The organism is Shewanella sp. SM20 (assembly GCF_025654545.1).
GTDB classification, from domain to species: domain Bacteria; phylum Pseudomonadota; class Gammaproteobacteria; order Enterobacterales; family Shewanellaceae; genus Shewanella; species Shewanella oncorhynchi.
On record NZ_JAKKRK010000016.1, the window covers coordinates 1 to 57,671 of the forward strand.

At 45.6% G+C, this 57,671-nt stretch carries 53 protein-coding genes and 2 pseudogenes (1 of these 55 running past the window's edge); 25 read left to right on the forward strand and 30 right to left on the reverse strand.

Going from position 1 to position 57,671, the window contains the following annotated elements; all coding sequences use genetic code 11:
* The 16 genes and pseudogenes from L5M18_RS08520 to L5M18_RS08595 form a co-directional block, all read right to left on the reverse strand.
* Nucleotides 1-139, reverse strand: a pseudogene (locus tag L5M18_RS08520) (IS4 family transposase); the annotation flags it as partial.
* 76 nt (nt 140-215) lie between these two features.
* Complete coding sequence (locus L5M18_RS08525; RefSeq protein ID WP_263196568.1) at nt 216-830, reverse strand: prepilin-type N-terminal cleavage/methylation domain-containing protein; 615 nt, start codon at nt 828-830, stop codon at nt 216-218.
* Nucleotides 831-906: 76 nt separating this feature from the next.
* Entirely contained in the window at nt 907-1,401 is a 495-nt protein-coding gene (locus tag L5M18_RS08530; protein WP_263148047.1) for an MSHA biogenesis protein MshF, read from the reverse strand.
* 50 nt (nt 1,402-1,451) lie between these two features.
* On the reverse strand, nt 1,452-2,672 hold the full coding sequence (locus L5M18_RS08535; RefSeq protein ID WP_011847942.1) for a type II secretion system F family protein: 1,221 nt from the start codon (nt 2,670-2,672) through the stop codon (nt 1,452-1,454).
* A 2-nt stretch (nt 2,673-2,674) separates the two neighbouring features.
* A complete protein-coding gene (locus tag L5M18_RS08540; protein WP_263196570.1) occupies nt 2,675-4,435 on the reverse strand; it encodes a GspE/PulE family protein in 1,761 nt (586 codons plus the stop codon).
* Nucleotides 4,432-5,745, reverse strand: coding sequence for a tetratricopeptide repeat protein (locus L5M18_RS08545; protein WP_263196571.1), 1,314 nt, complete (start codon nt 5,743-5,745; stop codon nt 4,432-4,434). Before L5M18_RS08545 ends, L5M18_RS08540 begins: the two co-directional genes overlap by 4 nt.
* A complete protein-coding gene (locus tag L5M18_RS08550) occupies nt 5,742-6,650 on the reverse strand; it encodes an ExeA family protein (protein WP_212600517.1) in 909 nt (302 codons plus the stop codon). The genes L5M18_RS08545 and L5M18_RS08550 overlap by 4 nt, the downstream gene beginning before the upstream one ends.
* Nucleotides 6,651-6,656: 6 nt before the next feature.
* The gene (gene mshL, locus L5M18_RS08555) at nt 6,657-8,339 is read right to left on the reverse strand and encodes a pilus (MSHA type) biogenesis protein MshL (RefSeq protein ID WP_198573054.1); all 1,683 of its coding nucleotides are present in this window, start codon (nt 8,337-8,339) and stop codon (nt 6,657-6,659) included.
* Between the two features lie 14 nt (nt 8,340-8,353).
* The gene (locus L5M18_RS08560; protein ID WP_263196574.1) at nt 8,354-8,674 is read right to left on the reverse strand and encodes an MSHA biogenesis protein MshK; all 321 of its coding nucleotides are present in this window, start codon (nt 8,672-8,674) and stop codon (nt 8,354-8,356) included.
* Nucleotides 8,661-9,311 (reverse strand): MSHA biogenesis protein MshJ, encoded by a 651-nt coding sequence (locus L5M18_RS08565; RefSeq protein WP_198573053.1) that lies wholly within the window; start codon nt 9,309-9,311, stop codon nt 8,661-8,663. Before L5M18_RS08565 ends, L5M18_RS08560 begins: the two co-directional genes overlap by 14 nt.
* Entirely contained in the window at nt 9,308-9,910 is a 603-nt protein-coding gene (locus L5M18_RS08570; protein WP_263196575.1) for a fimbrial assembly protein, read from the reverse strand. The genes L5M18_RS08565 and L5M18_RS08570 overlap by 4 nt, the downstream gene beginning before the upstream one ends.
* Nucleotides 9,907-10,785, reverse strand: coding sequence for an MSHA biogenesis protein MshI (locus tag L5M18_RS08575; RefSeq protein ID WP_105251268.1), 879 nt, complete (start codon nt 10,783-10,785; stop codon nt 9,907-9,909). Before L5M18_RS08575 ends, L5M18_RS08570 begins: the two co-directional genes overlap by 4 nt.
* 245 nt (nt 10,786-11,030) lie before the next feature.
* Nucleotides 11,031-12,974: an RNase E specificity factor CsrD gene (gene csrD, locus L5M18_RS08580; RefSeq protein ID WP_263196576.1), complete on the reverse strand. Its 1,944-nt coding sequence runs from the start codon at nt 12,972-12,974 to the stop codon at nt 11,031-11,033.
* A gap of 186 nt (nt 12,975-13,160) precedes the next feature.
* A complete protein-coding gene (locus L5M18_RS08585; protein WP_263196578.1) occupies nt 13,161-14,405 on the reverse strand; it encodes a malic enzyme-like NAD(P)-binding protein in 1,245 nt (414 codons plus the stop codon).
* Between the two features lie 522 nt (nt 14,406-14,927).
* The gene (rpmE, locus tag L5M18_RS08590; protein ID WP_063883331.1) at nt 14,928-15,140 is read right to left on the reverse strand and encodes a 50S ribosomal protein L31; all 213 of its coding nucleotides are present in this window, start codon (nt 15,138-15,140) and stop codon (nt 14,928-14,930) included.
* Nucleotides 15,141-15,321: 181 nt separating this feature from the next.
* Entirely contained in the window at nt 15,322-16,335 is a 1,014-nt protein-coding gene (locus L5M18_RS08595; protein WP_263196580.1) for a FimV/HubP family polar landmark protein, read from the reverse strand.
* A gap of 102 nt (nt 16,336-16,437) precedes the next feature.
* Here L5M18_RS08595 and priA point away from each other — a divergent pair, with 102 nt between their 5' ends.
* From priA to L5M18_RS08615, 4 genes are all read left to right on the forward strand, one after another.
* Nucleotides 16,438-18,633: a primosomal protein N' gene (gene priA, locus L5M18_RS08600; RefSeq protein ID WP_113940093.1), complete on the forward strand. Its 2,196-nt coding sequence runs from the start codon at nt 16,438-16,440 to the stop codon at nt 18,631-18,633.
* A 134-nt stretch (nt 18,634-18,767) separates the two neighbouring features.
* The gene (argS, locus tag L5M18_RS08605) at nt 18,768-20,513 is read left to right on the forward strand and encodes an arginine--tRNA ligase (protein ID WP_263196582.1); all 1,746 of its coding nucleotides are present in this window, start codon (nt 18,768-18,770) and stop codon (nt 20,511-20,513) included.
* 3 nt (nt 20,514-20,516) lie between these two features.
* Complete coding sequence (locus tag L5M18_RS08610) at nt 20,517-21,233, forward strand: SPOR domain-containing protein (protein ID WP_168825699.1); 717 nt, start codon at nt 20,517-20,519, stop codon at nt 21,231-21,233.
* A 315-nt stretch (nt 21,234-21,548) separates the two neighbouring features.
* Nucleotides 21,549-21,773: a hypothetical protein gene (locus tag L5M18_RS08615; RefSeq protein ID WP_006083282.1), complete on the forward strand. Its 225-nt coding sequence runs from the start codon at nt 21,549-21,551 to the stop codon at nt 21,771-21,773.
* Nucleotides 21,774-21,954: 181 nt separating this feature from the next.
* Here the strand turns inward: L5M18_RS08615 and L5M18_RS08620 are convergent, their stop codons facing one another.
* Genes L5M18_RS08620 through L5M18_RS08630 form a run of 3 tightly spaced genes read right to left on the reverse strand, consistent with a single transcriptional unit; the run spans nt 21,955 to nt 24,311 of the window.
* Nucleotides 21,955-22,893 (reverse strand): SPFH domain-containing protein, encoded by a 939-nt coding sequence (locus tag L5M18_RS08620; protein WP_181800857.1) that lies wholly within the window; start codon nt 22,891-22,893, stop codon nt 21,955-21,957.
* Nucleotides 22,893-23,828, reverse strand: a complete 936-nt coding sequence (locus L5M18_RS08625; RefSeq protein ID WP_105251260.1) for an SPFH domain-containing protein — start codon at nt 23,826-23,828, stop codon at nt 22,893-22,895. Before L5M18_RS08625 ends, L5M18_RS08620 begins: the two co-directional genes overlap by 1 nt.
* A gap of 12 nt (nt 23,829-23,840) precedes the next feature.
* A complete protein-coding gene (locus L5M18_RS08630) occupies nt 23,841-24,311 on the reverse strand; it encodes an NfeD family protein (protein WP_263196584.1) in 471 nt (156 codons plus the stop codon).
* A gap of 475 nt (nt 24,312-24,786) precedes the next feature.
* On the opposite strand from L5M18_RS08630, the gene L5M18_RS08635 reads away from it, so the two are divergent.
* Complete coding sequence (locus tag L5M18_RS08635; protein WP_263148021.1) at nt 24,787-25,539, forward strand: outer membrane protein OmpK; 753 nt, start codon at nt 24,787-24,789, stop codon at nt 25,537-25,539.
* A gap of 102 nt (nt 25,540-25,641) precedes the next feature.
* On the opposite strand, the gene udp is transcribed toward L5M18_RS08635, so the two are convergent.
* The gene (gene udp, locus L5M18_RS08640) at nt 25,642-26,400 is read right to left on the reverse strand and encodes a uridine phosphorylase (RefSeq protein ID WP_317629892.1); all 759 of its coding nucleotides are present in this window, start codon (nt 26,398-26,400) and stop codon (nt 25,642-25,644) included.
* Nucleotides 26,401-26,813: 413 nt separating this feature from the next.
* On the opposite strand from udp, the gene L5M18_RS08645 reads away from it, so the two are divergent.
* The gene (locus L5M18_RS08645; RefSeq protein ID WP_006083288.1) at nt 26,814-27,026 is read left to right on the forward strand and encodes a YdcH family protein; all 213 of its coding nucleotides are present in this window, start codon (nt 26,814-26,816) and stop codon (nt 27,024-27,026) included.
* A 65-nt stretch (nt 27,027-27,091) separates the two neighbouring features.
* On the opposite strand, the gene L5M18_RS08650 is transcribed toward L5M18_RS08645, so the two are convergent.
* Together L5M18_RS08650 and L5M18_RS08655 are read right to left on the reverse strand one after the other, a co-directional pair.
* Nucleotides 27,092-28,267 carry a type III PLP-dependent enzyme gene (locus tag L5M18_RS08650; protein ID WP_263196587.1) on the reverse strand — a complete coding sequence of 392 codons (1,176 nt, stop codon included), beginning with the start codon at nt 28,265-28,267 and terminating at the stop codon, nt 27,092-27,094.
* A gap of 377 nt (nt 28,268-28,644) precedes the next feature.
* A complete protein-coding gene (locus L5M18_RS08655) occupies nt 28,645-29,124 on the reverse strand; it encodes a hypothetical protein (RefSeq protein WP_219250687.1) in 480 nt (159 codons plus the stop codon).
* 169 nt (nt 29,125-29,293) lie between these two features.
* Between L5M18_RS08655 and L5M18_RS08660 the strand changes: the two genes are divergently transcribed.
* The 3 genes from L5M18_RS08660 to L5M18_RS08670 all read left to right on the forward strand — a co-directional run bounded on the left by L5M18_RS08660 (nt 29,294) and on the right by L5M18_RS08670 (nt 32,795).
* The gene (locus L5M18_RS08660; protein ID WP_131523458.1) at nt 29,294-30,130 is read left to right on the forward strand and encodes a mechanosensitive ion channel family protein; all 837 of its coding nucleotides are present in this window, start codon (nt 29,294-29,296) and stop codon (nt 30,128-30,130) included.
* Between the two features lie 118 nt (nt 30,131-30,248).
* Nucleotides 30,249-31,787: a tetratricopeptide repeat protein gene (locus L5M18_RS08665; RefSeq protein WP_219250688.1), complete on the forward strand. Its 1,539-nt coding sequence runs from the start codon at nt 30,249-30,251 to the stop codon at nt 31,785-31,787.
* Between the two features lie 231 nt (nt 31,788-32,018).
* A complete protein-coding gene (locus L5M18_RS08670) occupies nt 32,019-32,795 on the forward strand; it encodes a substrate-binding periplasmic protein (protein ID WP_219250689.1) in 777 nt (258 codons plus the stop codon).
* A gap of 33 nt (nt 32,796-32,828) precedes the next feature.
* Here L5M18_RS08670 and L5M18_RS08675 read toward each other — a convergent pair whose 3' ends face one another.
* Nucleotides 32,829-33,668 (reverse strand): LysR family transcriptional regulator, encoded by an 840-nt coding sequence (locus L5M18_RS08675; protein ID WP_212600507.1) that lies wholly within the window; start codon nt 33,666-33,668, stop codon nt 32,829-32,831.
* A 191-nt stretch (nt 33,669-33,859) separates the two neighbouring features.
* On the opposite strand from L5M18_RS08675, the gene L5M18_RS08680 reads away from it, so the two are divergent.
* Both L5M18_RS08680 and L5M18_RS08685 read left to right on the forward strand, forming a co-directional pair.
* A complete protein-coding gene (locus L5M18_RS08680) occupies nt 33,860-34,591 on the forward strand; it encodes an SDR family oxidoreductase (protein WP_105251250.1) in 732 nt (243 codons plus the stop codon).
* Between the two features lie 279 nt (nt 34,592-34,870).
* Nucleotides 34,871-36,031, forward strand: a complete 1,161-nt coding sequence (locus L5M18_RS08685) for a putative sulfate/molybdate transporter (protein WP_219250690.1) — start codon at nt 34,871-34,873, stop codon at nt 36,029-36,031.
* A gap of 104 nt (nt 36,032-36,135) precedes the next feature.
* Here L5M18_RS08685 and L5M18_RS08690 read toward each other — a convergent pair whose 3' ends face one another.
* The 3 genes from L5M18_RS08690 to L5M18_RS08700 are packed head-to-tail and all read right to left on the reverse strand — an operon-like array spanning nt 36,136 to nt 38,899.
* On the reverse strand, nt 36,136-37,128 hold the full coding sequence (locus L5M18_RS08690) for a polysaccharide deacetylase family protein (protein ID WP_219250691.1): 993 nt from the start codon (nt 37,126-37,128) through the stop codon (nt 36,136-36,138).
* Nucleotides 37,125-37,763, reverse strand: a complete 639-nt coding sequence (locus tag L5M18_RS08695; protein WP_219250692.1) for an ester cyclase — start codon at nt 37,761-37,763, stop codon at nt 37,125-37,127. Before L5M18_RS08695 ends, L5M18_RS08690 begins: the two co-directional genes overlap by 4 nt.
* On the reverse strand, nt 37,763-38,899 hold the full coding sequence (locus L5M18_RS08700; protein WP_263196589.1) for an alkene reductase: 1,137 nt from the start codon (nt 38,897-38,899) through the stop codon (nt 37,763-37,765). The genes L5M18_RS08695 and L5M18_RS08700 overlap by 1 nt, the downstream gene beginning before the upstream one ends.
* A 111-nt stretch (nt 38,900-39,010) precedes the next feature.
* Between L5M18_RS08700 and L5M18_RS08705 the strand changes: the two genes are divergently transcribed.
* Nucleotides 39,011-39,922 (forward strand): LysR family transcriptional regulator, encoded by a 912-nt coding sequence (locus L5M18_RS08705; protein ID WP_263196590.1) that lies wholly within the window; start codon nt 39,011-39,013, stop codon nt 39,920-39,922.
* Between the two features lie 7 nt (nt 39,923-39,929).
* On the opposite strand, the gene L5M18_RS08710 is transcribed toward L5M18_RS08705, so the two are convergent.
* Nucleotides 39,930-41,741: a PhnD/SsuA/transferrin family substrate-binding protein gene (locus tag L5M18_RS08710; protein WP_263196592.1), complete on the reverse strand. Its 1,812-nt coding sequence runs from the start codon at nt 41,739-41,741 to the stop codon at nt 39,930-39,932.
* A 212-nt stretch (nt 41,742-41,953) separates the two neighbouring features.
* Here L5M18_RS08710 and L5M18_RS08715 point away from each other — a divergent pair, with 212 nt between their 5' ends.
* The 8 genes from L5M18_RS08715 (at nt 41,954) to L5M18_RS08750 (ending at nt 47,890) form a co-directional block, all read left to right on the forward strand.
* The gene (locus L5M18_RS08715; protein ID WP_219250695.1) at nt 41,954-42,556 is read left to right on the forward strand and encodes a response regulator transcription factor; all 603 of its coding nucleotides are present in this window, start codon (nt 41,954-41,956) and stop codon (nt 42,554-42,556) included.
* Between the two features lie 414 nt (nt 42,557-42,970).
* Entirely contained in the window at nt 42,971-43,246 is a 276-nt protein-coding gene (locus L5M18_RS08720) for a hypothetical protein (protein WP_006087082.1), read from the forward strand.
* Nucleotides 43,247-43,261: 15 nt separating this feature from the next.
* Nucleotides 43,262-43,813, forward strand: coding sequence for a dihydrofolate reductase family protein (locus L5M18_RS08725; protein WP_263196593.1), 552 nt, complete (start codon nt 43,262-43,264; stop codon nt 43,811-43,813).
* 192 nt (nt 43,814-44,005) lie between these two features.
* Nucleotides 44,006-44,581, forward strand: a complete 576-nt coding sequence (locus tag L5M18_RS08730; RefSeq protein ID WP_006087084.1) for a type II secretion system protein — start codon at nt 44,006-44,008, stop codon at nt 44,579-44,581.
* A gap of 149 nt (nt 44,582-44,730) precedes the next feature.
* The gene (gene hslV / locus L5M18_RS08735) at nt 44,731-45,255 is read left to right on the forward strand and encodes an ATP-dependent protease subunit HslV (protein WP_006083300.1); all 525 of its coding nucleotides are present in this window, start codon (nt 44,731-44,733) and stop codon (nt 45,253-45,255) included.
* Nucleotides 45,256-45,274: 19 nt separating this feature from the next.
* Nucleotides 45,275-46,603 carry an HslU--HslV peptidase ATPase subunit gene (gene hslU / locus L5M18_RS08740; RefSeq protein ID WP_263196594.1) on the forward strand — a complete coding sequence of 443 codons (1,329 nt, stop codon included), beginning with the start codon at nt 45,275-45,277 and terminating at the stop codon, nt 46,601-46,603.
* Between the two features lie 196 nt (nt 46,604-46,799).
* Nucleotides 46,800-47,186, forward strand: coding sequence for a gamma-butyrobetaine hydroxylase-like domain-containing protein (locus tag L5M18_RS08745; protein WP_063883307.1), 387 nt, complete (start codon nt 46,800-46,802; stop codon nt 47,184-47,186).
* 119 nt (nt 47,187-47,305) lie between these two features.
* Entirely contained in the window at nt 47,306-47,890 is a 585-nt protein-coding gene (locus tag L5M18_RS08750) for a DMP19 family protein (RefSeq protein WP_263196595.1), read from the forward strand.
* A gap of 34 nt (nt 47,891-47,924) precedes the next feature.
* Here the strand turns inward: L5M18_RS08750 and L5M18_RS08755 are convergent, their stop codons facing one another.
* Together L5M18_RS08755 and L5M18_RS08760 are read right to left on the reverse strand one after the other, a co-directional pair.
* On the reverse strand, nt 47,925-48,401 hold the full coding sequence (locus L5M18_RS08755; RefSeq protein ID WP_263196597.1) for a hypothetical protein: 477 nt from the start codon (nt 48,399-48,401) through the stop codon (nt 47,925-47,927).
* A 240-nt stretch (nt 48,402-48,641) separates the two neighbouring features.
* Nucleotides 48,642-49,142, reverse strand: a pseudogene (locus L5M18_RS08760) (transposase); the annotation flags it as partial.
* 770 nt (nt 49,143-49,912) lie between these two features.
* Between L5M18_RS08760 and L5M18_RS08765 the strand changes: the two are divergent.
* From L5M18_RS08765 to L5M18_RS08785, 5 genes are all read left to right on the forward strand, one after another.
* Nucleotides 49,913-50,806 (forward strand): hypothetical protein, encoded by an 894-nt coding sequence (locus L5M18_RS08765; protein WP_263196599.1) that lies wholly within the window; start codon nt 49,913-49,915, stop codon nt 50,804-50,806.
* 45 nt (nt 50,807-50,851) lie between these two features.
* Nucleotides 50,852-51,394, forward strand: a complete 543-nt coding sequence (locus L5M18_RS08770; protein WP_263196600.1) for a hypothetical protein — start codon at nt 50,852-50,854, stop codon at nt 51,392-51,394.
* 494 nt (nt 51,395-51,888) lie between these two features.
* On the forward strand, nt 51,889-53,454 hold the full coding sequence (locus tag L5M18_RS08775) for a cryptochrome/photolyase family protein (protein WP_263196601.1): 1,566 nt from the start codon (nt 51,889-51,891) through the stop codon (nt 53,452-53,454).
* A 99-nt stretch (nt 53,455-53,553) separates the two neighbouring features.
* Nucleotides 53,554-54,261: an SDR family oxidoreductase gene (locus L5M18_RS08780; protein WP_263196602.1), complete on the forward strand. Its 708-nt coding sequence runs from the start codon at nt 53,554-53,556 to the stop codon at nt 54,259-54,261.
* Nucleotides 54,262-54,783: 522 nt separating this feature from the next.
* Entirely contained in the window at nt 54,784-57,117 is a 2,334-nt protein-coding gene (locus L5M18_RS08785) for a M4 family metallopeptidase (protein ID WP_263196605.1), read from the forward strand.
* 189 nt (nt 57,118-57,306) lie between these two features.
* Here the strand turns inward: L5M18_RS08785 and L5M18_RS08790 are convergent, their stop codons facing one another.
* Nucleotides 57,307-57,671, reverse strand: partial view of a response regulator transcription factor gene (locus tag L5M18_RS08790; RefSeq protein WP_105251231.1) — the 3' portion only. It continues 187 nt past the right edge of the window; 365 of the gene's 552 nt are visible here — the last part of the coding sequence; its start codon lies beyond the right edge, outside the window — the gene reads right to left on this strand; it ends in the stop codon at nt 57,307-57,309.

Genomic DNA, 57,671 nt, shown 5'->3' on the forward strand with positions numbered 1-57,671 from the left:
TTCGACCTAACTCAGTCAAGGTCAGTGTCTTACATTCAATCAGTGCCTTAGAGGCCAGCATCAAGCTGTTTAATCGTTTTAGGTGAAGTTCTGGGCAGTATTGGTGTAAAGAATGTTGTAGGATATTGGCTTCGCGCATCTTGTTGTCCAAGTGTAGTTTTTAGCGAAACCATTTGATCATGCAACAAGATGCGCTTCCACTCTAATTTGATGATTTATTTGTAAATCATCAGGGGATTCTTCAGTACTCTGCCTGTGCCTGGGTTATACACTATTCCCTTAGCACCTACCGTTGTTAAATCAGGGGCAGGAGTGGGTACACCATTCGTTTGATTTAGCACCAGTGAAGCCACTTGGTGATAAACACATAAATCTAAACCTGCGACGACTGCGCCAGTAATTGAGTTAGCACTGCCGCCTGCGGCGTTAATAACACGAGCGGTATAACGTTGATTACGTGCATCTTGGTTAAATAATACGTTACGTGGAGCACTCTGCAACACAGTGTTAAACACTTCTTGGCAACTGGCATTTGTCATAGCTGTCGCACTGGTTACTGAAGTTCCCGTTGGATAGCCAAAACGTGTATCGACATTTACCGTGTTACCGTCGAGGATAACGCTGCTATTTTGACGCCCATCAACTTCCCACTGAGAACGCACAAAGCTCACTGCAGTCGATAAACCACCCGCAACACCGTCAACACTGGCATCTTCAGCATCATCGGTGACATTTAAGAATCGTGGGATCGCAGTTGCGGCGAGTAAACCCAAAATCACAATCACAATCACAAGTTCGATTAATGAGAACCCTGTTTGCTTAGTTTTCATATATATGTCCCCAGACCTCAGAAATTTTATTCTAACAGTTAAATCAATTTTAAAAAGCCATTGAGTTAACAATATTTTACGGAGCAGTCAAAAAAATGACCCTGCCAGAGTTCAGTTGATAGCCTAAACTATCGCCATTTTTAGACCGATAGTGGCAGCTATTATCCTTAGCCAAATAATCCGCCTCTAGACCTAAATTATCAGTTTCAGCGCCCATTAACTGTTGCCACAAATCTTGGCAACCTTGATCATTTAAGTGCTTAGGTTGTGGCCATCCTAAATCATTGATATCGACAACACTCGACTCAGTTTCTGGGGAGGGATTATCAAATACCTCCCAGTTCAACTGCAATTGCGCCGGCTTGCCCAAAGACAACCACTGGGAACGCACCATCACCAGCACATTTAAAAAACGGGCGTGTTCCACTTCCAATCCACGAGCCGCTATTTGCGGTAGCGTAAAAAAGTACTTAGCTCCGATCACCGCCATGATAACCAACACAATTCCAATGGCGATCATGCGTCCATAGATACGTAATAGATCGCTTTCAGCCTTTTGCTGAGTCTGCATTTAACCTCAGTCCCACGTATAAGATAGGAAATAAATATTATCCATATCGCTTACTTACCGCCTTTGACCACATTGAGCATATCCCACATTGGCAGGTATATCCCCAAGGCCAACACTAAGACAATCACGGCCACAAAACCGATCAAAATTGGCTCCAATTTCGCGGTGAGGTTCTTTAAATCATAGTCTACTTCGCCCTCATAGAAATCTGCCGCATCATTGAGTAATTGATCGATTTGCCCCGTTTCTTCACCCACAGCCACCATTTGCAGCACTAGTGGCGTAAATAACTTGCTCTGATTCGATACCCTCAGCATAGAGTCGCCAGACTCTATGCCACGGCGCATACCGACTATCTTGTCGTGCATGTAGGCATTATCTACCGCGTCGGCCACTAAACTTAAGGCCTGCGTCATCGGCACGCCCGCACTGAGCATCATAGAGAAACTGCGACAATAACGGGCTAACGTCGAACGCTCAATAATCGACCCTACGGCGGGAATGTGTAACTTCCACTTATCCCACTGCTTCTCACCTTTTTCCGTATGGTGCCAGTAACGAATGCCAATAATAGTGCCAATCAGCGCCACCAACATCAGCGCCCAATAATTCACGAATAGATTTGATGTGCCAATCAACACTTTTGTCGCCCACGGCAAGTCGGCGCCAAAGCGAGAAAACATCTCGGCAAACTTAGGGATCACCATGATATTGAGGATCACCATAGCGAGCGCAATCGCAATCAATACAAACATGGGATAACGCATGGCCGATTTAATTCGTCGCCGCGTCTCTTGCTCACGCTCGATATAACCTGAAAGTTGAATGAAGGCATCTTCTAACTTACCTGTGTTCTCCCCCACGTGCACCATAGAAACAAACAAAGAATCAAACACATCGGGATGTTGATTCATGGATGATGACAAGGGTCTCCCTGCGGTGAGCTGCTCAGAAATATCATTAAGCGCATCTTTCATTCGCTGGGAATGCGCCGTTTCAGATAAGCCTGCAATCGCCCGCAAAATAGGAATACCAGAACGGGTCAAGGAGTACATTTGTCGGGTAAAAATCTGTAATTCTTCTAACGCGACTTTCCCACCAAATAACTTAGTCAGTGAGAACGACTTAACTACTTTGGCGACTTTGACTTCAAGGGGGATAATGCCGCGCGCCAATAGCATGTCAGCAGCGGCACTTTCCGACGCGGCATCCAATTGTCCCGTAACGGATTGACCTTGACCACTGCGTCCACGGTATTGATAAATTGGCATAATTACGCCTCAACGCCTTGTTGGCTGATAATATCCTTCGACAAAGGTATCTGAGATTCACTCACGTCTTCCACCAACTTAGCGACCTCTTCAATCGTCGTCATGCCTTCGCTCAGATATTGCAAAGCTGACTCAGCGAGTGGGGTGAAGTTAGGGCTCTGCAACGCGGCACTGGCAAAATCCTGCGGATTACCAGTACGCATAGCATCGATCATCTTTTCATCTAGCTCGAGGATTTCAAAAATACCGATCCGCCCGCGATAACCACTGCCATTACAACTCTGGCAACCCGTGCCAATCCTAAAATTCGCATGGGTAAAATCTTTGCGGCTCACACTACTCAGCCAGGCTTTTTCCTGCGGTGTCGGTTGATACTCTACCCCACAGTTATGGCAGACACGGCGCACTAAACGCTGGGCAATAATCACCCTTAAGGCACTAGCAACTAAATAACTCGCAGCGCCCATATCGAGTAAACGCAGCGCACTGGTGACCGCATCGTTGGTATGCAAGGTCGATAGCACAAAGTGACCCGTTAATGCGCCCCTAAGACCAATCTCCACGGTTTCTTGGTCACGCATTTCCCCCACCATGATGATATCGGGGTCTTGACGTAAGGTAGTGCGTAATACATTTGAAAAGTTTAAGCCAATCTTATGGTTAACTTGTACTTGGTTGATCCGCGGCAATTGATATTCGACCGGATCTTCGACAGTGATGATCTTACGGTCGGCGGTATTAAGCTCGCTCAAAATACCGTACAAGGTGGTCGTTTTGCCGCTACCCGTTGGACCTGTGACCAGTAGCATGCCGTGGGGACGTTTAATCTGTTTACGAATACGCGCCAAAATAGCAGGCGGCATACCGGTTTCGTTTAAGGTCAATAAACCCGCCGATTGATCGAGCAAACGCATCACCACAGATTCGCCGTGGTAAATCGGCATAGTCGACATACGCACATCGATATGATGACCTTTGATTTCCATATGGAAACGACCATCCTGCGGCAAACGTTTTTCGGAAATATCGAGACCCGCCATCAACTTAAGTCGCAATACTAAAGCGGCAGCAATATTAACTTCATTCAGAATCGTTTCATGTAGCTGACCATCGATACGCTGGCGAATACGTAAGGCTTTATCACCGGGTTCGATATGAATATCCGAGGCGCGCATTTGCACCGCATCCTCAAAAATCGACTGCAGCAACTTAACCACTGTGGTTTCATTGTCACTATCGCCCGACGTGAGGCTGGCTAAATCGAACATCTCGTCGGCAGCGTATTCTTCTTCGAGTTTACCGGCAATCTGAGCAATTTGGTCTGTACGGCGATATAAGTTATCAAACGCTTGCAGCAGTTGCTGCTCGGGCGCTACCGCTAACTTCAAACGCTTAGGTGCGATAAGCATTTCGAGGTGATCGAGCGCCTGCAAATCCGCGGGGTCGCTCATTGCAACCAATACGCTATCGCCCCGGTCTTCAACCGCTAAAGCGCGGAAACGTCGTGCTTGCACCTCAGGAATAAGATGCACCACTTCCGCAGGGATAGGCATTTTACTGATATCCAGCAAAGGCACATTCAATTGTTGCGACAAGAACTGCAGTAACTGATGTTCGGTAATCGATTGCAAATCAATCAGAGTACGACCCAGTTTTTTGCCCGTATTGCGCTGCTCGGCCAACGCCTGTTGCAACTGCGCTTCAGTAATAATGGCTTCTTGAACTAACAGATCGCCCAAACGCATTTTTAATCTGGGTTTCATTGGCTATCTCCTAGCTGAGTCAAACGTTGTTCGATAAAGGCACTCGCCTGCGCCGATAAGCCTCTATGGCCTAAAGCAGTCCGATAGGCTTGGCGTGCTTGGGGAAATTGCTGCTGCGAATCGAGCGCATAGGCCAGCCCCATCCACCATTTAGCCTGTTGAGGTTCTTGTTGTAATAATTGTCTATAGGCTTGTTCTGACAACGAAAACTGTCCTAACTTTTGCGCCAAATCCGATTGTGCCATCCACTTTTGTCTCGCCAGTGGATGCGTGTCAGGTATGTTGGCTAACGTCACTAATGCGAGATCAGCCTGACCAGAGGCTTGCTGAACCCGAGCAAGCAATAAGGCAAAGTCTAACTGCTGTTGGAATAACAGCATGCCTTGCTGTAACACTTCACTGGCTTTGGCTAATTGACCTTGCCCATAATGCAGCGCAGCTAACTGCTTGCGCGCTTCATGCATACTGGGATCAAAGCCTAATGTTTGCTCATAATAACTAATGGCATCTTTGAGTTTGCCATCCCTTTCAGCCTCATTCGCTAAGGTGAACCGCTTCTGCGCCAGCTGCTTTGGGGTCAACTTCACCTCAGTAATCGCCATTTGCCCTTGCTGTTGGGGCGTGAGTCGATTAGTGCCAGCATCTGCTTTAACTTCTTGTACTTTAAGCTCATTGCTCGCGTTAAGTTCATTATCGGCGGCAACACTGGCACGTTCTGACATCATTAATGCAGAGGGTGCGGCAGCAGTGACCTCGGCGCTTCGCACACTCGATGTCACACGATTTGACTGTGAATGGCTTGGCTCGCTTGCCGTATCGACTAGGTCATCTGCGAGTGCTGAGCTCTCATCTTGTTGCCGTTGTGACTCTTGTTCAACCTCATTTTCTGATTCAAATTCTTGCAGCGGATTAAGTACAACGTCGTCGACAATGGGTTCAAGCTCTTCACTCTTAGTCGTAAACTCCTGCGTAGTCGCAACGTTAAGCGGTTCTTCGGCGACTTCGACGCTTGCTGGAGACTGCCTCGAAGTAATCTTGTCTATCTGCACAGGCTCGATTTGAGTCTTAGTCGATTCATTTTGCCCATTTGTTTGAGCCGAAATAATCGCTTCAGCAGGCTTTGCCATGAAAAGTTGCCAGCCATAAACCAGAGCGCCACCGAATAGCAATGACACACCACAGAGCAGCAGCCCGTTAAACGGAGCCCGCCTGCGAGCTAAATATTGCACCTGTGGCTGAGCCACGTTGCTGAGCTCATGCCCCTGCTGACGCTTGTCGAGATCCTGCAGCATCTTGTTGATCACGCTCATACAACACCCCTGAAAAAGTGTTGTAATCCCAAACCGAAAGCCACTGTCATCAAAGTGAAAAAAGGCAACCATTTCCACGATAATAATCGGCGAACACTTGCATCTTCGGTGTCTTGAATTGCGGCTTTAACGTGGGAGGTTTGCACACGAGTAGCGCCTTCGCCGAAACTCAATAACAAGGCTTTATGGGCAAGAATATTGATCAATCTGGGGATCCCTCGGGACGCATAAGCTATCTGACGTGTTTCCCGTGATGTAAAGAGTGGTTCGCCCGCACGCCCAGCGATAGCTAATCGGTGGCGAATATAAGCGTCGGTTTCATCCCATGTTAGTGGGCGAAGGTTGTAGCTAAAAGTAATCCGCTGTCTTAATTGCCTAAATTCTTGGCGTTTAAGCCTGTCATCGAGCTCGGGTTGCCCAAATAACACTACCTGTAATAATTTGCGTGTCTCGGTTTCCAGATTAGTGAATAACCGCAGCGCCTCAAGACTGTCGTCAGGCAATGCCTGCGCTTCATCGAGTACCAATACGATGGCGTGCCCGTGGGCGCTCAAGGCTAAAAGCTGCTGTTGAATAAGTCCAGTGAGTTGCTGCTGGTCGATATTGCTGGTGTATTTAAGGCCCAGCTCACTCGCTACCGCCCAGCGTAATTCAGTAGGAGTGAGATAAGGATTAGGCAAATATGCGCAATGAAACTGACTCGGCAATTCGTTGATAAGCTTGCGGCAAATCAACGTTTTGCCAGTCCCCACTTCCCCTGTCACCTTGATAAAGCCTTCGCCCGTTTGTAGCGCAGTTTGCAACACTTGCAAGGCTTCCACGTGTGGCGACAGGCCGAAAAAAAATCCGGTATTGGGTGTCAGTGAAAATGGAGGTTGGCTTAGGCCAAAATGCTTCTGATACATAGAAGCTTACTTTGTCTCCGGATACCAACGATCTAATAAGGTCTTAGAACGTTGCAGCTCAGTTTTCCAGGTATCAACGCCAACTACCGTAGGTTTTAACAGAATAATAAGCTCGGTTTTCTTCTTCTGCTTACTACGGTTTTTAAACAATTCACCGAGGAAAGGAATATCACCCAACAAAGGCACTTGCGATACCACTTCAATGTTTTCACTCTTCATCAAGCCACCGATGATGACTACGTCACCGGAGGCGGCGCGGATGACAGTATCAGACTCACGAATTTCACTCTGCGCTAAAGGTAGCTCCAACGAAGCGTCACTCACTTTGATGTCTTTAGTCTGCTCTTTCACATCGATAACGGATGGATGCACGTGCAATAACACATTGCCGTCACTATCAATTTGCGGCGTAACGTCTAAGGCAATGCCCGAGAAAAACGGCGTGAGCTCGACTTGTGGAGTGGTCACAGGCGTTGTGCCCGCTACTGTGGTCGATGAAACATCAGTGACAAAGTACTCATCAGTACCGACTTTGATCACCGCTTTTTGGTTATTCGATGCAGTCACCCTTGGGCTAGACAATACATCCACATCACCTTGGGTATCTAATAGGTTGATCATGGTCGTAAAGTCAGAACCTTTAATACTCAGCGAGGTCACACCACCAATCGCCGAGGTGATTTTATCGTTTAAACCAGGGCCCGCTGATGTTCCAAAATTCACATTCGTATTGCCAACATGTCCCAGCACATTATCCCATTGGATACCTTGCTGATAACCATCGGATAAGGTGACTTCGAGGATCTTCGCTTCTAAAATCACTTGGCGCTGCAAATGACTTTCTGCGGAATTTAAGAAAGTACGCACTTGGCGTAATTCACTAGGAAAAGCACGAATGGTCACTAAACCCGCCTGCGGCGTAACAACAACCTGACGACCGCCACCTGTTTCGCCGATTATCGAGGATAATGTCTCTTTCAAGTCCCCCCAAAAATCTGTCTTAGTACGCGAACGGATAAAAGTACCGTTGCTACTATCGCTACCGCCATTACTGCTCGAGTTATTGCCATTACTGCTGTTCGAATTATTGTTATTATTCGAGCCGCTATTGTTTGAATTGTTATTGTTCGAATTACTATTGGAATTATTGCTATCCGAAATCCGTCCTGAACTCACTGACGTCACAGATAAGCCATCGCGTTCCATATAGAGATAGTTCAGCGGAAACGTCTCGGTACGCATCCCAGCAGGAAACACTCTTAGGATGCGCCCTTCGCGACTCACTTCGTAGCCGTAGATATCTTCAACCACTTGAATTGCTTCAGTTAACGTCACACCTTTAAGGGATAATGAGATCGTACCTTGCACGTCAGGATGTACGGCGACACTCAGTGGTGTACCTTGGACTAAGCTTGGAAAAAATACTTTAGCATCAACATCGTGGGCTGATACATCGAAACGACGCTCAGTTTCCAATGTGGGGGTCAAACCTGATAGCAATGCGCCTGAATTCAATTCCCGCTGAACCGCGTCCGGCATAGTCGCAGGCGGTGGCGTCGTTGATGCCGTTGCCGTCGCCATTGAGGCCGCTAATTCCGCCTTACTCGCCTCCGGCTGTGGCCTATTTGTGGTCTGACACGCCACAAGGCAAAGTGAGAGCAGAGGTGTAAAGTATTTAATCGCTTTCATCTGAGGTGTATTCCCTATCTCTCTGTTATTGCTTGAAACAATGTCAATTTCCGTCCATCGGACAGCGATACATAAGTGGGGGTAATTTTAACGATACTCAGCCCATGAACGCTGTCGCCAACAGACAATATCTTGTTATTTATCACAGCATAAGCCGTGTTTCCTGAGCTTACTATGCTGTTAAGTACAAGCGCCTGATCCTGCGTTTGACTCGCATGACCCTGCACAGCAAAGCCTTTACCGGGCAAAGTCGGGTCGCGCAGCGATTCAGCAGACACCATAGGGCTACTAACCAATAACAACACACTGATAATATAAGACTTATTTAGAAACACTGATAAAGTCCTTATTAATACTCAAGGTATAAAGTTCAATCTCAACGGTCGCTTTTGGATATTCTGCGACTTTATAGTCGAGACGCTTCCAATAAAGTTTATCTGGCATGGCCTCAACGGCTTCAACAAAGCGCAACACAGAAAAATAATCGCCCTCTAAACTCAAGCGAATACCATGGCTATATAGATTGAGTTTTTTCTCTTCACCCACGGGTAACAATGGGATGGGCGCTATCGACATAAACTTAATTAATTTAATCCCTTGCACTTGTCCTAGTAAATTACCCAGCAACTGCGGCATATAGTCTGCCGGCACCATATCCACCATCTGCTCATCGAGCTGGGCATCTAGGGCTTGATTTTGTTGCTGCAACAACACTAAACGCTGTTGGTAATCTTGATTGGGATCTAACGCTAAACGTTGCTGATACAAGTCAACCTGCTGAGCCGAAATCGCGTTTTCCTGCTCTAAGGCTTTTAGCTGTTGTGAAACAGCCACATGGGTTTTCCACAGGGACTCTAAAGGTAAATAACTCAGCATTCCGACCACGGCCAGAATGGCGACTGAGATCAACACTCGCTCACGGCGACTTAGCGCATCAAACTGTTGTCCTAATTGGGCTAACTTTTGCTTCATTGCGCGGCTTCCTCCTTGTTATCGCTTTTCAAGGTAAAGGCCAAAGGTTTATCTTCACCGCGATCCATGCTCATCGACGAGAAAGCTTGCCCCTTTAAAGTCTGCGTAGTTTTGAGTTTGCCAATCCACTGCGGAATGCTTTGAGGATGGTCGGCAAAACCTTCGAACATAAAATCTTGCTCATTAATGACGATATGACTAAGCCAAACACTCGCATCCGACACGATGGCTAAATCTTTAAGAACTGGCGCAAACCCACGACTGGTTAAAGAAGTCCTAAGACTCAATTCTCCCATGAGTAATTGCTTAAGCTCTAACTGTTGTGCCGCTAAATCGACTCGCGCAACAAGATCGGCATCGGGTTTACGCGCAGCAATTTGTGCTTCTAATGCCTGTTTTTGGGTATCGAATTGCTGCTTTTGTTGGGCAGCCAACTGCTGGGCCTGTTGTAACTCACTGACTTGCCAGTAGCTATAACCACCTAAAACCGCAAATAAGATCGCAAAAACCAAGGCGTAAGCACTTAAACGCGCAAAGGTTAATCTTTGCTTCGGGGGCAATAATGAAGGAGTGTAAAGATTGACTCGGTATTTAATCACTCTGTACCTCGATAAAATTCAGCAAAGGCTAATCCCGCCATTCGCGCGCCAACACAGCTTTTATCAATGACATTCACAGCTTGATTGAAGTTTGCCGAGACTAACTTAGCTAAAGTATCCACGGCACCATCGGCGAGGAGTTCGATAGAAGATACCGGAGCCTGTCTCAATTGACTTTCAAAATAATCCATAGAACGCTGAATTTCTAAGCTTAAATTGTCTGCCATGCCATAACTTAACTCATCCGCTTGAGTCTTATCCAATTGAGTAAATCCGCGCACGCGACGCTGCATATACAGCTGACCTTGCTTAACCACAGTCAGTAGCAATTCTTGACCGGGATTATGGCTTACCACCAGACGCGCTTGGTTGTCATCATTAAATAGGTTAGTCACGGCTAACTCTTCGATACTAATACCGAAAAGTTGTAAATCTTGTTCATGAATGGCCTGCACCATGCTCACTAACTTAGCTTTATCCACCACCACAACGTTGATTTTATTACTCGGAATGGGTGACTCAAAGTAATCCAAATGGATTTGCGGTACAGGTAGCGTGACCATGTCTTTAATTGACCACAGCAAAGCTTGGGATAACTCGACAGTATCGACATTCGGTTTATCGGTCAGCAGTAATTGATAAAGGCCTGAAGCCAAAATCAGCTGTAACTGTGCATTAGGAAAGGATTTAGCCACAGCAGCAAACGCCAATGACCAGTGCTCATCTTTCAGCTCAAAGGGTAACCACTGCTCAGCATTCTCTTTTTGGGCAGGTGCGTACACCCATAATTTATCGGCGCAGACATAGACACCAAGGCTAGTCGGTTCTGTTCTCTTCTGCCAAAAGGCTAATCGACCTATAAGACTTTTTTCCATAAAGATGCCTATAACCAACTGAATTTAAAAGCTTGAGTAGTCTCTTTCGCACAAACTTCCTGTCACTCCACTCTCCAGTGCTCCTTGACCTATGACCTGCTCGATACAGAATAAAAACCGCAAACGTCATATTTTTGGCACTGGCTAGTTTAGCCGCAAATGCTCGTATTTTATAGATAAATACGTGAATAATAGGATCTATTTGTCTCTAAGACGACATTAATCACCCAAACACTGAACTTCCCTTACTTAGCCTCTATGGGTTCACTGAAATACATTCCTTGCGCTGCGCCAACACCGAGGATTTGCAGTGTCTGCCACTCTTCAAAGACTTCTACCCCTTCGGCGCAGACTTGTACTTCCGTTCGATATAAACCGCCAATCAAACTGCGGATAAATAATTGGTTTTCTGGTCGTAAATGAATATGACGCACGATGGATCTGTGTAACTTAATTAAATCAAAATGGCATTCGCGAATGTAATAAGTACCGACAACCTGCTGACCCACATGGTCGACACATAATCTCGCGCCCATTTTACGGATCATATCTAATTTAGGCTGCAACTTTTCTTGATGTTGAATAACGATATCTTCAGACACTTCGAAAATCAGTCGCGTGGTTAGATGGCGATATTCTAATAGCGTCGTTTTTAGCCATTGAGTGAAGGCTCGGCTCATTAGCGAATCCAAACTCAGATTAATACTGTATATCTGCGGCGCTGATTTCTTAACTGTTTGAGCATTCGATACGCCGTCTGCTAATTCATTCGACAATAATAACAATACCCGCTCAATAATTTGCCGTTCGACCTGTGGCATTAAGCCACATTTATTCGCCATAGGAATGAAGAGTGTGGCACGGATTAACGCCCCCTGATTATCCCTAGCCCGCGTAAATATCTCTTTATGGTGCTCATTACCATCTGAATCAATTATCGGCTGGCTAAAGGGGAAAAATCGCCTTTGCACTAATGCGTTTTCTAAAAAGCTTCGCCAACGCACTGAGCCTTTGGCAAATTCTTCATCAATCGCGCCTTTGTCATACATAAACCAATTACTATTCCCCTGTAATTGTGCCGCCCTCAAAGCCATATCGGCTTCTTCAATTAACTGAGCCGCATTATCGCCTGCGGTAAAATAAGCGCATCCGAGGTGGAAAAAGTTATCGCGATTCTCAACATCAGGCAAAGGCTGGCTTAGACATATCTTGAGTAATTTGCTGGCAAATTGATCCGCTTCAATTAAGGAGATTTGCGGCACGACTATGGCAAATTGATTATGGGAGCGACGGGCAAAAATACTATTAGCTTGAGTTTGCAGCAATTGACTTATCGCATTAACTGTCGAGTTTAATAGCTCTTTCGTCACTGCTTCACCTTGGGATTGCTGCAATAAATCCAGATCATCCATTTCTAATAAATAGATTACCCCGTGGGCAAGCATAGCCTGATTATGACTAAGGGCGTCGAGACGATTATTCAAAAAGAGTCGGTTACCAATGCGCGTTTCCGCATCAAGAAAGGTATTAGAACGGATGAATTTGTCAAAACGCCCCCGCTCCTTTTGTGCGTCTTGTAACTCTTCTAACAACTTAGTCAAAGCACGGTTAATCAGTCTTGGTCTACCATTTCCGGGGGTAGCGAGTGCTTGCTCATGCTTACCTTGCAGAATCAATCGACTGCGTAAGGCTAATTCTTCAATGCCATCGAGCTGCTGTGAAAACCATAAATAACCAAAACGCACTAAGGCAGCCACGGCTAAGATACCGACCAACAAAATCAGAATTTCATACCAACTGAAAGTGTAATGTTCAAAGGGCTGAGTCAAGGTTAACTGCATACGCAAACCAGATGTCGGCTCTAGCACATGGTCATACACCATCGCATTTTGCGTAGAAAGGTTGCCTTCATAGGCAAATAATACTTCATCTTTCAAGGTCAACCGAAAGTTAACGGCATTATAAGCAAGCAACATAGGCGGTAGCCAAGCCTCTAGTTCCCAATCCGGTTGGTGTTGGAACTGATCGACTAACATAGTTTCGAGTTCAGCGACTTTTTGCTGCTGAAATTTATAGGTCAGCTGCACGAAACTCATCATAGCGCTCAGCAAAAATACGAAGGCGATAGCGGCTAATGACATTAACCAAAAGCTGGTTAATTTTGTAGTTAACATTCGGGTGAATTTCATCTATCCGCTATCCTGCAGGATTATTATAATTATTTGTGCGATTTTAACAGAAGCTCAACAAAAGTTGTCCGTTGATTATTCAGTAGCATAACCTAAAAGGCAACTAAGACGCTGTGACTTTAATGTCCACTTAAAAACAAAAAAGAGGCTAATTAGCCTCTTTTTAATGTTTTTACCACTTTTAGCCTAGTCGGCGTATTTAGGTAAAGTGGTGATCGCAGCCACACCAGAGTCGATAGCCGCTTGTGCAACCGCACGGGCAACATTAGGCAATAAACGTGGATCCATAGGTTTTGGCAGCACATATTCAGGGCCAAAACTCAGCGACTTCACATTAGGGTAAGCCTTCAATACACTCGCAGGCACTGACTCTTTTGCCAGTGATGCAATTGCATGAACTGCCGCAATTTTCATCTCATCATTAATGCAAGACGCACGCACATCCAATGCACCACGGAAAATAAACGGGAAACACAATACGTTATTCACTTGGTTTGGATAGTCGCTACGACCCGTACCCATGATCAAATCACTACGTGTTGCATGAGCAAGTGCAGGTTTGATTTCAGGGTCTGGGTTAGAACACGCAAAAATCACTGGCTTATCGGCCATCAGCGCGACTTCTTCTGCACCAATGACGTCAGGACCTGATAGACCTAAAAATACGTCTGCGCCTTTAATGACATCAAGAAGCGTGCGTTTCTCGGTATCATTCGCAAAGAGTGCTTTATATTCATTAAGATCTGTACGACCAGAATGAATAACACCTTTAGTATCTAGCATGTAAATATTGGCACGATTCGCACCGCATTTTACCAGCATAGTCATACAAGCGATGGCAGCTGCACCTGCGCCCATACACACAAAAGTCGCGTCGCTTATCAACTTGCCTTGAATTTCCAGCGCATTGATCATACCCGCCGCGGTCACGATTGCGGTGCCGTGTTGATCGTCATGGAATACCGGCACTTTACAACGAGCAATCAATTCACGTTCGATAACAAAGCATTCGGGCGCTTTAATATCTTCAAGATTGATACCACCAAAAGTGTCAGCAATCGCAGCAACAGTATTGATAAATTCCTCAGGCGTATTATGCGTAATCTCAATATCTGTCGAATCGATATTCGCAAAATGCTTGAACAATAATGCTTTACCTTCCATTACAGGTTTAGAAGCCAAAGGGCCCAAATTCCCTAAACCTAAGATAGCCGTACCATTGGTAATCACGGCAACCGTATTACCTTTATTGGTATAACGATACGCATTGTCAGGATCTGCAGCGATTTCGCGTACTGGCTCAGCCACACCAGGGCTATAAGCTAGGGCGAGATCGTGACTCGTTTCGGCGGGTTTGGTAAGGCAAACTGCGGTTTTACCTGGTATGGGAAATTCATGATAATCGAGTGCTTGTTGACGAATATCTGACATTTTAAAATCCTGAAATGCGACATTTATAATTTATGAGAGTAAGACCTACCAACACACATCTAGTCTCACCAAAGGGTGATGTTAATAGTCTGGCTGGTCGGGGTAAGATACGCCAATAAGGGGAATTTATAAATAAGAGATTCATAAATTTCACTTTAGCCGCCAAATAGACCCTCTAAGCTTAGTTTTATAAACTTATCTCCTATAATAAAGCTGCATTTCTTAATATGTTTTGTAGGAAACAAACATATATTTTGTAGTTACTGCGCTAGTTGTAGCGACTTAATCTCAAAAATGTTGGTTAAATTACAATATATGGCAACTAGCATATTTATCTTATAGTTAATTGCTATAAATAAGTCGAATTATACACTTGAACTCTCAATACTGAATAAGTTGACGATTTATTGAGTGAAGTCGTACCAGCTAGATATGTAGAATAAGCGGAATAAAGAAAATTGACGAATAACAAAAAGCAAAAAGGCGCCATAGGCGCCTTTTCTAGAAACAATGCAATCGCAATTATTTCTTTGCAAGCACTGCGAAGCGCTTGTTGAATTTGTCGATACGACCGCCGGTATCAACAACTTTTTGTGTACCAGTGTAGAATGGGTGACAAGCACCACATACGTCTAAATGCAGATCTTTACCAGCAGTAGAGTTTACTTTGATAACGTTACCACAAGTACAGTTTGCAGTGATGATAGCGTATGTTGGGTGGATACCTGGTTTCATTGGGGTTACCTCAAAAGTGTAAGGCCATGTCGCTCTTCCAACCCGTAGTCGGACACCACATGCATGTTAATAACAATATGTTTAGGGCGCAGAATGGTACAGCATACCTACAAGGGATACAAGTAGATTATCTGAGCGTTTGCCGGTTAATCCGTGTCTATTTTGACTTTAGTTAAGCGGCTTATTTTCCCGCTTCTTTAGCCTCAAATACCGCCCGCGCCTCTTTAGCATCAGAATGCTGATCCAAAATCATTTTCGAAGGACAAGATAGCACCGCATTGCTCTTGAGTGCATTGATTCTATTCTTCGAGAAAGCCACAGGATTTGCCTCATAAATCGCCAACATAGCGCCATATACACTCACATCCCAATCCTTGGCATATCGATTAGCGATACGCCACAACGTCTCGCCAGCAAGATACGTTAACTGGCAATGTTCGGGCGTCTGTGAGGCCGTTTCAGCAATATTCTGTTTTTGCTCATTATTTGCCGTTTTCACTATTTCTGGAACCACAGTTTCAGTTGCAGCGTTTTCAACAGCCCCTTTTTCAACAGCAATCGTCTCAGAGGTTTTAGCGAAGGCGTTTATCTCAGTAGCCGACGTATTTTGTTTGTTCGCGGCTTCAGGAAATCTAAAGCCAGTCACCACTTCTACCGTTGGCACTTTGGATTGGGTATTTGCAGCAGTAGCAACAGTCACTGCGGGCGTTACCTCTACAAGTGGCTTTGATTCTGCCACTACTTTTACAGGCTTAATGCCCACTTTATCCGCACTTTTGGGGGTGCCCGCTGTGGTGGTATTTTTAGTGTCCGAAACCGCTTTTGTCGTTAACGCGGCAGAGGCCGGTTTAGCCGCGCCGAATAAATTGATACTTTTGACGTCGTACCATCGGTCAAGGCGATACTCTCTCACTAAGAGCTTAGCGCTGCTATCCTTCACATCTTCAACGCCAGTGAGTAAAACTAAAAAGCGATTAATCTCCTCAACCATTAACCTTTCTTCGCCGCTAGCTTGCTGCACAACAAACTCTAAGCGCGACATATCTTGATTGTCTGCGATCACATTAACCCTGAGTTTAGGATAAGCGCCTAATTCAAACATCCGGCTATTAATACTCACATGGGAGACTTGAGCCATGCTAGGTGCGCTGCACACCAAAGCAAGTAGACCTAATGATTTCACTATATTAGCCATTTATTTACTCTCAACTATCCTTGGTAAACCATCATTAGGGCTAGCCCTAGCCAGCCGCGCTGAGTACACTAAACCACATTCTTGTCTAAGACTTGCCTGCATATGTCATTGTTTGTCGAAGTTGCGTTACCTGTGCCTATGCGGCAAACCTTTAGCTACCGCGTACCCGAATCCTATCCTAGTACACCGCAAATAGGTGTGCGCGTTAAAGTTCCCTTCGGTCGTCAACAATTGATCGGGTTAGTCACAGGTATCACTGAGTCTTGCAGCTTAGCCCCAAAGCAAATTAAGTCTGTGCTCGAGTTTATCGACGATAAACCTTTACTGCCTGAATCACTTTATAAATTAACTCTTTGGGCTGCGAGATACTATTTTTGCAGCCAAGGGCAGATGCTAACCCAAGCCTTACCTGTGGCTCTGCGTAAAGGGCTCGATGCCGCGCCACAAAAAATCCAATTCTGGCAATTAACTGAAATAGGCCAAAATATTGCGCCCGAAGCGGTTAAACGCGCACCCGCACAGAAAAAACTACTCGAGTTACTCAAAACCGCCAGCTTAACCCAAGAAGAGGTTATCAGCTTAGACATCAGTAAAGCGGCGCTTAAAGCCCTAGAAGATAAAGGCTGGGTGGCACGCCATGAAAAAATTGCCGAGCTTAACCTCGACTGGCGCACCACACTCGAAATGGACGAAACGCCACATAAACTCAATAAAGAACAAGCCGTCGCCGTTGCCACTTTAAATCTGCAACAAGGATATCACTGTACTTTATTAGAAGGCATTACCGGTTCGGGTAAAACGGAAGTCTATCTTGCTGTACTCGAAGAAATCCTCAAGCAAGGCAAACAAGCGTTAATTTTAGTGCCTGAAATCGGCTTAACACCCCAGACAATCAACCGCTTTAAGCGCCGTTTCAAAGTCAATGTTGCCATTTTGCATTCAGGGTTAACCGACAATCAGAGACTCGAAGCATGGCGCCAAGCCCGCTGTGGTCAGGCTGCAATCATTATCGGCACCCGCTCAGCATTGTTCACACCTATGGCGTATCCCGGCATCATCATACTCGATGAAGAACACGACAGTAGTTTCAAACAACAGGAAGGCGTTGGTTATCATGCCCGCGACTTGGCAGTCATGCGTGGCCATTTAGAAGCGATTCCGGTGATTTTGGGCACAGCGACGCCCTCACTCGAAAGTCTACAAAATGCCTTAAGCGGCCGTTACCATCATTTACAATTGGGTGAACGCGCAGGTGCGGCTAAAAAAGTGCGCCAAGGCATTATCGACATTAAAAATATGCCGCTGAAAGCCGGTATGTCAGTGCCGTTACTGAACGAAATCCGCCTGCATTTAGACGCAGGCAACCAAGTCTTGTTGTTTCTCAATCGCCGCGGCTTCGCACCAGCCCTGCTTTGCCACGAGTGTGGGCACTTACACGAATGCGACCGCTGCGACGCGTTTTTCACAGTACATCAATCCCTTGGCGAAATTTGCTGTCACCATTGTGGCAATCAATACGCTATCCCTAAGCAGTGTCACAAATGTGGCAGCACTATGTTGATGGGCCAAGGCATAGGCACAGAACAGCTCGCCGAAGCGCTGCAGCAAGAGTTTCCGAAACATCCCGTGGTGCGCATCGACCGTGATACGACCCGCCTTAAAGGTTCATTAGAAACCCACTTAAATGCGATTCATAAGGGGGAATATAAAATCCTCGTCGGCACGCAAATGCTGGCTAAAGGCCATCACTTCCCTGATGTCACGCTTGTTGGGTTACTCGATGTCGATGGCGCCTTATTTAGTGCCGACTTCCGCGCACCTGAGCGTTTTGGGCAACTCTATACCCAAGTTGCAGGTCGTGCAGGGCGCGCCAGTAAACCCGGCACGGTATTATTGCAAACTCACCAGAGCGACAATCCCATTTTGCGGGATTTGCTGCACCGCGGTTATGGCGAGTTTGCTCGCAGCCAGCTCAAAGAACGTCAACAAGCACTGCTGCCGCCAGCATGGCACATGGTGTTGGTGCGCGCCGAAGCGCATTTAGCCAGTGATGCCGATAACTTTCTCAACGCCTTTGCCGCGCTTTTGCCGCAAGATAAAGAATTTGAGGTGATTGGTCCTATGCCAGCGCCCTTAGATAAAAAAGCCGGCAAGTTCCGCCGCCAACTCTTATTCCAAGCTAAAAACCGCAATCGCTTGCAACAAGAGTTTGAACGTATTCATCCGCTTGTAGAACAACTTATCGAAGCTAAACGCTGCCGATGGAGCTTAGACAGAGATCCACAGGATCTCCTTTGAGTCGAGTATTTGATAAGTATTTAAGCGCCATTTGATAAAAAATCATCGGGAAGATAGCAATTGTTAACCACAAACGGCTAAAATATGCGGTTATTCCCTGTATTCACTCTTAAAGTTAGTGCCGATTAGAACCCATGAAATCACATATCCAATCATTACTTGAACAAACTCTAGAATCCTTTAAACAACAAGGTATTGTGCCTGCTGACTTTGAAGCACGCATTCAGGTAGATCGAACCAAGGATAAGAGTCATGGCGACTTGGCAACCAACTTAGCCATGATGCTGACTAAGGTCGCGGGCAAGAATCCACGCGAATTAGCCCAACTGATCATCGACACCTTACCGGCTTCGGCTTATGTGGCTAAGGTTGAGATCGCAGGTCCTGGCTTTATCAACTTTTTTATCAACGACAGCGCCTTAGCTGATCAACTGCAAAATGCCGTCAACGATGAGCATTTAGGTATCAAGTTACCGACACCGCAAACCGTTGTTGTTGATTACTCTTCACCCAACCTCGCCAAAGAAATGCACGTAGGTCACCTACGTTCAACCATCATTGGTGACAGTGTGGTGCGTGCGCTAGAATTTTTAGGCCACAAGGTCATTCGTCAAAACCATGTCGGCGACTGGGGCACACAATTTGGTATGTTGCTGGCCTACATGGAAGAGCTACGCGCCAAAAATGGTGAGAAAGCGCAACTTGAACTGTCTGATTTAGAAAACTTTTACCGCGCTGCCAAACTGCGCTTCGACGAATCGGCCGAGTTTGCGACCCGCGCTCGTCAATTAGTGGTTGAGTTGCAATCTGGCGATGAATACTGCAACAAACTGTGGCGCGAATTTAACGACATTTCGTTGAGCCACTGCCATGAAGTTTACGCCCGTTTAGGTGTAAGCCTAACCCGCGCCGACGTGCACGGTGAAAGTGCCTATAACGCCGATCTCGAGCAAGTAGTTAAAGATTTAGATGCCCAAGGTTTATTAACCGAAAGCAACGGCGCCAAAGTTGTGTTCCAAGAAGCCTTCCGCAATAAAGAAGGTGAGCCACTGCCAGTGATCATCCAAAAGGCCGATGGCGGCTATTTGTATGCCACCTCAGATCTTGCGGCAATGCGCTACCGCTCGAACGTGTTAAAGGCCGATCGCGTCCTGTATTTTGTTGACCTACGTCAGGCACTGCATTTTCAACAAGTCTTTAGCCTAGCGAAACTGGCTAAGTTTGTCCGTGAAGATATGTCGTTAGAACACTTAGGTTTTGGCACTATGAACGGCGAAGATGGCCGTCCATTCAAAACCCGTAGCGGCGGTGTCGTTAAGTTAGTTGACCTGTTAGAAGAAGCCAATGTGCGCGCGCTAGAACTCGTTCGTAGCAAAAATCCTGATATGGATGAGGCCACGCTGACTGAAATTGCCCGTGTCGTTGGGATCAGCGCCGTTAAATATGCTGACTTGTCGAAAAACCGCACCAGCGATTACATTTTCAGCTTTGAACAAATGCTCAGCTTCGAAGGCAATACCGCACCTTACCTGCTGTACGCTTACACCCGTGTTGCGGGCATATTCAAGCGAGTAACCGATCTGGATCTCAGCCAAGCGAAAATCGTGCTTGAGCATGAAAAAGAGAAAGATCTCGGTAATAAGTTGGCGCAGTTCGGTGAGATCCTCAATCGTGTTGTCGATAAAGGTCAGCCGCACGTACTGTGTGCTTATTTATACGAATTAGCGGGTGCTTTCTCTAGCTTTTACGAAGCTTGTCCAGTGCTTGCCGCCGATAATGACGCGCAAAAGAACAGCCGTTTATTACTCGCGCAACTGACGGCTCGTACGTTACAAAAAGGCCTAAATCTACTCGGTATTGAAACCTTAGAGCGGATGTAAGCCATGAGTAATCGCGATTATGCCAATAGAAGGCCGCAGTCGGGCGCTAAACCGCGCCCAATCCGCGCGACTCGCCCAACTCGAGCAAAGCCTTCACAATCTAAATCGGCGCCGCGTAAGAAGCTGCCGCTGACCTTGATAGGCTTTGTCATACTCGCTGTGGGTTGTTTCGTCTATTTCCTGTCAAGCATTAAAGATAATGCTAAGCAAGAAGTGAAGCCGATACCCGCTCCAGCCAAGAAAACGGAAGTACAAGTTAAGCCTCAAGAGACAGCAGTGCTTACTCCTAAGGTCAAAGAACCTGAACGCCAAGCGGTCGTTATCCCAGTAGAGACAACTGAAACTGCTGAGCTTATTGTTCCGCCAAAGAAAGATCCAAATGCTCTGCCACCACAACCAAAGGAAGAATGGACCTATCTCAACGAGCTTGAAAATAAGCATGTTGAGGTCGATATTCCCGATATTGTTGCGAGCAGAACACCGATGCAATATCAGTTGCAGTGTGCTTCTTTCCGCCAAGAATCACAGGCGAACGAGATGAAAGCCGTCATCGCTTTCCAAGGTTTAGAGGCGCAAGTGAGACAAGTCGAAGGTACGACTGGCGTATGGTACAAGGTTGCTTTAGGCCCCTTCGAGCGTAAACGTGATGCAGAGCGTAAACGTCATACACTGCAAAAAGCGGGAATTAATGGTTGCCAGATTCTGGCGATTCCTAAATAAGGCTTTAGCCTACTTCTGATAGACTATTAAGAATAAATAGCGGCCAGCGTTTTATCGCTCGTCGCTATTTTTTTGTCCGTATAACATGACTCACGCATTGACTCTGCCCGCCCATAAAAACTCAGTTTTAAACAACAACTCATTTCAAATTTGCTGATCTACTAAATTTATAACCCATTATTTGTAAACAACAAAATCCTTTATTAAGAAAGATTAATATGCAGTTTAATTGACCTAGATCAAACTTAGGCGTATCTCTTAATTAACAGCAAGACCGCTGTATCTGTGTCAAATCCAACCTCAGGGTGAAGTATTATGAATGCATTAATCGAGATAGAGGCCACCGAATTCAGCCAACTGTTCAAGAGTGGCGACATGCTGGGAATTAGGATGTTTATGGAACATGTGCGCATGCCGCTGGATGTTCAAGACAAGATTTATGACGAAATTTCTGCGCTTCAGCAATTAGAACAAAACCAAATTGCCAAGCTCATTGAAACCCACGCCCATTCCCAAATTCATGAACGCCTAGCTTATTAGCCTTCCATTCAATGAAAAATTTAACTATGCCCAACTGCAGCTTCTGGCGGTTCATTCAACAGAAGCTGTCTAACCCACCCACTCTCCATCACACAGAATCAAATTTCAGCCAAAAAATAAGGCCAAACACCTGAGTATTTGACCTTAATGAACTAGCTAGTTTCAGATTTTAACCACAGCCTTAGCTCGGTTTTTCTTCCGTTAAGCCTATGCTATTCATCCAGTAATCGAAATCCACCATATTACCCGGCAATACGACTCGACTATTCTTCTGGCTTAAGCCATCGAGCTGTTTAAAGTATTGCTCACCGAGTTGCATCCGCAGGGCATTGTGACCACCCGGCGCGGCAATAACAGAGGCGAGACGTTCAATCGATTCTGCCGTTGCGCGGGAAATGGTTAAAATTTCCTCAGCCTTACCTTCGGCTTCGTTAATCCGGCGCTGCATCTCACCTTCAGAACGGTTTACCGTTTCAGCTTTAACCCCTTCAGAACGGTTAATTTTACTCTGTTTGTCACCTTCACTCTTAGCCAATAATGCACGGCGCTCACGCTCGGCATTTACTTGCATTTCCATGGCATTTTTAACGGTTTCAGGTGGTGTGATATTTTTTATTTCATAACGATGCACACGTATTCCCCACATGGCACCCGCTTGATCTAAGACTTGCACTACCTTGGCTGAAATCACATCACGCTCTTCAAACGTACGATCAAGATCAAGTGTCCCTATGACAGAGCGCGTCGTCGTTTGCGCCAACTGAATTGCTGCATAACGATAATCAGTAATACCATAGCTGGCCTTCACTGGATCAGTCACAGAGATATAAATCACCCCATCCACTTCAACGTTTACTTCGTCGCTCGAGAAACATTCCTGCGGTGGTACGTCAATGGTTTCTTCTTTCAAATCATGAATAAAAGCCACTTTATCCACAAAGGGGATCAAGGTATGGAACCCTGCATCTAACGTACTGTGATACTTACCTAAACGCTCAACAATAAAAGCCGATTTAGTGGGTACTAGGCGGATCGATTGAAATAGTTTAATCACAAAAATGGCAAATATCAGGCCCCAAATCGCCATCACAATCAAATCTGTATCTACTGGAATATTCATTATCGCGCTCCTTTGCCAAGATTATTCTGGCCACTCATAGTCTGAGTGACTTGCTCCATGCCTTCGAAGAAACCTTCAAGTTTTGCCATTTCAGCGGGAACAACAGAGACTTGTGCATCATTGAGGATCTTGCCAACTTGAGCAATAAACTGTTCTTTTAATAGCATATTCATCGCATCTGTACCGCCATTGACGGCTAATGCTTGCGAGATCATTGCCATACCTTCGGATTTTGCTTTCGCTATGATAGCGATCTCCTGACCTGTACCTTTAGCTTCATTAATCCGTTTCTGTTTTTGACCTTCTGACAGGTTAATGGCCTCTTGGCGCTCACCTTCAGACATATTGATCATCGCGGCTTTTTCGGCATTCGCTAAGGTAATTTCGGCACGTTTACGACGCTCAGCTTCCATCTGCTTCTCAAGAGTGTGGATCACATGGCGTGAAGGCGTGATATTACGAATTTCATAGCGCAATACCTTGATTCCCCATGGCTCGGAAGCCTTATCTATTTCCCGCACGATTGATTCATTTAAGCTATCACGCTCAGAGAAAGTCTCACTCAAACTCAGCTTACCGATTTCAGATCGCATAGTGGTCTGGGCTAAATTCACCGCTGCTTTACGGTAGTTTTCAATACCATAACTCGCCAATTTGCCATCCATCACTTTGAGGTAGACCAAGCCGTCCACTTCAAGTTGAGTGTTATCTTTGGAGATACAACTCTGTGGCGGCACATCTAATACTTGCTCACGGGTATCGTGACGGTAGGAGACGCGATCGAAAAAAGGGATCAAAAAATGAAATCCAGGGCTTAATACTGCGCGGAATTTGCCAAGACGCTCAATGACATGCACTTCACGCATCGGCACAATTAACATCAACTTATAAAGAATAAAAAAGATAAATAAAATGACTAAGGTAAATACAAACATAGATTCCATCCTTTAGTTTTTGGAAGCTTCTATTGAAATAGGCTCAACGACTAGAGCGATATTTTCACGACAAATAATTCTGACTTCGGTACCCGCCTCGATAATGCTGCCATCGCCAAGCGCTGGCCATTCACTACCTTGAAACTCCACCCGCCCAGGTGTTTGCCCAGGACCTATGGTCTGCTTTACGCGAACAATTTGATTGTATAGTTCGATTGCTTCATCCGTGTTATCAACATGGGAATCACCACCAACGAGCCTCTGAGTGACTTGTCTGAAAACCAATAACAACACAATGGCAGAGATAAACCACAGGGTCATGCTCTGCACGACACCTTCGACCAGTCCTATGCCTAACGCACTTGCCACGACTAAACAAGCCGCACCCAGCAACACTATGATGCCACCTGGAACCACTATTTCGGCGAGCATTAACACTAAACCAATCACTGCCCACACTAAAATCGGATTTGAAAACTCCATATTTCCCCCTGAAATGAGAGTGTCCTTTACTGCACTATAACAGCAGAGTTTCGGATAATCGACATAATATGTCAAAATTTACCCTGTCAAAACGCACACTCAATCACCTATGACTTAATCCTCATTCTCCCATATCCGCCCACGAAAGCCGTCAGGTTGTTTTAAAATTAAGCATAATCAATTCAAAAAGATAGCAAGCCCCCAATCCACAAGCGGCGCAATAACAATAAAAAACATTAAAAATCAATTATCTAAAAATAAAATTCCTCACTAATGATTATGTGATTTTGACAACAACATTCGATAAAAACTTTGAATAAATGTAAATTTTTGCATATATTGCCCCCACTTTTGAGCAAGTCCTTTGACGTACACTCGCGCTAGGTTTGAACTTACCCATCAAACCATGCCATAGGTCAGAGAGCGGATTGAGTAAGACACGAATTAACTTCGACCTATACAACAGGAAATAACAATGAAAAAAACATGCCTATGCCTAGCACTAATGCTTTCTCCTCAAGCATTTGCGGGTGACTTAGTACAGTGGTGGGATTTCAGTGCAACAGCCCTCTATGGCGAAGACTACGATTTAGCGCCATCGGACAAACAAGCCACTATCACCTTGGAAACGGCTGGCGGCTGGAAATACGGTGATTGGTTTGCCTTCCAAGATTTTATCTATTTCAAAGGTAACGACACGGGCATGGAAAGCACTACCTATGGTGAAATTTCGCCACGTTTTAGTGCCAGTAAAATTCTTGGCGAAAAAATAGCCTTTGGCCCAGTAACAGACTTGTCTCTAGCGTTAACCTATGAAGAAGGTGAAGGCCCAGTCCACAGCCTACTTTACGGTTTAGGGGTTGACGTAGCAGTACCATACTTTACTTATCTTAACTTTAATACCTATCGCCGCGATGGTATGAGCACTGGTAACAATAGTGACGGCTGGCAGTTCACTCCTGTATTTCGTATCGATATCCCTGTTGGATCTGCCAACATAGTACTCGATGGCTTTATCGACTGGGTATTTGCCACCGACGATAACGGCTACGAGGAAAACTTCCATTTCAACCCACAGCTAAAATACGATCTCGGTAAGAGTCTGTTCGGGGATCATCAAGCCAATAAATTATTGGTGGGTATCGAATACGATCTGTGGACCAATAAATACGGTGTGAAAGGCGTCGATCAAGACACTTACTCTGTGATTGCTCAATACCATTTCTAATCGGTACCGGCATAGTTTTAAAGCAACAAAAAAGGTGCCATTGGCACCTTTTCTATTCTGAGCACTCACTTTGCAGGGGAGTATTGCTTAGCTTACTAAAAATTAAGCTAACAATTTTTTCGCTGCTGCAACCACGATAGAAACCGCACTCACTTCAGTTTTCTTCATTGTGGCTTCATTAGGAATTTCTTGTTGGGTGCGGTTTACAATCACACCTGCAACGCAGGCTGCACGCCAACCTTGAGTAGCACACATAGTGAACAAAGTGGAAGATTCCATCTCATAGTTCAGTACGCCCATATCTTGCCATTCTTTCATAGAACCCGCGAAACGACGCGTTACACGGCCAGTGACAGTGTCATAACGCTCTTGGCCTGGGTAGAAAGTATCAGAAGAAGCCGTTACGCCAATGTGTGGCTCTACGCCTGCATCGCGACACGCTGCAACCATAGCAGTGGTACATTCAAAGTTTGCAACCGCAGGGAACTCCATAGGTGCAAAGTGCAAGCTCGCGCCATCTAAACGCACTGAAGCTTGAGTCACAATCACATCGCCCACATTCACATGGGGTTGAATTGCACCTGTAGTACCAACGCGCAGGAAGGTATTCACACCTAACTGTGCAAGTTCTTCTACTGCGATAGAAGTCGATGGACCACCGATACCGGTTGAACACACGACTACTGGCTTGCCATCGGCATAAGCTAAATAGCTTGTATACTCGCGGTGGCTAGCAAGAAACGTCGCATTGTCCATTAGTTCGGCAATACGTTTTACACGCTCTGGATCACCAGGAACGATTGCTAAGGTTGCACCATCGAGCATCGCTTTGGTCAAACCTAAATGAAATACATCAGCCATTGTGAAAACCCCTTTCATTTTTGATAATTAAATTCTTATAAAATCGACTTTAACCTAGTATCGAAGCGGTGAAGGTTAACTTGATCACAGAATTATCGGCAAGAAGTAATTGTTTAGTCGTAATGAAATTACCAACTACACCAGCATCTGCTCACAAGATAGCAAATTTGCCCATATTTCGAATGTCAGTCTGATTTATACCAAACAAAGTGTGAACCAGATCCTGAACTCATGCCAGAGGCTGTGGCAACAAATACCTAAGATACTGATTTAAAATATATTAAAATAAATCATCCATTAGTATTAATCTAAGTGACCGCTAAAAGTGATCTAAGTCACGTTTAACGACTTGGTATAAGGTTAGGGTTAAGGCGTAACCTGAAGTGTAGTAAATGACGACAAGGAGAATGCCGATGTTTCCAGAGTACAGAGAATTAATTTCCACCCTGAAAACCCAAGATGCTCATTTTCAACGTAAGTTTAATGAGCATAATCAGTTAGACGAGGAAATCAAACAACTGGAAAAACGTGTCGCCAGTGATTTCAATCCCACTGTGAAAGAACTCAAAAGCAGAAAGTTACATTTAAAAGAGGAAATTTATCAGATCCTCAAATCCCACGAGTAATTCTACTATTACTCTAAAGACAAATAAGGGCGCCTAAGCGCCCTTATTAATGTCATCACAATCGCTTACAGATAGTAATCCTTCAGCGGTGGGAAACCGTTAAAGCATACTGCTGAATACGTCGTCGTATAAGCCCCTGCGGTTAACCAATACATACGATCGCCAATGGCTAAGTCATTTGGTAAGCCATAGCTATAGTGCTCATACATGATATCTGCACTGTCACAGGTTGGGCCGGCAATCACGCATTTATCCAGCTCGCCTTGACGCTCAGTATAAATCGGGAACTTAATCGCCTCGTCCATCGTTTCAATCAAGCCAGAGAATTTACCCACATCGGTAAACACCCAACGCTCTAAAGTCGTGTAAGATTTTTTGCTGATCAGTACCACTTCAGACACTAAAATCCCCGCGTTAGAGATCAACGAACGACCTGGTTCCAAAATAATTTGTGGTAAATCATCACCAAAATCTTCCTTCAGGAAGTGAGTGATTTGCTCGGCATACACACCCAATTGATTGGTTTTATCAATATAGTTAGCAGGGAAACCGCCGCCCATATTGATCATCTTCAGGGTGATATTGTGCTCATCACGCAGTCGGTCAAAAATACTTTTCACTTTACCAATAGCGGAATCCCAAGCACCTATGTCACGTTGCTGAGAACCCACATGGAAAGAAATACCGAAAGGTTCTAAGCCTAATTCCTGCGCCAATACTAATAGCTCATAGGCCATTTCGTTTTGGCAGCCGAATTTACGGGATAACGGCCAATCAGCAGTATCTGTACCTTCGGTCAGAATGCGCACATAAATACGTGAACCCGGCGCTTCTTCAGCGATCATTCGCAAATCGGCTTCTGAGTCAGATGCATACATACGCACGCCACGCTCATAAAATGCACGTACATCTTGACGCTTTTTAATCGTATTACCATAGCTGACTCGATCGGTTGTCACACCGACATTCATGACCATATCTAGCTCATAAATCGAGGCTATATCAAAGTTTGATCCTTTATCTTTTAGTAAAGATAAGATCTCGGCCGCAGGGTTTGCCTTAACTGCATAATAAACGTTGGCGTAAGGAAAACTATTAACCATGTCATCGTATTGTTTCGCTATGATACTGGTATCGATCACGACGAACGGGGTTGCTTTGTCTTTGGCAAACGCTTCAATACGCTTGAATGTGTCCATATCATAATAGTCAGCAACATCAATAGATTGAAATTGGCTCATTGGGCCAGAGTCTCCTTTGGGTCAGATAGATAACAGTAAGTGTGATGTATTAAAAACGTGCGCAGTAAACGATATTTTTTCGCTTTACGCAACGAATTTTTATGCTGAATTAATAACTTTTTATTCCCCAACTCTTTAAGGAACTGAACCATCAAAAAAAGGCGCTATAAAACAAATAATTATGCACACAAACCCTAAGGTAAATTTGTGTTCATTATCAGAATAAAAAGTGAATTTTTTACGACGTTATCGGAAGGGAGATGGATAGACTGGCTGGAGCCAAAATATCCATCTAAAAACAGTTATCTTGAAGTAACAGTCACACAGCGAAAAGAAGACTAATGGATGCCTTAAAATACGTCCGTTAAATCGAGTCGTTACTGCGGCTGATTGAGTTTTGCGAGGGCTTGGTTCAAGGCTTCACTGGAATCAAAATAGGCAATGTCCAAAATGTTACGCTGCTTGAGCAATATCATAGTGGCCATATCTTTGTTATCAGGTAATAAACGACTGATCTCACCATCCCTATCTAACCCAATCGCAAAAGGTAAATCTTGCATCTGTGGCACAGCCACAAATTTAGCGATCAAAGAAGGCATACCACTGATATCGGCAACATAAACTAAACCCGCTGGCATTTGAGTCGCGCTCAAGGGGGTAAGTGCATCCTTAATCACATCACCGCCTTTCATGCTGCGACTAAAGAGCAGCACTTGAGTCTCATCAGTCACATTAATGGTTTTATCATTTTGGTCGAGAAGTGAAATGGGATTAATCGCATCTCCGGCAACATAACTCGCAGCATACGCCCAGATTGGGGTTAACAGACAAGACAAACATAACAACAGCGTTTTCATAAACACTCGACTCCATTATTGGATAGGCGAACAGCATACCTGACTCCCCCTATCGACTCATTAAATCAACCACGATTACATGATACGCTTCACACATGAAGGGCGAAAAGTATTTGGTGAAATTTCTACGCTATAATCGCACAGTTAATTTTATTACAAGGATATCATAATGATAACACCTGGACTCGATCAAGAATTGCAGCAACTACAAGGCGTTTATCAACTCATCACCGAGTTTTTAGTCACCTACAGCTTTCAACTCGTAGGTGCTTTGCTGATCTTTTTGTTAGGTTTATGGGTAGCCAGTAAAGTATCACGCTTAGTCGCTAAGCAATTCGACAAACACAATATCGATATCACCCTAAGCAATTTTGTCAGCAATCTTATCCGCATTCTGATCATCGTCATGGTTGGGATTATCGCCCTCGGCAAAATCGGCATCAGTATTACCCCTATGGTTGCGGCAATTGGTGCCGCCTCCCTCGGTGCAGGTTTAGCCTTACAAGGTATGCTAGCGAACTATGCCGCAGGCGTGACTATTATCGTCACCCGCCCTTTTGTGGTAGGCAATACTATTGAAATTAAAGGGGAAAGCGGCGTTGTTAAACGTATCCACTTAGGCATGACCATACTCACCAATGAGGAAGGCGAGCAAATCAGCATTCCTAATAAGCATATCGTCGGCGAAATCCTGCACAACTCCTTCAGCAATAAGCTAGTCGAAACCCAGTTCAATCTCAGTTACAACACAGATCCCGAACGAGCCATTAGTGTGATTACTGAGTTATTGAGCAATAATCCCTATGTTTATCAAGAGACCACACCTAATATTGGCATCAATGGTTTTAATGCTAATGGAATTGAAATGGGGGTTCGTTACTGGGTGCCCACACAAAGCTATTTTCAACATAAATATAAGGTGAACCTCGCTCTTTATAACGCCCTTAAGCAGGCAGGAATCGAGATTGCCTGCCCCATTAGGGAGATCCATCTGCAAGATAAATAACGCTAATGCCCATGGGATTGGTAGGCTTAGTCGATCAGCCTAGCCCAAATTGTAAACTTGCATTCTTGTAAAAATTTACGTTTACTATACTCCCAAATATCGATAGTGATGGACTACTATGTTGTTGATACTCATAATTATTGCTTTTATTGTACTGTTTATTTTTTTCGCTAAATATCAAAAAAAACAAGTGCAAGCTAAAGCACTTGCCGCAGGTGATCCTACTGCGCTACTCAATCATGGCTTAACACTGATTAACCAAGGCGAAGTCAACTCTGGCCTAGATTATATTCAGCAGGCAGTCGATAAAGGCTTAGCCGTTGCCGCCATTGCTATGGCCGAACTTTATTCCGGTCGATTCCCACAAGTTCCCGCCGATCCCAAGGCATCTAACGATTGGTATAAAAAAGCCGCCGAAATAGAGCCTCAATTTTTACCCATGCTCACACTACCTAATTTGCTCTCTTCTGAGTCGCAAACACTCGATGAGTTAATCGCACAGGCAGAACAGCTCAAACCTAATGCCGAAGCGGGGCAAGCCGAGTTTCAATATGAGCTTGCTTACTTGTATCTAAGCCAGCCCTTTCTCGATCCCGATGCTAGCCAAGCAATTTACTGGTTCGAAAAAGCCGCCGCACAAGAAGACCAAAGAGCCTATTACCATTTAGCCACACTCTACTGGCATGATGAACGCGTTACTTCGGACTATTCCAAAGCACGGGAATACTTTGAGAAATCCGCCGCCGCTGGTGATGAATTAGCAAAAGATGATCTAGGACATATGCTTGCTGCTGGCCAAGGTGGACCTAAAGATTTAGCGCGTGCAGAGGCATTACTTAGCGAGCGCGCCGCAGACGATGATTTCCGCCAGTATTATCTTGGTAAACGTTTCCTCTACGGTGAAGATTTGGCTGTCGACTATGACAAGGCGCGCCATTGGTTAAGCCAATCTGTCGCTAGAGGTAATGACTTCGCTAAGATTGAATTTGCTCATCTTTTACTGAAAGCGCCACAAAATGAGAGTGATTACCAACAGGCTAAAATTGACTTTGAAGAATTCGCACTTAAGTGGAATGAAGACGCACTGCTAGGCTTAGGCAAGATTTATGAGCAAGGTTTAGGCGTGAGTCGCCAACCGATTAAAGCGTTAATGTATTACCAGCTCGCGGCCATGAGCAATAGAGCCGATCATCTAAAAGAATTAGCCAGATTCAGTCAGCAACTAGGTACCTTAGAGATAAGAGAGGCTGAGCGTCTACGTGACAGTTTCTTGCATCAGCATCCAATCCCCGCTGAGCAACAACAATATTTTTATTTCTATAAGGCTGAATCATTTTTAAGTGGTGAAAAACCCACTCAAGAGGCTCTACAAGCGGCAGAAGCTTGGTACGTCAAATCGGCAGAGCTAGGTCATGAAATTGCTATGCGGGAACTGGTCAATATTTACGGCGCAGAACAATTAAATAAACCTATACAAATGTTTATTTGGTCTAGTTTATTGCTACGTCATTTTGGTAAATACGGGATGAATAGCGCTCAACGACTCCATCAAAACACCGCAAAATCATGTTTAACCGAATCCGAACTTGCCTACGCCGAAACTCAAATTGAGGCTATTGAAACCCAATTAACGCCCTATCTTGAGTCGGATAGGTAAGTTTCCTAGCAGCGAATGAGCCCCAGAAAAGGTTTGGTCAGATTTAACAGGCCAAACCGTTTGGTTATAAAATAGAGTGAATTTATAATTACTTAAAAAGCACAGTGGATGTATAAGCACTACAATCAATTATTGACCAAACCTGCGCAGCTAAACGACTCAAAAATAAAACATAGTCAGGTTAACTGCCCAGCCCTAAATTAAAACTGACCATTTTAATAGGCAAGATGTATGAGGCTGATACTGATCATTGTCATTTCATGCTTATTTCTGCCCCAAGCAAGGGCAGAAACCTCTGCCGTTGTCTGGCAAGCACACTGCCGCGATAGGCATCCTGTTATTTATGTCGAAAATGGTGAGTGCAAAGGCCCAGGTGCAGCTGTCATCAATGAAGTCATCGCCCGCCTAGGTCACAAGATAAATTGGAGTAATGTGCCTTGGGCACGCACAATTAAAGTGGCAGAAATGGGACAAGTCGACCTAATCCCCGTCCATTCGATGAAGCCAGAGCGCAACGATTTTCTAGACCCTATGCTACTGGGATACGACAAGCGCTACGTCTATTACTTTGCCCTTGCGAATAGACAACTTGAAGTCAAACATTTCGATGAACTAAAACCTCATATCATTGGCGCACTTAGAGGCGCTTTTTACTGTCCGCAGTTCAATGACAATCAAAACCAACTAAAAGTGTCTTTTGTTAATGATAACGGTCAGTTAATCAATATGTTGAAGGCTGGACGTATCGATTTAGCCATCACCTCCGAACAACATGAAATGCAATTCTTTGCTAAAGATCCCCAGCTTAAGCAGATGGCATACGTAGATATCAGCAAAAATGGCCGCTATTTCAGTATTCCGCTCATGTCGCCGCAGCATCAATATGCCAAGCAAGTTCACCAGATAGTCGACGACATGCGCACCTCAGGTGAAATTACTCAACTATTTAAATCCTACGGCGTCGAGCCTCCACTTAATCTCACTGAATCGCCCTTAGCGACTCACTAATCTGAATGCTGATAACCCAAAACTAACTTGGAATTAATTCGATCGAGCGGCTAAATGCCGTAACAAGGTCGCCAATGTTGGCGCAACTGCCTGATGGGAGGGATAACACAAACCAATACGACGGAACATTCTCGGACCATCAAATTTCACTTGCTTGAGCCTAGGCTCATCTTCAATCAAACCATCGGGTAAAAAACTCACGCCAAATCCGGCTAACACTAGCGACATCACTAGAGATTTTGACTCAGCCTTAGCGACCAAATTAAGCGACATATTGCTGCACGCCAATAAACCTATCGTTTGCTGATGGGCTTCACAGGGTGGGCACTCAATAAAGTCAAAGCCATTGAGCTGCTCGGGGCGTAGGCTATCTACTTGGGCGAGGGTATGATCCTTGGGGACGCAGAGCACATAATCCTCCTCCCACAGCGGAAAAAATACTTCATCTTCATGGCGCAAGCTGTCGATGCTTAAACGGCAATCTGCAGGGCTTTGATAGTCCACCAGCTCCAGATCTAGCTTATCAATGGCTTGATTCACCTGCTGTAAAAATCCTGCCAAACGCCGCTGGCTTAAGTCTGGCATCACAGCCAAACGTAGCTTTTGCCGACTTGCCTTCGCCATAAACAAGCCTGGTAACTTACTCGCCTCCTCGACTAATTTAACCGCCAAAGGGTATAGATAGTGCGCGCTGTCCAAAGGTTTAACGCCTTTTTTGCTGCGCTCAAATAACTGACCACCAAGCTCTTCTTCTAGTTGCTTTAACCCAGCAGACAGTGAAGGCTGGCTCACAAAGCAACGGTTAGCCGCCGAGGTAATATTGTTCTCTTCAAAAATTGCAATAAAGAAACGCAGCAAACGCAAATCGACCATTTAATCTTCTCCGACAACCGACGAGTTCAGCACAAATTTCAACAATAGTGCCATAGGCTGAGCCTATCATATCCAGCTGGAATAAGTATTTTTCGACTGAAAATCCCCAGCCTATACTGGTTAACAAGTTCAAGACGCCGAACAACAGTTTGTTTACGGCTTACATTGGCTCCAATTAATAGGAAATACTAATGAATCAAGTTACTAAATCACTGGTTGTCATCACAGGCGCTTCATCGGGTATTGGCGCCGCTATGGCCAAAAGCTTTAGCGCTGCAGGCCACCCGCTGCTATTACTGGCACGCCGAGTTGAAGCAATGCAAGCGCTTGAATTACCAAACAGCCTTTCTATCAGCGTCGATGTCACCGACGGCGCAGCTATTAAAACCGCCATAACCCAAGCAGAAGCACAATTTGGCCCGGTCGGCTGTCTTATCAATAACGCAGGAATCATGCTACTGGGCCAAATCGATGTGCAAGATCCCAACGAATGGAGCCGCATGCTCAATATCAATGTGATGGGCGTGCTTAATGGTATTCATGCGGTATTAGCCGACATGAAAGCTCGCAAAACTGGCACTATCATTAATGTCAGCTCTGTGGCGGGGCGTAAAACCTTTCCAAACCACGCCGCTTACTGCGCCACTAAATTTGCCGTGCACGCCTTAACAGAAAACATTCGTGAAGAAGTCGCCATGGATGACGTACGCCTTATCACTATCGCCCCAGGCGCGGTAGAAACCGAGTTGTTGAGCCATACCACCAGCGATGACATTAAAGCGGGTTACCATGACTGGAAAGAAGAAATGGGCGGCGTTATCGCCCCTGAAAACGTCGCCGCTGCTGCGCTGTTTGCATGGCAACAACCGCAAAATGTGTGCGTACGCGAAATCGTTCTAGCACCAACGCGCCAGCAACCTTAACACGCAACATTACACAATAAAGAATATCAACCACGGCACTGACCGCCAGTGTTGCGGTTGAATCATGACTCACAAATGAGCTTGAGTTAACAATTAACCCAATGCAGCCGCAATAGACACAGGTACAGACAATTAGACTCAGCCATTCTTCGGCCTTGCCCCAGTTTGTCTCATTGAGTGACTCAATACGGTAGTTTGACTCTGTTTACCCCCCAAATCATCTGATTTTTATGGCATTTATTTTGCGTAGTCATAGCGTGTTCAATTACGGCAATCAGTATGACCTCGGGCAAAATTTCCCAAACAGTATCCAATCCTTCATTCAACCGTTTACTCGGTGAAACCAGTGGCGCTTTTGCCGACTTAGGCACTTTTTTACCTTTAGTACTAGGGCTAATTGCCCTCAATCAATTTTCGCCCCAAGGGATATTTTTGGGGTTTGGTCTATTCGCTATTCTCAGCGCGCTGTTTTACCGTCGCCCGATTCCGGTACAACCGATGAAAGTCATCGCTGCACTGGTGATCGCTCAGGGCTTAACCCCAGGCATGTTGCAGGCAAGCGCCATGTTGATGGGCATTATCCTGTTAATTCTCGCCTTTAGCGGCGCCATCACTTGGTTAGCCAAACAGTTATCCCAAGCTGTGAGTGTTGGTATTCAACTCGCCATAGGTCTGCAACTGATGTGGATGGGCACTAAGATGATGAGTGAATTTTGGCTGGTTGGCGTGGGGGCATTTGTACTGTTATTTATCAGTAAATTTTTGCCGCTGCGTTACCTTGCCATGCCCTTAGTCATAGCAGCGGGGATGATTTGGCAAGCAAGTACACAAACTAGTTTAGCCACTAACTTTGATATTCAAGCAATGACAGCGCCATTTCAATTAGCGTGGCCGACATCAGTTGAATGGACCTCTGCCGCCGTTTTGTTGGTTTTGCCACAACTGGCATTAACCTTAACCAATGCGGTCATTGCCACGTCTGTAATGGCACAGGAGAAATTCCCTGAAGATGCCGCCAAACTCACGCCCAAAAACTTCGCCATTAGCTCTGGTCTTGCCAACTTATTGCTCGCGCCCTTTGGTGCCTCGGCCATGTGCCACGGTGCGGGCGGACTCGCGGTGCAATACCATTTTGGCGCCCGCACTTATCTGGCGCCGTTAATTTTTGGCAGTACGTGCTTAATGATAGCCCTATGCTGGGGTAGTCATATCGCTTGGCTATTAAGCCTTATTCCTATGGCAATCCTCGGCAGTTTACTGACCACTGCGGGGCTACAATTAGCATGGTCGAAACGCTTAATCGATGGTAAGCCCTTCTGTATCTTTGTGATTTTATCCACAGCCGTCACTTGCCTCGCTATCAACGCCGCTGCGGGACTTGCCGTGGGGATAATTCTGGAGCAAGGTCGCCGCACTTGGGCCATGCTGGCCATGCGTTAATCACTTCCGACTTGCTGTAATAAGGGTTCCCAAAAACAAAAAGCGCGTTATACAACGCGCTTTTTGTTAACCATTCAAACCTCTTCTAACAAAGCTACAGCAGGCTAAAATGTTCTTGCAGGATTGGTCGGTGTGTCCTTTTGCGCCAGCGCCCATTTAGCAATGGCATCTTTACGCATAAAGCCTACGTTAGTGTGACCTTTAGCGTACTGAATAAACTTATCTAAAGCGGTCACAAGTCCAGGAGCGCCACCAATACGGTCGTGCACACTGATCGACATCATCCGTCGCTGCGTCGAACCTTCTTGATAGAGCATATCGAACTCATCCTTTAGTTCCTGCAAAAAGGCCGTGGCCGTCATGGCAGTGTTGCCACCAAAACGTCCGATATCATTGTTCCGTAAAGTGTAAGGCACAACCGCAAAGGGCTTATTTCCTACAGGGATAATTGAAGGCTCGTCCCGCGATAGGTCATCGATATGATAAATAAAACCTAAGTCCTGCAAAATATTGAGGGTTTGAGTACTATGGCGCATCCAAAAGGCATTAAAACCTAAGGGGCGCTGACCTGTGATCCTTTGCAGCGTCTCAATACCCGCCACATAGGAGACGCGTTCCTCTGCTGGCGACATGCTGTATTGTGGCGTCCACGTTTGTCCGTGGCCCGAAATCTCATGCCCCTCATCTGCAACTTGTTTGGCAAGTTGAGGATGTAGTTCAGCGGCGCGCCCAACCATGTGAGAAGTCACCTTGATATTGTGCTTACGCCACAAGCGCAGCAGCCTTGGAATGCCTTCGTTCATACCGTAATCGTACCAAGTCGGGGTGATGGTATCTGGATAGCCCTTTTCCATCGGCGGAAACGGCCCTTCGGCATTTTTATCTTGAGCACCTGCTTCAAACTGCATTGAGATTGAAATCACTAACTGCTCACCACTTGGCCAAAATATTTTGTTCATCCCACTGCCACCTGAACTTTTGGAGTCATTTTCTAAGGTATCTAATGATGGTAAACCAATAGCAAGCGCCGTTTGGCTTAGGCCGAACCCAGCAGCGATGGCGCCACCTGCCATTAAAAATCGTCGACGTTGATTCATGATTGAGTCCCTGCAGCTAATTGAGAAAATAGCGTTTGATAATCTTCGAGGTGCCAGTTATCTGTGATGAAACCATCCCGTACTCGATACATGTCAACAGCACGAAAATCGATTTTCTGCCCTTGGCCTTTTTGCTCACCAAAGACACCAGTAAAGCGGCCATTAAAACGCAGACGTACCACTGCACGATCGCCAACGACTAGCAAATGCTCAACTGAAACAGAGAGATCGGGGACCGCTGCCCTAAATGCCTTTGAGGCTTCGAGTGGACCCGTGATTCCCTGTGCGCGGCCAGCGGGCAGAGTACGGTCGATAAAACCAGTCGCCAATGCGCCGTGGGCAAAACTTGCATCGCCCGTGTGCCAAAAACTGGCATATAACAAAGCGGCGCGGGCGATAGCTTGTGCCTGCGGTGATTCATCAGAAATCGTTTCCATTGCCGCCACTTTTGGCACTAACGCCGCTCGCACTTTAGCACTATCCTGTGTTGTTGCCCCTTGAGCGGCTAACGCATCCATGCTCAGACTTGCTAAGCTAAAACCCACAATAGCGATACCTATAAAGCCTGAAAACCATAGACTTAAACTGAGCCAAGCGGGTAAGCGTTGAACATACAAAGTGTTAACCCGATCCATTATGCCACCTCATCGTCAGCGGATCGGATGACGGCTCTCAATGCTTCGTTGTGTGTAGGATAATCGGTATAACCCGCCGCACTACCGCCAAACAAGGGCCCTTTGTCGAATGCAGATAAAGGCAATTGATGCATTAAACGGTAAGGCAAATCAGGATTCGCAATAAAAGGTCGACCGAAGGCAACTAAGTCCGCATAACCGTTATCAATCACTTCATTGGCACGCGCCACATCATAGCGACCCGCAACAATAATGCTGCCCTTAAAGACTCTGCGCAGCTCGACTCTAAAGGACTCTGGCACCTGCGGTGCATCATCCCAATCCGCCTCAGAAAGATGTAAATATGCCACGCCCAATGCCGATAAATGCTTAGCCGCTAACAGAATAGTGTCTACAATTTCAGGACACGCCATATCTTTAAACGTCACGTAAGGGGCGAGGCGAACCCCAACTTTATTGGCACCAATTTTCGCACTCACGGCTTGGACAATTTCGAGTAAAAAACGAATGCGATTTTCCTGAGAACCGCCGTAGGCATCAGTTCTGTGGTTTGAATTGGTGCGTAAAAACTGGTCAATCAGATAACCATTGCCGCCGTGAATTTCGATGCCATCAAAACCCGCCGCAACCGCATTCACACCCGCCTGTGCAAAATCGGCCACAACGCGGTCGATATCCGCTTGCACCATAGCCCTAGGTTCTGGGCAATCCACCATTTGCCCTTCAGGATGCGCTTCATCCACAATCCATACTTTAGTGCCAACGGGCGCAATAGCTGATGGCGCAATAGGGGCATTACCTTGCTGAAAAATCGGGTGCGATACACGGCCAACATGCCAAATTTGATTGAAGATTTTACCACCCGCCTGATGCACTGCCGCAGTGACTTTTTTCCAGCCCTCAATTTGCTCAGCGGTATACACGCCCGGCGTAAATGAATAGCCTTGACTGTCATCGGAGATTTGTGTCGCTTCTGTGATGATTAACCCCGCCGAGGCGCGCTGGGCATAATATTGCGCCATCAGATCATTAGGAATATTGCCTGGCTGCGTAGTACGCGCCCGAGTCATAGGGGCCATCACAATGCGATTGTTTAATGCCAGTGACGCTAATTTGTAAGACATGAATAGACTCATACACACTCCGAACCAGAAATTAAGATGAAACATCAGTGGTGCAATTGTGCATTAGTTAATCTATATTGATAATCAGGCTATTATTAAAATCATTTTCAAAAATAATTTGATATGTATCATTTAAACGATCTGCAATTAGCGCTGCGTATCGCAGCCTTAGAGAGTCTCTCGGCAGCCAGTAAAGAAATAGGCATGACGCCGGCAGCGGCAAGTGCCGCGCTGCAAAGATTAGAGAAAAAGCTAGGATGTCAGCTATTTGCTCGCTCGACGCGGCGCTTACAGCTCACAGAAGAAGGGCGGATCTTTCTCGATTCGGCGAAACCCGCACTGGCGATTCTCGAAACTGCCAGCGCCAATTTAGCAGAACACAGGGGTGAGCTTAAGGGCGAAGTACGCCTCGCGTTACCTTCGGATATTGGTCGCAGCCAGATCCGTGCTTGGCTCGATGAATTGATGGACAGCGCCCCAGAACTGACAGTGCAGCTGTATTTTGGCGATCATATGACAGACTTAATCGACCAAAATATCCATTTGGCTTTGCGCTATGGCCAACTTGACGACTCAAACCTTAAAAGGCGTCAGCTCGCCATGACCCCAAGGGTACTGGTCGCCTCACCCGCTTATCTGGCACAACACGGCACACCAAGCACGCTAAATGAACTGAGCCAACACGCAGTACTGATCTTAAATCGCGGCGGTGAGCCGTGGCAGAAATGGAAGTTAAGTCATAACGGCGCCTCCGTTGAAATCGAAGTCAGGGGCCAACGTTTCTGTAACGATGGCGCAGTGATCCGCGACTGGGCACTCTCAGGTCGTGGGATTGCCTATAAGAGTTGGCTCGATGTGGCGCAAGATGTGACCGAAGGCAGACTCCACTTAGTGCTAGCCGATAAAATAGCCCCGCCGATCCCACTGCAATTGGTATACCTACAAACCGATTATCCCAGCCATAAGATCCGTCGCACCATAGAGTTTTTAGTAGAAAAGCTCAGCCAGTTCTCCCAAAACTATCCACTGCCCTAATGGTAATTTATTCCTTGGGAAGCACGACTGTCACCACACAGCCCTGTTGCCAAGGGAGTAACGCTTGCGTGGATTGCTGACAGTTTTCGATTTGAATGCTGCCGTGATGGCGGGTGACCACATCCTTACAGATGGCTAAGCCAAGCCCTAATCCTGCATCTTTGGTTGAGGCAAAAGATGCCATCAACTCACTCGCCTGCCCCTGTAGCCCTTCGCCATTATCAATAACTAACACTTTGATTTCATTTGGATGATAATAGATATCGATCCATAATTGACGCACACGATTATCGCCGCAGGTTTCTAACGCATCTAAGCTATTTTTTACTAAATTGACCCACATTTGGCTTAAACCAACGCTATCGCCCATCAGTTCAAAGGGCTCACCCTGCACTCGCACATTCACTTGCACATTGGCGCGGTCTAGCTCGCGCCGCAACAGAGCTAAAGCTTCTTTCACCACTGGCACTATATCTAAAGGTTCGGCCTTGGCCTGACGCCGCTTGAGTAAACCGCGAATACGATGCACAACCGCTCCAGCGCGAATCGACTGCGCATTAATTTTACCGAGTACATCATAGAGTTCCGGATTATCTTGCCCAAGCCTTTCCAATTGCAGCATGGCACCTTCGCTGTATTGGGTAATCGCCGCTATGGGTTGATTGAGTTCGTGCGCAAGACCCGCGCCAATTTCCCCCAGAATTGCCGCACTTTGCAGCCGCTCAAGCTGCAATGCCTTGTCCTTTAATTGGCGCTCAGTGCTGACTAAAAACTCACTTTTCTGGCGAAACTTATATTCAAGCCACAGGTGATAAATGGTGGAAATAATGAAAATTAACAACAGTGCGCCACCCCATTCTTTATTTTTTGCCATCCATTTGTATACGGTTTGATAAAGTGGTGGTGATGCTCCCTGTAGTTGTAATTCTTTAAATAACTCAATCACTTTTAACTGGCTTACGGGCGCAGTCCAGCCCAAAGTATCGGCGGTAATTGCTGCAATATGATCGGCGGGTAAATCGAATAAGGCGCGGGTAATCGCCATAGTCAGCTTAGGAGAAACCGTATCCGCCGCAGCGAATGACCAGTTTGGGTATAACTGAGTGCTCACCTCGCAATCATATCCTGCAGGCGTTGCAGGATGGATAACCCGATAATCGCCCTGATTAACAAGACCCGTTGCGATCATTTCCTCTAAGGTACAAAAAGGCGCTATTGCGGCGTCGGCACTGCCATCTCTGACTTGATAGATAAGCGGTTCTAACGGGAACCCGAGGAAGCGCACTTGCCCAAAAAATTGTTCGGGTAAAAAACCCATTTTATGCAGTAACCCCATTGCCGCTTGATACCCCCCAAAAGCCTGCGGATCACTGGCGACCACATTGCGCCCGCGCAAATCCTGCAAGGTACGGATAGGGCTGTCGGCGCGGACAATAATGGTCGCACCTATGGTAAAAGTACTGCCTTGATGCTTACGACTCTTCATTGTCGCAAGCCAAGACAGCGGGAAGTTGTTACTTAAATGCAGATATTGCCCTGGGTTAGTGACGATAAACTGCAAATCATGTTCAAGTAACTGACTACGCATGCCATTAAAATCCACTGGCACGACTTCAAAATGACTATTAGGCACTTGCTCACTGAGGTAATCCATCATAGGTTGCCAACGCTGCTTAGCCTGTAACACACCATGGTTTGCCAGCACTCCGACTCTAAAATGGTTCACTTCTGTCGCTTCGTTGGCATAGGACGGATTAAGCCCAATGATACTCAGCAAGAATCCCATCAATATCGCTTTACACCAAGAGTCAATCGTCATCGCCTCTATTACCCACTCTTATATGCCATTGTCATGGAACGACTTTAGCTCGCAGCTAAAAATCAAGCTGTGAAATGCCGCCAAACTCTGGTTTATGCCCAGAGGGAATCGGCTAATTTAGTGATGTATCTCCCAAGACCTAGGCTTAAAATTGAGCCCACTCTGCACCCAGCTTAAGCTGATAGCATGCTTACCGACCTACAAGGAACACCATGTCGATAAAATTGCCACTCTATCTAGTCGATGACGATGAAGCGATTCTGGATTCACTGGGCTTTATGCTCGGACAATTTGGCTACCAAGTGCAAACCTTCAACAGCGGCCGCGACTTCCTTACGCACTGTGCATTATCGCAGGCGGGCTGCGTGATTTTAGATAGCCGAATGCCGGAGATCACCGGCCAAGAAGTGCAGCAAAAACTGCTCGAAACCCACAGTCCGCTTGGCGTCATCTTTCTCACTGGCCACGGCGACTTACCTATGGCGCTGAGCGCCTTTCGTAAGGGAGCCTGCGACTTTTTTCAAAAACCTGTGTCCGGCAAGGCATTAGTGCAAGCGATAGAAAAAGCACAGCGTGAAAGCCAGGCGGCCTTCGAGCAGCAAAGTCTGCAACATAAGTTTGACCAACTGACCGAGCGCGAACAGCAAGTGTTAGCCCATGTGATCCAAGGCATGACCAATAAGCAAATATCGGAGGCGATGTTTTTATCTCTGCGTACGATTGAAGTACACCGCGCAAAAATCATGAAAAAACTCGAAGTGAACAATATGGCGGAGCTAGTGCAACACTTAGGCAATCTGAATTCTGTCTTATAAGTCAATCACCCGTGGTCACTAAACAATCGTTAAGCCTTCTCGCCACGCATAAGGATTTAACCGTTAAACCCTTTTTACCCCGACCATTCAAGATACCGTAACTACACAGTTTTCATCCAACCTGCGACAAGCTGTCGCAGGTTGCGCATTTGGCTTTGTGAAATGTCGTATCAGCCCGCACAATCACGCCATAGGTTCCTTCCTTTGTGCCCCGCAGGCGCTCAAGAAATCCACTGCTTTTTGAACCTCCACCCGAGGGTAACTATGCCCTCGGGGATTTTTTCTCCCACCCGCGAATGCCTTACTCTGAGATAACAACCAAAGTGGAAATGAAACGATCCAGTTCTAGCTCCGTCTGTAAAGCAGTTATATACTTTCCAACCGTCTCAAATAATAAGAATCATGGAAGAGCGAATGTTCAAGCCTTTAATATTACTCAGTTTTAGCGCCTTAGCCTTGACCTGTATGAGTGGCTGCGTTGGGCCGCTTAATTCAAAATGTGATACAAATTCCCCCTACAGCAAACAAGAATGCAATGCAGCCGATGCCGCTGTTTATGTTGCAGCCGCCATATTAGAAGGCCCAGATAAAGGTCAAACGTGTAACGATATGTCGGGCAAAGCAAAACAAGACTGCCTCGCTCAGCAACAGGCACTAAAAGAATCACTAGAGAAACACGCTCGAAAATAGCATTAAGGAAGATAAATGAAAGCCTCCGTTTTTATTGCCGCGACCCTCGACGGCTATATCGCCACTCCCGATGGGGATATCGACTTTTTAAACCAGCATCCCAGTACAAATCCCGATGAAGACTTTGGTTATCATGCCTTTATCGACACTGTCGATGCGATAGTGATGGGACGTAAAAGCTTTGAGAAAGTCCTCTCCTTCGATTGTGATTGGCCCTATGTAAATATCCCAGTATTTGTATTAAGCCGCAGAGGTATAACAGTGCCGTCGGCGTTAAGTGAGCACTTACAAGTACTCAATGGCGATACAGCAAGCATTAGCGAACAACTTAAAACCCGTGGCTTTAAGCATCTCTATATCGATGGTGGCCAAACGATCCAAGGCTTTTTAGCGGCGGGGCTAATTCAAGAACTCACGCTCACTCGTATCCCCACTTTACTGGGTAAAGGTATTCCGCTCTTTGGCGACTTAGCTCAAGCGCTTCAATTAATGCCAATCCACACGCAGCAATATGACAATGGCTACGTACAAACCCGCTACCAAGTGATAGACGACACCACTTTATAAGTCGTTTACCTGCGGGCGATGACATTAATGACGAAGGTAACCCCTGCCATTTTGCGGCTTGCCCTCTTCTATTTGAGTTCATGTAACCAAAACGTTAAACAGAATGTTAAACAAATAAATACTATCAATGACTTACTGATTGCGAATCGAAGTTCCGTTAGAATATCCCCCTCTAACAGATAGGTGAGCAATATGAGTCGTTTGCAGTCATCGAAGGGTTTTACATTAATAGAACTGGTTGTGGTCATTATCATCCTTGGGATCTTGGCCGTCGTTGCGGCACCTAAGTTTTTAAACCTAGGCCAAGATGCCCACGATGCTAGAGCCAAAACCGCATTTGCGGCCTTTACCTCTGGCGTTAAGCTTTACCACAGCTGCTGGCTTGCAGGCGGTCACTCAGGTTATACCCAAGATCTCGCCTGCTATGGCGATGGTAAACTCGACTCGAGCACGACAGGATTTCCACTGGGAACAGAGACTGCAACCGCTGATGCCGGTGTTAAATTGCAGGGCGATTATTGCGGTCAGTTATGGCAAGGTCTTTTGGCTAATAATGAATTTATCATTGCTACTCAATATACTTGGCGCACAGTTCCCAATGTCGACATTGTTTACTGGTATGGTGCCGTCGACATTACCGATCCCAATGCTTACTGTATTTTCAACTATGTCTCGGACGATCGCAGCTTCGGCAGTGAAAACTGGGATTTTAAATACTATCCCTATAGTGGAAAGACTGAAGTCGGTCGCTCAACCCTTCCCCAGTAAGCGCTTATTTTTGCAGCCAAAGGTGCGCGAAAGATCGCAAACTCCTTTGGCTTTTCTCGCTATAACTTGAATTATTGTCATCTATCCCCATATCTACTCCATCATCCACCGCATGATTTGTCATTGCGGGCCAGAGAAGAGGATTCATTGTGACCACTATCGTATCAGTACGCCGTAATAATCAAGTTGTCATCGCCGGCGATGGCCAAGTCTCCCTAGGCAATACCGTAATGAAAGGTAACGCCAAAAAAGTGCGTCGCTTATATCACAACAAGGTACTGGCAGGTTTTGCAGGCGGCACCGCCGATGCTTTCACCCTATTCGAGCGTTTTGAGGCCAAACTCGAAATGCACCAAGGCCATTTATTGCGCTCGGCCGTTGAGCTCGCCAAAGATTGGCGTACCGACCGTATGCTGCGCAAACTCGAAGCCCTACTCGTCGTGGCCGATGCCGAAACCTCGCTTATCATCACAGGTAACGGTGATGTCGTTCAGCCAGAACACGACTTAGTCGCCATTGGTTCAGGCGGCAACTATGCCCAAGCGGCGGCCCTTGCGTTATTGCAAAATACCGAGCTATCGGCCTTAGAAATCGCTGAAAAATCCCTGACCATTGCTGCGGATATCTGCGTATTCACCAATCAATTCAAGACGATTGAAGAACTCAATTACTAAACAGCCCGTGAGGAATATTATGTCTGAAATGACCCCCCGTGAGATTGTCCACGAGCTGGATGCACACATTATTGGCCAACAAAAGGCCAAACGTTCTGTTGCTGTTGCCCTGCGTAACCGCTGGCGCCGGATGCAACTGGATGTGGATTTCCGTCAAGAAGTCACCCCAAAAAACATCCTGATGATTGGCCCAACTGGCGTAGGTAAAACTGAAATTGCCCGCCGTTTAGCCAAGCTTGCCAACGCGCCTTTTATCAAGGTCGAAGCGACTAAATACACAGAAGTGGGTTATGTCGGTAAAGAAGTCGAGCAAATCATCCGCGACTTGACCGATATCGCCATCAAGCTGACCCGTGAACAGCAAATGGGTAAGTGCCGCCAACGCGCCGAAGAAAATGCCGAAGAGCGCATTCTCGATGCCCTGTTGCCTAAGCCGAAAAACGACTGGGAAAGCACAGAAACCGATTCCAGCTCAAACACCCGCCAAGTGTTCCGCAAGAAGCTGCGCGAAGGCCAATTAGACGATAAAGAAATCGATATCGATGTGGCCCAACCGCAAATTGGTGTTGAAATCATGTCGCCTCCAGGCATGGAAGAAATGACCAACCAGCTGCAAAGTCTGTTTAAAAACATGGGCCAAGCACCAGCAAAACGTCGCAAGATGAAGATCAAAGAAGCCTTTAAGCTATTGATCGAAGAAGAAGCCGCCAAACTGGTCAATCAAGAAGATTTAAAAGAACAAGCCATTGAAATGGTTGAGCAACACGGCATAGTGTTCCTCGACGAAATCGACAAAATCTGTAAGCGCGGCGAAACCTCAGGCCCAGACGTTTCCCGTGAAGGCGTGCAACGTGACTTACTGCCGCTGATCGAAGGCTGCACAGTCACCACAAAACACGGCATGGTAAAAACCGACCACATACTGTTTATCGCCTCTGGTGCATTCCAGATGTCTAAACCGTCGGATTTAATTCCTGAATTACAAGGTCGTTTACCGATCCGTGTCGAGTTAGATGCATTATCAGCCAATGATTTTAAACGCATTTTAACCGAGCCACACGCCTCGCTCACCGAGCAATATATCGCGCTGATGGGCACAGAAGGCGTGAAAGTTGAATTCAGCGAATCGGGTATCGACAGCATTGCGAAAGCCGCATGGCAAGTGAACGAGCGCACCGAAAACATCGGCGCCCGTCGTTTACACACTGTGATGGAAAGGCTGATGGAAGATATCTCCTACGAGGCATCGGAAAAATCGGGCTCCGCCTTTGTTATCGACGCCGACTATGTCAGTGCCCACTTAGACAACTTAGTCCAAGACGAAGATCTCAGCCGCTTTATCCTCTAGTGCAAAACCCGCTCACCGCCAAAGCCCAAACGACTTGGCGGTGAACGACTCAAATGCAAAAGTGTGACTTAAACGAAAAAGCCTGACCAAGGCTCTCGCTTACCCTTTGTATCCTTGGCCGCGAGTGGTTACATTAGTCAGGTGTTATTTTAATGAGTCGTTATCCTATCCTTAGCATTTTCTTGGTAGCCAACCTATGACCACAGCAACGCCCAATGTCACCGATCTTAAACTGAAACGTAAATCACGCATTCTAGAAATCAGTTTCGACAATGGTGAGCAATATCAGCTCAGCTGCGAGATGCTCAGAGTCTACTCGCCCTCGGCCGAAGTGCATGGTCACGGTAATCCAAAGCTGGTCACCCACAAGAAAAACGTCAACATCAGCGCCATAGAACCCGTCGGTAACTACGCAGTAAAAATCGTCTTCGATGACGGCCACGATACCGGCCTATTCTCGTGGAAAGTACTCTACGATCTCGCCACCCACCAAGTGGATCTATGGGAAAAATACCTCGCCCGCCTACGCGCCGAAAAAGCCTCACGCGAACCGCTGATCGCCATGAACATAAAGTACAACTAGTACGTTAGGTTAATGGACACTTAATTGTGGGATGTAAACTCTAGAAACAGAGAATTTAACAATGGGTAGCTTGTGAAGCTGTGACTTCTCTTACTGACTTGAGTATCAAAGGAAAGACCATGTCGGAAAAAATCCCCTGCCAAGAATGTAAAACCTTAATCCTTCCGAGTACCGCCGAGAAAAATGAGGGTTTATGCATGCCCTGCAAAAATGGCATACGTGCAAATCTCGAGCGTGCGAAGGAATACTACCAACAAGAGCGTGAACTCGATAAAACCTGTCCCTTTCGAGCCTTTTGGCGAGATCTTGTTGTAAGGGTACATAACAAAGATCAAGGTTTTTATACGCTTAGACCAGAGAAACAAAACTACTATGCGGTGAACTGCTTATCTGGCGAAGTCTATAATGGTGGATTTATTCAGTATTTCGACAACTCTTCAGGTGAGCATTACGCCTTTGCTGAACGTGGACTTATCCAAATGGGAGCAAGCCACTCGTTAAACTTACTGCACCAAGCAAAACAGGCCGTGTTTGGCGAAAAGCCAGTACCAATCGACAGAGATCGTCGTTTAGCCGCAACCGATAACCAAGACCTGTACAGCGTACTCGATAAGCTCGATGACGAGTTTTATAAAGATTTAGATGATCTCGATGCCAAGCTTGAAAGCTACGCCCTTGATTACGGACTGGTAAATAAGACTTAACTGGCAATTGTCGGTAATCACTTAAAGATAAAGGCTATCCTTGGCAGAAATAAGCATAATTGAGCCTATCTTGCTGACCCCATACCGCAGTCCAGCCATTCACATCACTCATGTAAGCGAAATAAATAGACTGCGTTTTAAGACAAACATCTTGAAATGGCGCTTTATTCTCATTAATAAAATGCGCCGACCTAACCAACACATCGGTACAAACGTCTTCATCCTCCACTAACCAAATAAAATCATCACGCCATTCATCCAATGCTATCGCTGCCTCTGGGGAATAGAGTCTCAACTTATCTTGAGCGAGTTTCATTTGCTCGGGAGTCACAGAACATGAAACCGCCAACTTATCTAATACACCTGAGCCGCCAGCCCAAAAAGACAAATCAAATTCCAACCTATCCTCTAGCGGCGTAAAACCCAATAAATTTTCGATAATCATCAAACTTTTAGCTAAATCGGCATCAGGCCTTTGGTAACGCTTTTCAATCCCATCATATTCCCGCATACGAACTAAGCTCCTGCTGCGTTAAGTGACGCATTAAAATTGAGTAACATACTATAAAATAATAACTTTTCGAGCAATGCACTCAACGATTAAGACTATTACGTCAGTGACTCGCCGACTTTGATTTAAAAATGAGTTATCCCTAAGCGCTTGATGGCGCCATTTGCAGCATAAGGAAGCGCGAACACTGCGATCACATGGTCAAGGATAATGGAATGAAAATTATCAGGCCTACCATTTTAAATCAGCAACTTCATCAAGTAAGGCCTGTGATTTAAACCGTCCCTGCTAAAAGTGGCCTGTTGATTTGCTTGTCTTGCTATTAGCTCAATCAAACATCGCGCTCTTTTGAAAACTTAGGCATGAAATAACGCATAATCGGTTGACCTCATGCGCCTCAACTAGCTCTCCTTAAACGGATTTTTGCGTTAACTCATCGCCTTTAAACAACTTATGCCACTGCTCAAGTACTTCGCGGTCAGTCCAACGATTGGCACTGTCGATATCGGCTGGCAACACCACATGCAGATAATTCGACATCACTGCAAAGGCTGCAACATCGATAGCAAAAACGGCTTCAAGTTCAAACAGTAGTGACTCAACCCAACTACGGCGATGGTCATAATTTTTCCCAGAATAGGCATCATCGCCACATAAAAAAGCACGCCGCACAACGCGGCTATAGCAATGGTAATAGGGAATGTCTTCAAGGCTTACCTGAATTCTGAGAGGACGCGGCATATAAACCTCCTTGTTTAATGCTTAATCAAAGCATAGTCGGAGGTTAACTACCACGCCCTCCTAAGCGCAGAAAAAGCCTCACGCGAACCGCTGATCGCGATGAATATAAAGTACAACTAATACGTTAGGTAACGTGGGCACTTAATTGTAGGATTTAAATAATTGGTGGCTAGTAAAATTGAGTGGCATTACAGCTAACAGCAATTTTCAATTTATTAATCTAGCCATTAAGCACTGCTACTCCAGTGACTCGCCGTAAATATATCCCTATAGGCTCGAAGGCGGCATCCATGCCGCCAACGGTCACTTACGTAGCAGCGCTTAATTCCGCTAATCTCTGCGTATGCTTTAACTCTAAAAACAGGTCATTTTACAATGGGTAGTTTGTGAATCTCTTCCCCTCTTGTTGACCTGAGTATCTAAGGAAAGATAATGTCGAAAAAAGTCCCCTGCACGGCCTGCCAAACCTTAATCATGCCAAGCTAGAAAACGATGCCACTACACTTCTGTAACTTCGGTATTGGCTGTTAATCCCAAAAGAGTTATGCCTGTTCTAACTTTCGTTGACCTTGCTAAACCCGAGGTGACCATATATGTCCTATCTTTCTCCATTTAACAAGCCTCTTTCCATCTGGCAAAATGGCAGTTTTTCTTATTTTTCGCATTGCATGTAACTGAAGGGTTACTCGCCTTGCAATTCAGTGTCTTCCTTGTTTTTCGTTGTCATTGAAAGTAAAGTGATTCGGTTAAAATGTATTCAGGATATGCGAATGAAAGAACTGCAAGGATTCTATGACTTTATCGAGAATACTCCTCCATACGAGGAAGTGACGGTATCTGGTATTTTTTCTTCAGCGGCAATAGTTCAACGTCATAAAAGATCAGCCTCTGGAATTTGTGAAACCTATTTTTTTACGCCATTATCACAGAGTTTAACTCCAAGACTCTATTGCGATGATATATGCTCGTCATACCAAAATTTCTCATTAGTGCATTCCCCAAATCTTCATATTGATCACAATGGAAATTCTATTATTCATTTAATTTTTCGTTGTAAAAATTGCGAAATAACAATGAAAAATTTTTCCCTTCGGTTTGACACGAAAATATCAAATGATGAATTAGTTGATAACAAAACACTGATGAAGGTTCAAAAAATTGGTCAGTTTCCTAGGTTTGGTAAGCCCGCTCCTAAGCAAATATCTAAGTTAATCGGAGCTGAAAGAGATCTCTTTTTCAAAGGTACAATTTGTGAAAATATGGCTATGGGCATTGCTGCTTTTTCATACTACCGGAGAGTCATTGATAGTCGTAAGGACAGCATCTTCGATAGAATAATCAGAGTGCTTGAGCTTAAGAGGGAAGAAAATAAAGATTTAATCCAAGAACTAACAGACGCTAAAAAGGAAACTCAATTTACTAAGGCTGTAGATAGAATCAAACATGCTCTGCCTGAAGGATTAAGCATCAATGGGCAAAACCCATTAACCCTGCTCTACAGTGCATTGAGTGAAGGTCTACACGTCAAAACAGATGAAGAATGTTTGCACTACGCGCAATCTATTAAGTTAGTACTTTTTGAATTTATCAACAGACTTGATTTAATGTTAAGTGAAGATAAAGAACTATTTGATGCGGTCAAGCTATTAACTAAAAAGAGTTAGGGCTCTGATAGAACAAAGGTTTTATGAATCGAGGTTGATACTTAGATGGATATTTTCTCTCAGCAATTCCAAATCATTGACAACGGTCTTCGAGGTTGTGTTTTCGGTGACTATATAGTTAGAAATAACACCGATAATGATCATGCTTGGGGATCAATTATGAATATGTGTTATGCAGAGGCAGTTATTTCTTGGAATCAGATTTTTGGGCAAACGAGTCAAGAGACTCATTGGAGTAAATTAGTTAGTCAGATAACAATCCCACCGGGGGATAAACTAAAAATTTTCAATAAAGAAATGATTTTAAAGTATTTGAAAATTTCCGAGGATGAATGGGTGAAATATCACCAAAGTATGGTTGATTTTCGTAATGTCAGAATTGCTCATTTGAATATTCAGCATACCATCGAAGTTATACCAGATATCACTAAAGCAATGCATTGCTTGTACTTGTATAGGGAATGGCTTACAGAGGTATTACATTTTGGGGTGCGACAAGGATTTAACATTAAAATTTGTAACGACAAAGCTGCAGATACTGTTAGATGCTATAAAGAGCAGATCCACAAAGCCTTCAATCGGCTATAGCTTTGATTTGAAATATGTACCTCATCAACAAGTTTAGAGTTTATCGAAAGATGGGACTGGCAAAACTCTTTTGAGATTAGCAGCTAACACCGAACCTACAGAAGTTCACCTCCCCTCGGAGTTGCCGCAGGGCATTTGCGTTCGTTGCGTAAGCGAGGCATGGATGCCGAGATAGCGTCAGTCGAATCAGGGACGAGCGTCTGACGCGATAGCATAAGGACGCTTAATGCCCAAGGGGCTTTCAACTCCGTTAGGGACGCCGGGTGATTTCCAAAAGGGGGACAGGCGCTTTTCCCCTTTTGGTCGGGTGTGGGGTGAAGCCCCCGACTTTGACTTTGCTTTAAAAGCTATCAAACCAAGTTTAGATAAACCTCCTTGTCGAAATCACGACAAATACCCTGCTTTGTGATCCTCACTGCAACCCAATTCGTAATGTCCAACAATCTCCCATCGCGAAATGCTTAACCGCGAAAGTCATTCAACGAGTCCACTTAATGCAATTACAGCAATTTCATACCGTCAGGTTAATTTTAGGCGATCAACTCAATGCCCAGCATTCTTGGTTTAACCGTGTTGATGAGCAAGTGCTGTACGTGATTGCAGAATTACACCAAGAAAACACTTATGTGACCCATCATGTGCAAAAGATATGCGCCTTCTTTGCAGCAATGGCGCAATTTGCCCAAGAGCTGCGGGCGCAAGGGCATCAAGTGATCCATCTCACCCTTGATGACACCTTCAATAACACTCAGGGCTATAGCGATCTACTGGGGCTCATTCAACATCAGGTAACACAGGTTGGCGCGATCAAGTTTGAATACCAAAGGCCTGATGAATACCGCCTACTTGAGCAATTAAGTCAGCTTAAACTCAACACAGCCGTGGTGAACTGTGTCGATACAGAGCACTTTATCTTGCCCTTTGACGAAATCGATGCGCAGTTCCCCGTCGGCAAACACATTATGATGGAGCACTTTTATCGCCGCATGCGTAAGCGTTACAACATCTTGATGCAAGACGCAAAACCACTCGGCGGGCAATGGAACTTTGATGTCAGCAACCGTCAGAAACTTAAAACTCAAGATATAAAAGTCTTGCCTGAGCCATTAATGTTTAGCTTCGATGTGACGGAAATTCTCGCACGTCTTGAACGTCATCAAATTCCGACCATGGGTCGTATTAATGCGCCATTACTGTGGCCGATAAACCGTGCGCAAAGCCTCGAATTATTAACGTATTTTTGTCAGGTTTGCTTGCCTTCCTTTGGCCGTTTTCAAGATGCCATGACAGCGCAACATCCTGCCAAGTGGAGCCTGTACCATAGTCGACTATCATTCAGCCTTAACAGTAAATTAATCAGCCCGTTAGAAGTCATCAATGCGGCCATCGACAGTTATCAAACAAATGCTGAGATTGATATCGCCCAAGTCGAAGGATTTGTGCGGCAGATATTAGGTTGGCGAGAATACGTTCGCGGCATTTACTGGGCCAATATGCCACAGTACGCCAGCACTAATGCGCTCGATGCCCATGGGACGCTGCCCGATTATTTTTGGCATGGCGACACTAAGATGAACTGCATGCGACAAGCCTTATCCCAATCATTAGATTTTGCCTACGCCCATCATATTCAGCGTTTAATGGTGATTGGCAATTTCTGTTTATTAACCGAAATCGAACCAAATCAAGTCGATAAGTGGTATTTAGGCGTATATGTTGACGCCATAGAATGGGTTGAAATGCCTAATACCCGCGGCATGGCATTGTTTGCCGACGGCGGCATTGTCGGTACTAAACCCTACGCCGCCAGCGGCTCTTACATCAATAAAATGAGTGATTACTGCAGCGGATGTCATTACAAGATAAAAGAGCGCAGCGGCACACTCGCCTGCCCGTTCAATAGCTTTTATTGGCGCTTTATGGACAAACACCGCGCGCGATTGTCGCAAAATCCTAGGATCGGCATGCTATACCAGACTTGGGACAAGATGGACGAGTCCGTAAGAAGCGCCATATTAGCCACAGCCGAGCACAACCTCGTTCACCTAAACCGTTTGTAGCTGAGTAATGTTAAGCGTGACTCATTGATATAAATAGTTTGATATAAATAGTTTGATATAAAGAATTTGATATAAATATTTGGATAGGGAGAGTTTGCTATGAAAGTACTTATCGTCGGCGGAAGTGGGGGTATTGGCAAAACCATGGTTAAGCAAATTCAAGAAAGCTATCCCAACGCCACTGTGCACGCCACCTACTTGCATCATCTTCCCCAAGACATGCGACAGAAGCTCCAATGGCATGCATTAGATGTGACCAATGAAGCTGAGATTAAACAGCTAAGTGAACAACTCACTGAATTAGATTGGGTTATTAACTGTGTTGGCATTTTACACACCCAGGATAAAGGGCCAGAAAAAAGCCTACAGTCACTTGATATCGACTTTTTCCAGCACAATTTAACGCTCAATACCCTGCCCAGCATCATGTTGGCGAAGCACTTTGCTAAGGCATTAACACAAAGCCACTCGGCAAGATTTGCTGTGATATCGGCGAAAGTCGGCAGCATTGCTGATAATAAATTAGGAGGCTGGTACAGCTATCGCGCCTCAAAAGCCGCGCTGAATATGTTTCTCAAAACACTGGCGATTGAGTGGCAACGCACCATGAAACGCGGCGTGGTGTTGTCTCTGCATCCGGGCACGACAGACACGCCATTATCTCAGCCATTTCAACAGAGTGTCCCCAAAGGCAAACTGTTTACACCTGAGTATGTCGCCAACTGCTTACTGCCCATCATTGCCAATGCTACACCCGCACAAACAGGGCGTTTTTTTGCCTACGATGGCACAGAGTTACCTTGGTGAAATAAGCTGAAGAGCAAGTCAAGCAGCGGCAACTCCGATGGAGTCTTTCTAAGTTAATAAATCAAAGCAGAGGGTCTCAACACCTTGATAGGATGATGACCCCAACGCACAACCCATCCTTAATCAAACCTTTTCAAGAACACTGAAAAAATAAACAATTGAAATAAATCATTAAATTACTGCAAAACACTCAAGTGCATCACCCTTCCGCTTAGCTAAATCGCTATTACCCAAAAGTCCTAATTCAGATTTAAAAGCGTCTAAATGAATGTTGAAGATAGTTCCTTTGTACGATTGTTAACATTTTCACATTTAAATAACATCTAAGGTCATGCGGTTATTCACGCTTTGCACAGAATAAAAACCTGAGAATTTCCGCCTGAGCAACAGCTCATTCTATGCGGCCATGGCAGAGGGATGCCGACGACCCTGTAGAAATCACAATAAAAAAACGCTCGCCCGAGCCAGTTAAGCTGTATGGCATTCCAACGTTATTTACAAAACGGAAAAAGGATTTCAAGCATGATGCTAAACAAAAAACTGTCGCTACTCTTCATTGCTGTGTCGGCCACTTTAGGCACATCCGCATTTGCTGCCGATGTTGTCGATGTCGGCACTCTTAGAAGCGCGTCTTCAAGCAATAACTTAGTGTCTCAGTTCAGCTTAGACGCAGGTAGCCAACTCAAAGTCGAGAAAAAACTCAACCTAGGTCAAGGCAAGCAAAAACAACGTTTACAACAATATTTCCATGGTGTACCGGTTTATGGTTTCTCTGTTGCGACGTCACAATCGAGCATGGGCTTTTACAGCGACATGTCTGGCCGCGTATTAAAAAATATTGAAAAGTCGGCTGATTTTGTCAAACCTACTTTAACGGCTAACAAAGCGTTAGATATTGCGATCCGTGGCAAGTCTGACAAAGCCGTTGCAGGCCTAAAAGCTGAAAACAAACAAGCAAAATTATGGCTTTACCTCGATGATGCCGCTAAAACTCGCCTCGTTTATGTGACTTCATTTGTAGTATATGGCGATGAGCCAAGCCGCCCATTCACTATGGTTGACGCGCACTCAGGTGAAGTGATTAAGCGTTGGGAAGGGATTAACCATGCTGCAACCGGCACAGGTCCAGGCGGTAACATTAAGACTGGCCAATATGAATACGGTACTGATTTTTCTAGCTTAGACGTTGAAGTGAGCGGTGACACTTGCACCATGAACTCACCTAACGTGAAAACCGTTAACCTAAACGGTGCCACATCAGGCGCCACACCCTTCTCTTATACTTGTCCGCGCAATACAGTCAAAGAGATCAACGGTGCTTACTCGCCATTAAACGATGCGCACTACTTCGGCAACGTGATCTACAAGATGTATAGCGAGTGGTACAACACTGCACCGTTAACCTTTCAGTTAACGATGCGAGTTCACTACAGCAACAACTACGAAAACGCTTTCTGGGACGGCAGTGCTATGACCTTCGGTGATGGCGCAACAACCTTCCACCCATTAGTGAGCTTAGATGTCTCGGCACACGAAGTGAGTCACGGTTTCACTGAACAAAACTCAGGGCTGGTTTACGCAGATCAATCTGGCGGCATGAACGAAGCCTTCTCAGATATGGCGGGTGAAGCCGCTGAATTTTACATGCACGGCACAAACGACTGGTTAGTCGGCGCCGATATCTTTAAAGGCAGTGGTGCACTGCGCTACATGGCAGATCCAACCTTAGACGGTATCTCAATCGGTCATATCGACGATTACTATGATGGCATCGACGTGCACCACAGTTCAGGTGTATTCAATAAAGCTTTCTACACTTTAGCTAACTTACCAGGTTGGGATACGCGCAAAGCATTCCAAACATTCGTAGTCGCTAACCAATTATATTGGACGGCGGACAGCTTATTCTGGCAAGGCGCTTGTGGTGTTAAATCGGCCGCAACTGACTTAGGCTTAAGTGCTGACGATGTGGTTACTGCGTTTGCCGCTGTGGGTATCACACCTTGTGAAACGCCACCACCACCGCCACCACCAGAAGCTACTGAACTCGCCAACGGTGTTGCTGTGACAGGTTTAGCGGGTGCATCAGGTAGCAAAAAATACTACAAACTCGATGTCGCTAGCGGTGCAACTAACCTGAGCTTCAATATGTCAGGCGGCACAGGTGATGCGGACATGTATGTTAAATTTGGTCAAGCACCAACGTCTAGCAGCTATGACTGTCGTCCATACAAGTCAGGTAATGCCGAAAGCTGTGCTATTGATCCTGCTCAAACGGGAACTTATTGGGTGATGGTCAGCGGCTATAGCAGCTACACAGGTGTGAGCCTAGTGGGTGCTTATGACGGCGATGACACACCAAACCAAGCTCCAACTGCAGGCTTTACTGCAAGCTTTGCTAACGGCAACGGCAGCTTCACAAGCACCAGTACTGACAGCGATGGCGACCTGACATCATGGAACTGGGATTTTGGTGATGGTACAAATGCCGCAGGTGCGAGTGTCAATCATCAGTATGCCCAGTCAGGCAGCTACACAGTCACACTGACTGTAACTGACAACGATGGCGCAACGGCAAGCACTTCTGAAGAATTTGCAGTTGAAGTGCCAGAAGTGGCGTTAGAAATGACAGTGAAAAACGCTAACAAATCTCGTCGCGGCAGCATTCGTGTTGCACTTGAATGGGAAGGTCACAACGCTGATGAGTACACTATCTTCCGTAACGGTGTTGCGGTGGGTACTTCAAGCAGCTCATCGTTTATTGACCGCTTCACTGACCTAGCTGGCGCAAGCTTCACCTATAAAGTGTGTGAAACTAACGGCCCTTGCTCAAACGAAGAAACTGTTAATTTTTAATCGCATAACCTAATCGTGCAATGGCGCTAGCGTAAAATCCTAGCGCTAATTCATCGATTCACTTCTCGTTTTCTTGTTAATGCCACTCAGCCCTTTTGAGTGGCATTTTTTATAGTCAAACGGCTCAGCCTCAGCACCTCATCAGGTTTGCCTTAAGCTGTTGCCCCTTGCCCACATGTGGATGAATCGTTACTTCAAATGTCCACTTTCACCCACTGGTTTCTTCAGCAATTTACGTTGCAACGTCCGGCGATGCATTCCCAATTGGCGAGCCGTGGCGGACACATTGCCTTGGTTAGCATTGAGCACTTGCTGAATATGCTCCCACTCCAAACGCTTAGGATTAAGTGGCGAATCGTCGACTTCATCTTCTTGAAGAGTATGGGAATGCCCATCCATTTCCAGTGCGGCGAGCAAGGTTTGGGTATCCACAGGTTTAGCTAAATAATTATCGGCGCCGAGGCGAATCGCTTCCACCGCTGTAGCGATACTGGCGTAGCCGGTGAGTAACACCATAGTCACCTTGGGCAGCAGATGACGCAGCGGCACAATTA

Excerpts from the sequence above, each read along its gene's own strand:
- L5M18_RS08525 (WP_263196568.1), bottom strand. The coding sequence starts at position 830 with ATGAAAACTAAGCAAACAGGGTTCTCATTAATCGAACTTGTGATTGTG.
- L5M18_RS08530 (WP_263148047.1), bottom strand. The coding sequence starts at position 1,401 with ATGCAGACTCAGCAAAAGGCTGAAAGCGATCTATTACGTATCTATGGA.
- L5M18_RS08535 (WP_011847942.1), bottom strand. The coding sequence starts at position 2,672 with ATGCCAATTTATCAATACCGTGGACGCAGTGGTCAAGGTCAATCCGTT.
- L5M18_RS08540 (WP_263196570.1), bottom strand. The coding sequence starts at position 4,435 with ATGAAACCCAGATTAAAAATGCGTTTGGGCGATCTGTTAGTTCAAGAA.
- L5M18_RS08545 (WP_263196571.1), bottom strand. The coding sequence starts at position 5,745 with ATGAGCGTGATCAACAAGATGCTGCAGGATCTCGACAAGCGTCAGCAG.
- L5M18_RS08550 (WP_212600517.1), bottom strand. The coding sequence starts at position 6,650 with ATGTATCAGAAGCATTTTGGCCTAAGCCAACCTCCATTTTCACTGACA.
- mshL (WP_198573054.1), bottom strand. The coding sequence starts at position 8,339 with ATGAAAGCGATTAAATACTTTACACCTCTGCTCTCACTTTGCCTTGTG.
- L5M18_RS08565 (WP_198573053.1), bottom strand. The coding sequence starts at position 9,311 with ATGAAGCAAAAGTTAGCCCAATTAGGACAACAGTTTGATGCGCTAAGT.
- L5M18_RS08575 (WP_105251268.1), bottom strand. The coding sequence starts at position 10,785 with ATGGAAAAAAGTCTTATAGGTCGATTAGCCTTTTGGCAGAAGAGAACA.
- csrD (WP_263196576.1), bottom strand. The coding sequence starts at position 12,974 with ATGAAATTCACCCGAATGTTAACTACAAAATTAACCAGCTTTTGGTTA.
- L5M18_RS08585 (WP_263196578.1), bottom strand. The coding sequence starts at position 14,405 with ATGTCAGATATTCGTCAACAAGCACTCGATTATCATGAATTTCCCATA.
- rpmE (WP_063883331.1), bottom strand. The coding sequence starts at position 15,140 with ATGAAACCAGGTATCCACCCAACATACGCTATCATCACTGCAAACTGT.
- L5M18_RS08595 (WP_263196580.1), bottom strand. The coding sequence starts at position 16,335 with ATGGCTAATATAGTGAAATCATTAGGTCTACTTGCTTTGGTGTGCAGC.
- priA (WP_113940093.1), top strand. The coding sequence starts at position 16,438 with ATGTCATTGTTTGTCGAAGTTGCGTTACCTGTGCCTATGCGGCAAACC.
- argS (WP_263196582.1), top strand. The coding sequence starts at position 18,768 with ATGAAATCACATATCCAATCATTACTTGAACAAACTCTAGAATCCTTT.
- L5M18_RS08610 (WP_168825699.1), top strand. The coding sequence starts at position 20,517 with ATGAGTAATCGCGATTATGCCAATAGAAGGCCGCAGTCGGGCGCTAAA.
- L5M18_RS08615 (WP_006083282.1), top strand. The coding sequence starts at position 21,549 with ATGAATGCATTAATCGAGATAGAGGCCACCGAATTCAGCCAACTGTTC.
- L5M18_RS08620 (WP_181800857.1), bottom strand. The coding sequence starts at position 22,893 with ATGAATATTCCAGTAGATACAGATTTGATTGTGATGGCGATTTGGGGC.
- L5M18_RS08625 (WP_105251260.1), bottom strand. The coding sequence starts at position 23,828 with ATGTTTGTATTTACCTTAGTCATTTTATTTATCTTTTTTATTCTTTAT.
- L5M18_RS08630 (WP_263196584.1), bottom strand. The coding sequence starts at position 24,311 with ATGGAGTTTTCAAATCCGATTTTAGTGTGGGCAGTGATTGGTTTAGTG.
- L5M18_RS08635 (WP_263148021.1), top strand. The coding sequence starts at position 24,787 with ATGAAAAAAACATGCCTATGCCTAGCACTAATGCTTTCTCCTCAAGCA.
- udp (WP_317629892.1), bottom strand. The coding sequence starts at position 26,400 with ATGGCTGATGTATTTCATTTAGGTTTGACCAAAGCGATGCTCGATGGT.
- L5M18_RS08645 (WP_006083288.1), top strand. The coding sequence starts at position 26,814 with ATGTTTCCAGAGTACAGAGAATTAATTTCCACCCTGAAAACCCAAGAT.
- L5M18_RS08650 (WP_263196587.1), bottom strand. The coding sequence starts at position 28,267 with ATGAGCCAATTTCAATCTATTGATGTTGCTGACTATTATGATATGGAC.
- L5M18_RS08655 (WP_219250687.1), bottom strand. The coding sequence starts at position 29,124 with ATGAAAACGCTGTTGTTATGTTTGTCTTGTCTGTTAACCCCAATCTGG.
- L5M18_RS08660 (WP_131523458.1), top strand. The coding sequence starts at position 29,294 with ATGATAACACCTGGACTCGATCAAGAATTGCAGCAACTACAAGGCGTT.
- L5M18_RS08665 (WP_219250688.1), top strand. The coding sequence starts at position 30,249 with ATGTTGTTGATACTCATAATTATTGCTTTTATTGTACTGTTTATTTTT.
- L5M18_RS08670 (WP_219250689.1), top strand. The coding sequence starts at position 32,019 with ATGAGGCTGATACTGATCATTGTCATTTCATGCTTATTTCTGCCCCAA.
- L5M18_RS08675 (WP_212600507.1), bottom strand. The coding sequence starts at position 33,668 with ATGGTCGATTTGCGTTTGCTGCGTTTCTTTATTGCAATTTTTGAAGAG.
- L5M18_RS08680 (WP_105251250.1), top strand. The coding sequence starts at position 33,860 with ATGAATCAAGTTACTAAATCACTGGTTGTCATCACAGGCGCTTCATCG.
- L5M18_RS08685 (WP_219250690.1), top strand. The coding sequence starts at position 34,871 with ATGACCTCGGGCAAAATTTCCCAAACAGTATCCAATCCTTCATTCAAC.
- L5M18_RS08690 (WP_219250691.1), bottom strand. The coding sequence starts at position 37,128 with ATGAATCAACGTCGACGATTTTTAATGGCAGGTGGCGCCATCGCTGCT.
- L5M18_RS08695 (WP_219250692.1), bottom strand. The coding sequence starts at position 37,763 with ATGGATCGGGTTAACACTTTGTATGTTCAACGCTTACCCGCTTGGCTC.
- L5M18_RS08700 (WP_263196589.1), bottom strand. The coding sequence starts at position 38,899 with ATGAGTCTATTCATGTCTTACAAATTAGCGTCACTGGCATTAAACAAT.
- L5M18_RS08705 (WP_263196590.1), top strand. The coding sequence starts at position 39,011 with ATGTATCATTTAAACGATCTGCAATTAGCGCTGCGTATCGCAGCCTTA.
- L5M18_RS08710 (WP_263196592.1), bottom strand. The coding sequence starts at position 41,741 with ATGACGATTGACTCTTGGTGTAAAGCGATATTGATGGGATTCTTGCTG.
- L5M18_RS08715 (WP_219250695.1), top strand. The coding sequence starts at position 41,954 with ATGTCGATAAAATTGCCACTCTATCTAGTCGATGACGATGAAGCGATT.
- L5M18_RS08720 (WP_006087082.1), top strand. The coding sequence starts at position 42,971 with ATGTTCAAGCCTTTAATATTACTCAGTTTTAGCGCCTTAGCCTTGACC.
- L5M18_RS08725 (WP_263196593.1), top strand. The coding sequence starts at position 43,262 with ATGAAAGCCTCCGTTTTTATTGCCGCGACCCTCGACGGCTATATCGCC.
- L5M18_RS08730 (WP_006087084.1), top strand. The coding sequence starts at position 44,006 with ATGAGTCGTTTGCAGTCATCGAAGGGTTTTACATTAATAGAACTGGTT.
- hslU (WP_263196594.1), top strand. The coding sequence starts at position 45,275 with ATGTCTGAAATGACCCCCCGTGAGATTGTCCACGAGCTGGATGCACAC.
- L5M18_RS08745 (WP_063883307.1), top strand. The coding sequence starts at position 46,800 with ATGACCACAGCAACGCCCAATGTCACCGATCTTAAACTGAAACGTAAA.
- L5M18_RS08750 (WP_263196595.1), top strand. The coding sequence starts at position 47,306 with ATGTCGGAAAAAATCCCCTGCCAAGAATGTAAAACCTTAATCCTTCCG.
- L5M18_RS08755 (WP_263196597.1), bottom strand. The coding sequence starts at position 48,401 with ATGCGGGAATATGATGGGATTGAAAAGCGTTACCAAAGGCCTGATGCC.
- L5M18_RS08765 (WP_263196599.1), top strand. The coding sequence starts at position 49,913 with ATGAAAGAACTGCAAGGATTCTATGACTTTATCGAGAATACTCCTCCA.
- L5M18_RS08770 (WP_263196600.1), top strand. The coding sequence starts at position 50,852 with ATGGATATTTTCTCTCAGCAATTCCAAATCATTGACAACGGTCTTCGA.
- L5M18_RS08775 (WP_263196601.1), top strand. The coding sequence starts at position 51,889 with ATGCAATTACAGCAATTTCATACCGTCAGGTTAATTTTAGGCGATCAA.
- L5M18_RS08780 (WP_263196602.1), top strand. The coding sequence starts at position 53,554 with ATGAAAGTACTTATCGTCGGCGGAAGTGGGGGTATTGGCAAAACCATG.
- L5M18_RS08785 (WP_263196605.1), top strand. The coding sequence starts at position 54,784 with ATGATGCTAAACAAAAAACTGTCGCTACTCTTCATTGCTGTGTCGGCC.